This is a genomic window from Mesocryomonas lacus, assembly GCF_055730105.2.
The window spans coordinates 170,389-227,119 of record NZ_JBUZWF020000007.1; the positions used below are offsets into that span (position 1 = coordinate 170,389).

General features: G+C 64.0%; 48 protein-coding genes (1 of these 48 cut by a window edge). 11 read left to right on the top strand and 37 right to left on the bottom strand.

The genetic code is table 11. The features are described 5' to 3' along the window. The 14 genes from ACZLZQ_RS21085 to ACZLZQ_RS21150 form a co-directional block, all read right to left on the bottom strand. Nucleotides 1-863, bottom strand: the beginning of a protein-coding gene (locus ACZLZQ_RS21085) for a TniQ family protein (protein WP_472951048.1). Its footprint begins 1,363 nt before the window's first position; only the first 863 of its 2,226 coding nucleotides appear in the window; the start codon lies at nucleotides 861-863; its stop codon lies beyond the left edge, outside the window. A gap of 23 nt (nucleotides 864-886) precedes the next feature. Continuing rightward, complete coding sequence (locus ACZLZQ_RS21090; protein WP_472951049.1) at nucleotides 887-1,894, bottom strand: AAA family ATPase; 1,008 nt, start codon at nucleotides 1,892-1,894, stop codon at nucleotides 887-889. Beyond that, entirely contained in the window at nucleotides 1,894-4,128 is a 2,235-nt protein-coding gene (locus ACZLZQ_RS21095; protein WP_472951050.1) for a TnsB C-terminal domain-containing protein, read from the bottom strand. The genes ACZLZQ_RS21090 and ACZLZQ_RS21095 overlap by 1 nt, the downstream gene beginning before the upstream one ends. Then, nucleotides 4,119-4,763, bottom strand: coding sequence for a hypothetical protein (locus ACZLZQ_RS21100; RefSeq protein WP_472951051.1), 645 nt, complete (start codon nucleotides 4,761-4,763; stop codon nucleotides 4,119-4,121). The genes ACZLZQ_RS21095 and ACZLZQ_RS21100 overlap by 10 nt, the downstream gene beginning before the upstream one ends. Before the next feature lie 113 nt (nucleotides 4,764-4,876). Next, a complete protein-coding gene (locus ACZLZQ_RS21105; RefSeq protein ID WP_472951052.1) occupies nucleotides 4,877-5,248 on the bottom strand; it encodes a hypothetical protein in 372 nt (123 codons plus the stop codon). A gap of 803 nt (nucleotides 5,249-6,051) precedes the next feature. Next, a complete protein-coding gene (locus ACZLZQ_RS21110) occupies nucleotides 6,052-8,022 on the bottom strand; it encodes an AAA family ATPase (protein WP_472951053.1) in 1,971 nt (656 codons plus the stop codon). Further along, nucleotides 8,019-8,360: a hypothetical protein gene (locus tag ACZLZQ_RS21115; protein ID WP_472951054.1), complete on the bottom strand. Its 342-nt coding sequence runs from the start codon at nucleotides 8,358-8,360 to the stop codon at nucleotides 8,019-8,021. Before ACZLZQ_RS21115 ends, ACZLZQ_RS21110 begins: the two co-directional genes overlap by 4 nt. Nucleotides 8,361-8,436: 76 nt before the next feature. After that, entirely contained in the window at nucleotides 8,437-9,042 is a 606-nt protein-coding gene (locus ACZLZQ_RS21120) for a hypothetical protein (RefSeq protein ID WP_472951055.1), read from the bottom strand. Nucleotides 9,043-9,313: 271 nt separating this feature from the next. After that, complete coding sequence (locus tag ACZLZQ_RS21125) at nucleotides 9,314-10,228, bottom strand: DMT family transporter (RefSeq protein WP_472951056.1); 915 nt, start codon at nucleotides 10,226-10,228, stop codon at nucleotides 9,314-9,316. 63 nt (nucleotides 10,229-10,291) lie between these two features. Next, nucleotides 10,292-11,878 (bottom strand): sensor histidine kinase, encoded by a 1,587-nt coding sequence (locus ACZLZQ_RS21130; RefSeq protein ID WP_472951057.1) that lies wholly within the window; start codon nucleotides 11,876-11,878, stop codon nucleotides 10,292-10,294. Nucleotides 11,879-12,039: 161 nt separating this feature from the next. Next, nucleotides 12,040-12,888 (bottom strand): universal stress protein, encoded by an 849-nt coding sequence (locus tag ACZLZQ_RS21135; protein ID WP_472951058.1) that lies wholly within the window; start codon nucleotides 12,886-12,888, stop codon nucleotides 12,040-12,042. Between the two features lie 201 nt (nucleotides 12,889-13,089). Then, entirely contained in the window at nucleotides 13,090-14,283 is a 1,194-nt protein-coding gene (hmpA, locus tag ACZLZQ_RS21140) for an NO-inducible flavohemoprotein (protein ID WP_472951059.1), read from the bottom strand. A gap of 136 nt (nucleotides 14,284-14,419) precedes the next feature. Continuing rightward, nucleotides 14,420-14,623, bottom strand: coding sequence for a hypothetical protein (locus tag ACZLZQ_RS21145; protein WP_472951060.1), 204 nt, complete (start codon nucleotides 14,621-14,623; stop codon nucleotides 14,420-14,422). A 101-nt stretch (nucleotides 14,624-14,724) separates the two neighbouring features. Then, on the bottom strand, nucleotides 14,725-15,762 hold the full coding sequence (locus tag ACZLZQ_RS21150; RefSeq protein ID WP_472951061.1) for a zinc-dependent alcohol dehydrogenase: 1,038 nt from the start codon (nucleotides 15,760-15,762) through the stop codon (nucleotides 14,725-14,727). 991 nt (nucleotides 15,763-16,753) lie between these two features. Between ACZLZQ_RS21150 and ACZLZQ_RS21155 the strand changes: the two genes are divergently transcribed. After that, nucleotides 16,754-20,437 (top strand): PAS domain S-box protein, encoded by a 3,684-nt coding sequence (locus ACZLZQ_RS21155; protein ID WP_472951062.1) that lies wholly within the window; start codon nucleotides 16,754-16,756, stop codon nucleotides 20,435-20,437. 615 nt (nucleotides 20,438-21,052) lie between these two features. Here the strand turns inward: ACZLZQ_RS21155 and ACZLZQ_RS21160 are convergent. From ACZLZQ_RS21160 to ACZLZQ_RS21185, 6 genes are all read right to left on the bottom strand, one after another. Further along, nucleotides 21,053-21,349 (bottom strand): ANTAR domain-containing protein, encoded by a 297-nt coding sequence (locus ACZLZQ_RS21160; protein WP_472951063.1) that lies wholly within the window; start codon nucleotides 21,347-21,349, stop codon nucleotides 21,053-21,055. 845 nt (nucleotides 21,350-22,194) lie between these two features. Then, nucleotides 22,195-22,638, bottom strand: coding sequence for a CBS domain-containing protein (locus ACZLZQ_RS21165; RefSeq protein WP_472951064.1), 444 nt, complete (start codon nucleotides 22,636-22,638; stop codon nucleotides 22,195-22,197). 163 nt (nucleotides 22,639-22,801) lie between these two features. Beyond that, nucleotides 22,802-23,506 carry a glutamine amidotransferase gene (locus ACZLZQ_RS21170; protein WP_472951065.1) on the bottom strand — a complete coding sequence of 235 codons (705 nt, stop codon included), beginning with the start codon at nucleotides 23,504-23,506 and terminating at the stop codon, nucleotides 22,802-22,804. An 85-nt stretch (nucleotides 23,507-23,591) separates the two neighbouring features. Continuing rightward, the gene (locus ACZLZQ_RS21175; protein WP_472951066.1) at nucleotides 23,592-23,951 is read right to left on the bottom strand and encodes a response regulator; all 360 of its coding nucleotides are present in this window, start codon (nucleotides 23,949-23,951) and stop codon (nucleotides 23,592-23,594) included. A gap of 132 nt (nucleotides 23,952-24,083) precedes the next feature. Beyond that, nucleotides 24,084-25,196 (bottom strand): copper-containing nitrite reductase, encoded by a 1,113-nt coding sequence (gene nirK, locus ACZLZQ_RS21180; RefSeq protein WP_472951067.1) that lies wholly within the window; start codon nucleotides 25,194-25,196, stop codon nucleotides 24,084-24,086. A gap of 109 nt (nucleotides 25,197-25,305) precedes the next feature. Continuing rightward, complete coding sequence (locus ACZLZQ_RS21185; protein ID WP_472951068.1) at nucleotides 25,306-25,740, bottom strand: pseudoazurin; 435 nt, start codon at nucleotides 25,738-25,740, stop codon at nucleotides 25,306-25,308. A gap of 212 nt (nucleotides 25,741-25,952) precedes the next feature. Here ACZLZQ_RS21185 and ACZLZQ_RS21190 point away from each other — a divergent pair, with 212 nt between their 5' ends. From ACZLZQ_RS21190 to ACZLZQ_RS21225, 8 genes are all read left to right on the top strand, one after another. Beyond that, on the top strand, nucleotides 25,953-27,473 hold the full coding sequence (locus tag ACZLZQ_RS21190) for a PAS domain S-box protein (RefSeq protein WP_472951069.1): 1,521 nt from the start codon (nucleotides 25,953-25,955) through the stop codon (nucleotides 27,471-27,473). Continuing rightward, nucleotides 27,460-28,095: a response regulator FixJ gene (gene fixJ / locus ACZLZQ_RS21195; protein WP_472951070.1), complete on the top strand. Its 636-nt coding sequence runs from the start codon at nucleotides 27,460-27,462 to the stop codon at nucleotides 28,093-28,095. The genes ACZLZQ_RS21190 and fixJ overlap by 14 nt, the downstream gene beginning before the upstream one ends. A gap of 85 nt (nucleotides 28,096-28,180) precedes the next feature. Then, nucleotides 28,181-28,540, top strand: a complete 360-nt coding sequence (locus ACZLZQ_RS21200; protein ID WP_472951071.1) for a hypothetical protein — start codon at nucleotides 28,181-28,183, stop codon at nucleotides 28,538-28,540. A 78-nt stretch (nucleotides 28,541-28,618) separates the two neighbouring features. Continuing rightward, entirely contained in the window at nucleotides 28,619-29,275 is a 657-nt protein-coding gene (locus ACZLZQ_RS21205) for a helix-turn-helix domain-containing protein (protein WP_472951072.1), read from the top strand. A gap of 76 nt (nucleotides 29,276-29,351) precedes the next feature. Then, nucleotides 29,352-30,863, top strand: coding sequence for a CopM family metallochaperone (copM, locus tag ACZLZQ_RS21210; protein ID WP_472951073.1), 1,512 nt, complete (start codon nucleotides 29,352-29,354; stop codon nucleotides 30,861-30,863). A 67-nt stretch (nucleotides 30,864-30,930) separates the two neighbouring features. Then, nucleotides 30,931-31,320 carry a hypothetical protein gene (locus ACZLZQ_RS21215; protein WP_472951074.1) on the top strand — a complete coding sequence of 130 codons (390 nt, stop codon included), beginning with the start codon at nucleotides 30,931-30,933 and terminating at the stop codon, nucleotides 31,318-31,320. Then, the gene (locus ACZLZQ_RS21220) at nucleotides 31,308-32,675 is read left to right on the top strand and encodes a PepSY-associated TM helix domain-containing protein (RefSeq protein ID WP_472951075.1); all 1,368 of its coding nucleotides are present in this window, start codon (nucleotides 31,308-31,310) and stop codon (nucleotides 32,673-32,675) included. The genes ACZLZQ_RS21215 and ACZLZQ_RS21220 overlap by 13 nt, the downstream gene beginning before the upstream one ends. A 50-nt stretch (nucleotides 32,676-32,725) precedes the next feature. Further along, a complete protein-coding gene (locus ACZLZQ_RS21225) occupies nucleotides 32,726-33,808 on the top strand; it encodes a diguanylate cyclase domain-containing protein (RefSeq protein WP_472951076.1) in 1,083 nt (360 codons plus the stop codon). Between the two features lie 268 nt (nucleotides 33,809-34,076). On the opposite strand, the gene ACZLZQ_RS21230 is transcribed toward ACZLZQ_RS21225, so the two are convergent. From ACZLZQ_RS21230 to ACZLZQ_RS21240, 3 genes are read right to left on the bottom strand one after another with little or no spacing between them, the layout of a single operon-like run. Then, complete coding sequence (locus ACZLZQ_RS21230; protein WP_472951077.1) at nucleotides 34,077-36,029, bottom strand: amino acid adenylation domain-containing protein; 1,953 nt, start codon at nucleotides 36,027-36,029, stop codon at nucleotides 34,077-34,079. 12 nt (nucleotides 36,030-36,041) lie between these two features. Further along, nucleotides 36,042-38,030, bottom strand: a complete 1,989-nt coding sequence (locus tag ACZLZQ_RS21235) for a hypothetical protein (protein ID WP_472951078.1) — start codon at nucleotides 38,028-38,030, stop codon at nucleotides 36,042-36,044. Further along, complete coding sequence (locus ACZLZQ_RS21240; protein WP_472951079.1) at nucleotides 38,017-38,706, bottom strand: hypothetical protein; 690 nt, start codon at nucleotides 38,704-38,706, stop codon at nucleotides 38,017-38,019. Before ACZLZQ_RS21240 ends, ACZLZQ_RS21235 begins: the two co-directional genes overlap by 14 nt. Before the next feature lie 1,218 nt (nucleotides 38,707-39,924). Between ACZLZQ_RS21240 and ACZLZQ_RS21245 the strand changes: the two genes are divergently transcribed. Both ACZLZQ_RS21245 and ACZLZQ_RS21250 read left to right on the top strand, forming a co-directional pair. Further along, nucleotides 39,925-41,166, top strand: coding sequence for a tyrosine-type recombinase/integrase (locus tag ACZLZQ_RS21245; protein WP_472951080.1), 1,242 nt, complete (start codon nucleotides 39,925-39,927; stop codon nucleotides 41,164-41,166). Continuing rightward, nucleotides 41,163-41,489, top strand: a complete 327-nt coding sequence (locus ACZLZQ_RS21250; RefSeq protein WP_472951081.1) for a hypothetical protein — start codon at nucleotides 41,163-41,165, stop codon at nucleotides 41,487-41,489. Before ACZLZQ_RS21245 ends, ACZLZQ_RS21250 begins: the two co-directional genes overlap by 4 nt. Nucleotides 41,490-41,877: 388 nt before the next feature. Here the strand turns inward: ACZLZQ_RS21250 and ACZLZQ_RS21255 are convergent, their stop codons facing one another. From ACZLZQ_RS21255 to ACZLZQ_RS21320, 14 genes are read right to left on the bottom strand one after another with little or no spacing between them, the layout of a single operon-like run. Then, nucleotides 41,878-43,374, bottom strand: coding sequence for an amidohydrolase family protein (locus ACZLZQ_RS21255; protein ID WP_472951082.1), 1,497 nt, complete (start codon nucleotides 43,372-43,374; stop codon nucleotides 41,878-41,880). Next, entirely contained in the window at nucleotides 43,371-44,024 is a 654-nt protein-coding gene (locus ACZLZQ_RS21260) for an aspartate/glutamate racemase family protein (RefSeq protein ID WP_472951083.1), read from the bottom strand. Before ACZLZQ_RS21260 ends, ACZLZQ_RS21255 begins: the two co-directional genes overlap by 4 nt. After that, entirely contained in the window at nucleotides 44,021-44,914 is an 894-nt protein-coding gene (locus ACZLZQ_RS21265; RefSeq protein ID WP_472951084.1) for a polysaccharide deacetylase family protein, read from the bottom strand. Before ACZLZQ_RS21265 ends, ACZLZQ_RS21260 begins: the two co-directional genes overlap by 4 nt. Then, on the bottom strand, nucleotides 44,911-45,846 hold the full coding sequence (locus ACZLZQ_RS21270) for a polysaccharide deacetylase family protein (protein ID WP_472951085.1): 936 nt from the start codon (nucleotides 45,844-45,846) through the stop codon (nucleotides 44,911-44,913). The genes ACZLZQ_RS21265 and ACZLZQ_RS21270 overlap by 4 nt, the downstream gene beginning before the upstream one ends. Beyond that, nucleotides 45,843-46,631 carry a BtpA/SgcQ family protein gene (locus ACZLZQ_RS21275; RefSeq protein WP_472951086.1) on the bottom strand — a complete coding sequence of 263 codons (789 nt, stop codon included), beginning with the start codon at nucleotides 46,629-46,631 and terminating at the stop codon, nucleotides 45,843-45,845. Before ACZLZQ_RS21275 ends, ACZLZQ_RS21270 begins: the two co-directional genes overlap by 4 nt. Further along, complete coding sequence (locus ACZLZQ_RS21280; protein ID WP_472951087.1) at nucleotides 46,628-47,689, bottom strand: carbohydrate kinase family protein; 1,062 nt, start codon at nucleotides 47,687-47,689, stop codon at nucleotides 46,628-46,630. Before ACZLZQ_RS21280 ends, ACZLZQ_RS21275 begins: the two co-directional genes overlap by 4 nt. Nucleotides 47,690-47,696: 7 nt before the next feature. Continuing rightward, on the bottom strand, nucleotides 47,697-48,812 hold the full coding sequence (locus tag ACZLZQ_RS21285; RefSeq protein WP_472951088.1) for an SIS domain-containing protein: 1,116 nt from the start codon (nucleotides 48,810-48,812) through the stop codon (nucleotides 47,697-47,699). Between the two features lie 35 nt (nucleotides 48,813-48,847). Further along, nucleotides 48,848-49,666, bottom strand: a complete 819-nt coding sequence (locus tag ACZLZQ_RS21290; protein ID WP_472951089.1) for an ABC transporter permease — start codon at nucleotides 49,664-49,666, stop codon at nucleotides 48,848-48,850. Next, nucleotides 49,663-50,574 carry an ABC transporter permease gene (locus tag ACZLZQ_RS21295; protein ID WP_472951090.1) on the bottom strand — a complete coding sequence of 304 codons (912 nt, stop codon included), beginning with the start codon at nucleotides 50,572-50,574 and terminating at the stop codon, nucleotides 49,663-49,665. Before ACZLZQ_RS21295 ends, ACZLZQ_RS21290 begins: the two co-directional genes overlap by 4 nt. After that, a complete protein-coding gene (locus ACZLZQ_RS21300; protein WP_472951091.1) occupies nucleotides 50,567-51,613 on the bottom strand; it encodes an ABC transporter ATP-binding protein in 1,047 nt (348 codons plus the stop codon). Before ACZLZQ_RS21300 ends, ACZLZQ_RS21295 begins: the two co-directional genes overlap by 8 nt. Continuing rightward, nucleotides 51,610-52,536: a carbohydrate kinase family protein gene (locus ACZLZQ_RS21305; protein WP_472951092.1), complete on the bottom strand. Its 927-nt coding sequence runs from the start codon at nucleotides 52,534-52,536 to the stop codon at nucleotides 51,610-51,612. Before ACZLZQ_RS21305 ends, ACZLZQ_RS21300 begins: the two co-directional genes overlap by 4 nt. Nucleotides 52,537-52,539: 3 nt before the next feature. Beyond that, entirely contained in the window at nucleotides 52,540-53,613 is a 1,074-nt protein-coding gene (locus ACZLZQ_RS21310; RefSeq protein WP_472951093.1) for an SIS domain-containing protein, read from the bottom strand. A gap of 16 nt (nucleotides 53,614-53,629) precedes the next feature. Then, the gene (locus ACZLZQ_RS21315; RefSeq protein ID WP_472951094.1) at nucleotides 53,630-54,679 is read right to left on the bottom strand and encodes an ABC transporter substrate-binding protein; all 1,050 of its coding nucleotides are present in this window, start codon (nucleotides 54,677-54,679) and stop codon (nucleotides 53,630-53,632) included. Between the two features lie 31 nt (nucleotides 54,680-54,710). After that, nucleotides 54,711-55,658, bottom strand: coding sequence for an extracellular solute-binding protein (locus ACZLZQ_RS21320; protein WP_472951095.1), 948 nt, complete (start codon nucleotides 55,656-55,658; stop codon nucleotides 54,711-54,713). Nucleotides 55,659-56,731 lie beyond the last annotated feature (1,073 nt).

The window sequence follows — 56,731 nt, forward strand, 5'->3', positions numbered from 1 at the left end:
GCATCGACCACACGGCCGAGAAGCGGATTGCCGGAACGCTTGAATTCCTCGTAGGCACCGCCGAACAAGCCGACGACACCCAGACCGGAGCGGGGATTGTAGGTCTCCGCACGTTCGGATCGCACTATGCCCAAAGCCTCGACCAAGGAGGCGTCGCTGCCCCGCAGCATCGAGAAGCCCGTTGCCTGGGCAAGTTGCCCGCACTCCTCGAACCTCCGTGGCCTGTTTCCCCATCTGGCTCCGAACACTGCGAGGCCTCCGACGCCCCATACGGCATCGGCCACGTCGGCGAGAGCATGGTCGTCTAGCATCGCCTCAGGGCGAGGCGGACCGAAACGAAGGCGCCCCAACATGTAGGCCTCGTACCCCGCGTCGAGCCCTTGCTTCGTATCTGGTCCGGCATCCGGGATGTAGTCCGGCCCGGCGTACAGCAGGTCCGTCGACACCCAGGAGGTCTGCCTGTCGTCGAACCGTCCGCCGTCGAGCGGCAGGCCGTGGATCGGGCAAACCCTCATGAAGACGAGATCGAACCACGACCGATGGTGCCCACTCTCCGCCAGGCACTGCGGGCAATAGCGCCTAAAGTAGAGGGACCACTGTCTGGGTCGGATCATGTGGTCACGCAGGACGACGCCACCATCGCATGCTCGCGGCGTGTCGAAGGCAAGCTGGGCACCACCGCGAATTGGATGCCGGAGCATGAGCTCGAGACACTGGTCGGGGTCGAGGTACCTGCCGTCGATGTCCGCCTGGAAGGCGATTTGCGGCGTGCGCGGTTGTCCGTTCATGTTCGACACCCGCACGAACAGGCCGTGGGCCGGCTCCCCCTCGAGGGGCTCGGCCCATTCGGGAAAGAAGGGCATGTGTCCGTTAAGCCGGGGGACGGTCACTTCCCGTGCCCCTTGGCTTCGCGGTCTGCGATCTCGGCCCGCTTGCCAACCAAGTCCTCGGGAATGGGGTCGATGAAGTGCGTGAAGCCTTCGAGCGGCGCGTTCAGCTTTGCGGCCGCTGTGGACAGGTGCTGTGGCGTGATGATCTCCGACTTTGCCCGAACGGCCACCGCCATTGCGTAAAAGAGGAGGTCGTGAATGTGACCGATCTTGTCTTGGTATAGGTCGTAGAAGTGGGCCGCCAGCTTCTTCGATCCCAGCCCGGCGACATGGCGCATCGGGGTCATCCGGTCCATGTCGTGCAGCATCTTGCGATACACGAGCTGGTCTTTCGGGTCGTGCCAGTCGAGCCGCCTGAACTTCTCGTTCAATAGGCCGCCCCGCCCCCACAACTGGGCGTCCACGCGCAAGCTGTCGTCGAGTTCCTCCGGGCCAGCTACCGTAACGTGGCACACCTTCGCTTCGAGGATCTCGGTCAGGATGCCGTTGACGCGGTCAACCGAGCGCGGCGCCATCGCTCCCTGTAGATCGTCCAGGAACAGCATCTGGACCTGATGCCGACTGATCCGCTCGACGATCTTCGTCAGGAGGAGTTCCTCGTTCTGCGCGGGGGGGACCAGTCCCGTCACCGCCCGGTACAAGCCCTTGAGCAACGCAGCGGGAGTCATCCGACCTTGAGCCCTGTAGTAGACCATCGGCCGGATCGTGACCGTTTCCGACACGTACTCGGGGAACCGCCGCATGTAGAAGCGCGCCGCAGTGGACTTTCCGCCGCGATAGGGAAAATACACGGCGGTGATCCGGCCCCTGTTTGGGCTTCCGCCGGGGAATGGCAAATGCGCGAATTCGAGAAAGTCGACCATGCCGTCAAAGGCCGGGTGGCGCACCAGCATGTCGGCGAAGCGCTGCTGCCGCATGTCGCCCGGCATCGCCGCGATCTCGGCGCGGTCGGCGTCGTCCGGGACGGTCTCGATGAAGTCGCGCCGCAGGTCGAGGACTTCCATCAGGCTTCTCCATCGTCATAGAGGTCAGCGAGGTCAGAGTCGGGATCGACCGTCAGGGTCGAGACGCGCGGCTGGGGCTCGGTCACCAGGGCGCGATCGATTTCCGCGCCTCCTTCTTTGGGGTTCGCGAAGCGACGTGCCTTGGAGGGGTCGCGGTCGGGGTCGGCGGGTCGGCCGAGCTTGGTTCGACCCGCCAGTTCGGTAGCGGGCACCGTCGGGAGCGCGGTGAGGTCGGCCATGGACTTGCTGGCCGAAGCGCTTTCGGTAGCCGGGCGGATCTCGCCTGCGATGCGGCGCCGGGACTGCTTGTAACCGAACTGCTCCAGCCGCTCGTCGATGCCGAGGACCTTGCGGAGCGAGCGCGCCTGATGCGCCAACCGGAAACCCGCGCTCTTCTTGAGCTCGAGCTCTTTCGTGATCTCGGCAACGCCCTCCGCAAGGTCCGCGACGTTCATTTTGTGAACACGCATCGGGAGGTTGTCGGCATATCGCCGCTGCGCAGCTTGGACCCGCAACTCGAAGGAGATGTTGCGGTAGGGATCGATGAAGGTCTTGCGGCCCGCATCGTCGGCGTGCCCGATGATCTGGTAGAGAGTCCCCCGGTGCTTCCCCTTGCCCGGCTTGTGACGCTTGTCGGCGACGACGAAGACAAGCTGGTCGCTCCAGTAGACGAGGTGATCGATCCTGATGCCCCCGTCCTGGATGGTGCGCCATTCCACGGAGCCAGTGACGCGATCGAAGATCTCGGGATCCAAGGGCAAGCGACTGACCTTACCGATGTCTTTTTTCCAACGGCGGTCGGGGATGTCCTTGGTCTTGCCGAACGGACCGAACCCATCGACAAGCTCGACATTCCGGTGGTTGGCGACCCAGTCGTCAACGATCCCCTGCATCTCCCCGATCGTCAGGAGAGGCGGGATCCGCATGTCTTCGAACTTTGCCCGTTCGAGAACGTTCGCCATCACCGAACCAGACTGGTTGTGAGCCACCGTGCGGTTGAAATGACCGACGAAGGCCTCGATCGTTCCCTTCATCTTGGGCCGCTTTTTCGGCAGCTCGCCGACGGCGAACCCTGCTTGGATGCCGAGGTTCGTCATGGAGCCGCCGTGGTTGTACTTGGCGCCGTCAAGCTGGAGGTAGCCGAATGTGCCGTGCCACCGATGCGCGACGCCCTCGAAGGGGCTTGTCCACGGGTAGATCACCCGGCGGATCCCACTGACCGCGAGTTCGAAGTCGGCAGCAAGGCCCACCGTCCCCGAGAGCACGATCCCCGTGCAAAGGTCGATGAAGAAAAGGACGCACGCGCGCCCGAGGTTGACGTAGGTCTCGTCGTCGAGCAACTCACCGTTCAGCCACACCTCGTCAGCTTCGCAGATCTGGAGCGGAAGGTCGGGTTTCGGTCGGATCGACCTGTGGCCGTGTTCCGTCTCTGCATGGTCGTCACCTTCGGAAAGCAACGTTTTCACCACATCCGGAACCTCGGCCATCCGGTCCTGCATCGTGCGCAAGCTCGGCAGGTGGCCTTCCAGCGGAAGCCCTTCTTCCTTAAGCATCTCTTGCACGAGCAGCCGTGCTCCGGCGCCCTGGGGGCGCGGCATCATGCTCTCCCTCTCCACTGCTATGGCGACCATCGCGGCTACTTTCGGTCCCCATGGGTTGCGAGGTCTTCCGCCGCCGTTCTCCCGGTGGATCGCCAGCGCTTGTGGATCGCTCCGGAGCGTTTGCTCGTACTTCAAGTAGAAGCGGCGCATCTTGCTGAAGCTCGGCGGCTTCTCGGTCGGCATCAACGGATCGGCGCGTTCGAGCTGCTCCGTTACGAACGCGTCGAAGCGCCCCTTAGACAGGGCGAAATTCGGTCCGTGCAGAAAGCGGGCGGTCCACCACAGGATCGGCGATACCTCCGTACCCACGAGCGAGATCGACGGTACTTTGGGCTTACGCCCGCCGTTGCCTGGACTCATCGACGCGAGCCGGAAACGCCCGACACCCTCCAGCGCACTGATCTCGGCATCGGACTTCAGGACGGACTCGCCGAGCTTGCGACCGTCGAGGCGGCGAAGCCGCCAGAAGCGCGGCGTCATCGACGTGGCCTCGATAAGGCCCTCGACGTTCCAGACCTGCGCATGTTGATCATACTTGGCGCCGATCACGACGTTGAGCCCAAGGAGGCCTTCGTAGCCGGGGTTCGGCGCGAGTTCCCACGTGTCTCCGACCTTGACGAAGTTCATGCCCATCGCGGACCTCCCGCGTCGGAGGAAGGCACTAAGACCATGGTCTTCCGACTAAGAGGCACGGACAGGTCGAACTTGACCTCGCCGAGAAGAGCCAGGCGGACCATCGCTGACATGGCGCGGTCCACTTCGACGCCCGCCACCGCGAGGTAGTCGGGCGTCGGCAAGGAGAGATGGGCGACGATGTCTTCGATCGTCTGGGGCAACCTGTCGTGGTCGACCGCGCTCCGGACGGCAAGGATGGCCTCGCGGTCATGCGGGGCATCGAGCTGCCTCATGAGCCGAAGGTTCGGATGGAGTGGCTGGACCGTGATCTGGGAAAGCGTCCAGACACTGTAGAGAACGCCGAGTTCGGCGTAGGACATCTCGATCTCGGGATCGACCACCGCACGTCCCGTGCCGTCGTCGGGACCGATGTCCACAGCCACGGGACGACCGTCGGCGAGCATGACCCCGAAAGCCGGAACGTGCACCCGTCTCTCGATCTGGTCGCGAAGACCGACGACGTAGTGAATCAGCTCGTGCGGACGGTCGTGGACGACGACGTGAGCCGGGTTGGTGAGGAGGTGCTCGGCAAGGTCGCGTTGGTCGTCGCCGACGGCGACGACCATTCTTCGGGCTGCCTTGTCCGCAGGCATGCGGTATCTGGTCGAGCCGAACCTGCCGAGCTTGGGCATGGGTACGGGTACATGAGCCGCAAGGTCGAGGCCGAGCGCGCGTTGTGGAATGACGGGACCGTAACCGTGACGCATCACCGCGTCTCCCGGCCGGCCGGACGCTCTTCGGACTTGTCTCCGTCGCGAACGGTCTGGAAGGCAACAGTGCCGTCCGGCGCGATGACGAAGCGGGAACACGACTTCACCCGATCGCCCAGCCGCTTAATGGCGATGACTTCGTCCAGGCGAAGCAGGACGAAAAAATCCGGCACGATGGCGATTGCCTTGGTGGCGTCGAGTGGGTCGACCGCCGCCGCGACCTCAAGTTTTCCTCCCGCAGCGAGAAACTCGCCGAAAAGTCTGCTCGAGTAGAAGCGACGCCCGGCGAGAGAGATGCCTTCCGCCTCGACGGCCACGGTGACGAGACGCGACCTTCCGCTTTCCTGAAACTCCGCTGGTGACTTCATGCCTGGTCTCCCGATCTGCACCCGGCGGCTCGCTGGCCGTTTCGCGGACGCGGTTCCTCGTTCCCGCCGACGGAGCCGTCGGCGGGTGGTCTAACGGGGGAGGAGGCGCAGCGCGTGCTTCCCCCCGTCTTCGGGAACCCGGGGTGTCGTGCTCGGCGTCGGTTCGGACTGCCTTGCGGGAAGGCGCAGGCCTGCGATCCCCGGAAAGCCCTTGCTTTCCGGGGGAAGCAGTCCATCTTCTCCGATAGCTGATCGGCATCCCCCCGTCGTCTCGACGACAGGTACAGGTTCCGCAGTGATGGAGCGGGCGGCGTTCCTGTGAAAGTTCTACTGCCCGATCCCGTGTTGCAGACGGGCTCGACTGGATTTCCTACATCCGGTCGGGCCCTTTCGTTTTGATGCTCACCCCTCCTTTCCGCTCGTCCGTTTCCCGTTTCGCCCGGGTGCCATCGCACCCGACAATTCGATACCTTGGGCCCTGGCCGGCATCGGCAAGGCTGACGTTCCCGCCGGGCCCGCCGCGCGGGCGGACGGTCACTGCCTTCCGACGGCCCCGCCGCGCCCTTCCGCCGCCTCGCGGCGCCCGCCGGGGGCACCCGCCAATCCTGCGGCACAGGTATCGAGGGGCATCAGGATTCGATGCACGTCCCGGTGTCCGCCGGGCGTCGTCCGCGTCCGTGCGGCATGCGCCCCGGCGAACCGTCGGGCGCGACGCGCCCCGCTCCGTCCCGACACGGCCGTCAGGGACTCCTGGGGGGTCGAATCCCCTGAGTCCTGCCCCGACCGGCGGAAGTGCTTCCGCGTCACTCGACAACATGGCCGCGTTCCAGGGCGACGGGAGCGCGCCCGACGGCCTCCGCGGCCAGCCGCTCGGCCGTCCTTCGAATCCTGTCGGGGGCCGAGGCGGCCAGACGCCGCGCCTCGGCCATGCAGAGAAAGAGGGTCGCCTCGACGGCGGCGTCCGAAACGGCCCCGCCAGGCAATTGAGATTTATTTTCGCCGGGGGGTGGAAACCCGACCGAGAGGCGGCTTCCGAGACCGTAGGCATGCTCGATGCGGCGCGCGATCTCCGTGGCCTTTCCAAGGTCCGAGGCGGCGCTGCCCCCGGCCCCGACACCCCGATCACCGATGATGGCCTCTTCCGCCGCGGTCCCGGCGAGCAGCGTGACAATCTCGGCCAGGAGCGATGCCTTCGTCGTGTCGAAGGCAGGGTCGCGAGAGAAGACCGTTTCGCCGGCCGCCCCGTTCCCGTACGAGACAGCGTGCACCGAGGCGGAAACGGGCGTGCAACCGGAGACCGCGGCGAGAAGCTCGCCCACGACGAGGTGACCCGCCTCGTGGACCGCCGCCCTTCGCAGAAGCGCGGAAGAGAGCACGACAGGCTTCGGAAGGCCGGCTGCGAGGTCATCGGGCAGAAGGCCGCGCCCGGCTCGTCTCGCCCGCCGCCCGGCGTCCCTGACAATGAGTTCGATGTCGGCTCCGGTCGCTCCCTCCAGCCGTCCGGCGAAGGGACGCAGGTCTGTCCCCGCCAGCGCGTCGCCGAGATGGTGGCGGATGATCGACGCGCGGGCGGCCTCGTCCGGCAACGAGAGCGTGAGAACGCGTTCGAGACGGCCAGGCCGAAGGAGCGCGGGGTCGACGAGGTCCACATGGTTAGTCAAACCGACGACAACCACCCCTTCTCGCGGCTTCGCTCCGTCGAGCAGTTCCAGCATCGCGTCGATGACTTGCCGGGTGTAGGCAGCGTATCGGTCGCCGGGGTCTGTGCGACTGCCGATCGCGTCGATTTCGTCGATCAGGAGGATGCACGGAGCGGTCCGTCGGGCCTCGTCGAAGGCGGCGGTCATTGCCTTCAGCAGATCGCCCAAGTGGCCTTTACTCTGCCAGAGGCCCAGCGAGTGCGCGAGAACCGGGATCGCGCACGAACGGCCGAGAGCGAGACCGAACATGGTTTTGCCGACACCGGGTGGGCCGGAAACGACAATACCCTTGTCGACCGAGGCCCAAGGGTTCCTGCCGCCCCGGTAGTCGGCGAGATCGCGCACGAGCTCCAGGCCCCACGCCGCGGCCTCGCCGAGGCCGGAGAGGTCCTCTAGGCATGGGCCGCCGCCGGCCGCCTGCACTGTCACGGCGGGAGCCGTGTCGGTTGACACCGTGACGACCTCGACGGCCGCCAGGAGCTGACGCGCGACGGCAAGGCTGCGCTCCACGCTGCGTCCCGGGACGATGACCGAGTCGAGGAGGCTGAGCGGCAAGGACGCAACCAGGTCCAGCCCCGCGCCGTCGGGAGTCCGTTTGGCGATGGACATGAAGGCGCCTTGCACGATGCGGCGGTCGGGCCTGTCTAGGACGACCACGCCCTCGGCCGACGCATGGAATACGTCGGACACCTCGTCCGGCGCGCCGAAGAAGAACGCGGCTCGGTCGCCGCCCTTCGCCGCCTCGAGAAGGAGCGCCCGCAGGCCCTCCTTCTGCTTGCGCGTTCCGGTGCGGTCGTAGATCGAGACGTCGTAACCGAGACTTCCCACCAGCCATGCGCCGAGAATGTCGCGGGCAGCCGACGAGAACGCGTCGAAGCTTCCCTCGTCCACGCCGACGATCCCGATGGAACAGGGAATGTTGCTCAAGGCATGGTGGAGCCCTGCTTGCCGCATGGCACGGACGATCAGCCCACGGGCAACGAAGCCCGATGGTCCGAGACGGCTGGGTTTGGGACGCCGCAGTCGGTTGATGCGCTCGGCAGCTTCCGCGAGCGTGAGGACGGGCCGCTTCATTGTCCCCTCCCGTCGGTCTTGGCCGCGCGGGGGCCGAGAGCGTAGTAACGCGAAGGCGTTCTCGCGTAGCCCGCTTCCGGCGCCCACACCCAGATGTCCGATGTCAACGCCATCCGACCGCTGCGGATTGAGGGGTGGCCTTCGATGTAGCCCGCAAGGCACGAGACGGACCGAGAGGCCAGCGACCAATCACGGATGTAGGCGGCGCCATCGATCCGAAGCGGATCGGGGTGGATGCCGTCCCGCAAGCGCTCGATGTCGACGACAAGCGATTTCAGACGGGTCAGCGTCTCGTCAAGCTGGAGATACTCGCCCGAAGGCGAACGGAAAATGGTCATGGCATGCTCTCCCCGTCGCGGGCGCTTAGGCGTTCCGCGTGGTGGGCTGGATGGCTCAGGATCGGATAAGGCGGTTTCAGCCCCGCCAGCGGGTGACGCGCGTCTCGGGACCGATCCGACCGGAGTCGAGATCGAGGTCCACGAAGCGGTGCGCCGCCAACGCCGCGATAGCGGCTATCGGATCCGCCCCGGAGCGGACCGCGGTCATGGCCTCGGCAAGCGTAAGGCTGCCCTCTTGATCAAGGGCTGCTAACAACCGGACGCGGTCGCCGAGGCTGACCCGCCAAGTAGCGTAGCGGAGGATGTCTCGCGCATTGTCGAGGCGTACGCCCGCGATGTCGGAAACAGAAATGACGCGCAACGACATCCCTTTCGCCTCGGCGGCCGCGCGGACCCAGTCGGCGGGATCATGCAGACGGTCGGCAACTGCGACAAGTTCGACGCTGGCATGCCGGACAACCTCGAAGTCGGGGACGAATGTCAGGAGTTCGTCGGTCAACGCGTTCGGCGTGCATGTCCACGAGACCACGCCAGGATCGACATCCAGAAGACATCCGGCATCGCGAACGGCCTGCGAGCGGAACCGGGCCAAGCCGACGCACCGCACGGTTTGCGCCGGAGGGAAGGACGGATTGACAGCCGCAGTGGCAGATTTGAAATGCGTAGAAAGCTGATGATGCATCAGATGGCCTGTCCCTCGCGGACGGGCCAAGCCACGCGTCCGCTAACCTCGGTAAGGTCGGATGGTCAGGCTATGGATATGCAGGAACGCAAGGCGCACGAAGCCGCTCGGCGCGTGACGCGCATCGGTTGGATGTCGTGGGTCGATGTCCTGTGCATGCGTGAACAAATAGTGAAATCGCCGTCGACGTCAACAGGATTTTCTTGTTTTGTTCGCATTGGTGGGATCGGGCTAGCCAGTAATGCTACCCGAACAACTGGAGCACCGTTGATCAGTGCTGGTTCTGGGATCCGTCTTCGATACCAGCCTGCGGAGATCTTGCGACAACGCGCTCGCGATGGATGACATACAGGCCCGCGCTCACGATGATGGCGATGCCCGTCCACGTCATGCCCGCCGGGAAGTCGCCGAAGAACAAGAAACCGAAGAGCGTCGCCGTGACGATTTCCAGATATCCCAGAGGCGCCAGCGTCGACGATGGTGCAAGGGACAGCGCGAAGGTCATTGCGAGATGGCTTACGGTTGCCGCAAGACCGACGGAAAGACAGGACCACCAAACCACCCCATCGGGAAGCACGAAGCGGATTGGACCGACCTCCGCGAAGCTGCCGAAAGTCAAAAGCGGAAGGCAGAGAACGCTCGCCGCCAAGGCGGTATAAAGTTGCATCGCGACGGGGTGCTGAACACGGCTCAGGTGCCGTGTGACGAGCATGTACAGCGCGAAGCAAAAGGCACTGCCGATCGGGAACAGTGCCGTGGTGCCGAAGCGGGCGAACGAAGGCTGGATCACCAGCACCGTCCCGAAGAATGCCACGACCGAGGCGGCGATCCGGCGCGGTCCAACCTGCTCCTTCAGGATGAACCGCCCCATCAGCAACAGGATGAAGGGTGACACGAAGGCGATAGCCAGAGCGTCGGCGATCGGCATCACGCGGACGGCGGCGACGAAGCAGAAGGTCGAGCCGATGGCAACGAGCGCGCGAAGCAACGTCAGCCGGGCAACCCTCGCGTCGATCATCAACGGCAGCCCCATCGCGAATGCGACGGGCGCCATGAGCAAGGCTTGAACCACGAAGCGGGCCAACGTCACCGTTCCCGCCGGAACCGTCTGGACCGCCATCTTCGACGCGACGTCGATCAATGGCGCGACGATGCAGAAGACAAGCATCAGCCCGATGCCGGGCAAGACCCGGTCCAAGCTTGGCTGTGGGAGTGGAGGAACGGCGGCGGCACGGCTCATTTGCTCGGGCTAGCCTGCAACCCCGTCCACGTCCAGTCGCAGGGCATTCATCGGTGTCCTCGCTCCTGGCGACCCTTGCCGGACCAATGACGAAGCGATTGGACTGATAGGCGGCGCGATGGTTCCAGTCATGTCGAAGCGCACGCCCAACGGATCGAACGTCAACTTGCCCGTCCCCTTGAAATAGGGGGCGACGATACGCTCGATGAGGCGCGTTCCGAACCCGATCCTCGTGGGCACCGAGACAGCGGGTCCGCCACTTTCCTGCCAATGGAAACTGAAGGCTCGGTCTGACGAGACGGCCCATGTGATCGACACCTCGCCGTCCGCAACCGAGAGAGCGCCGTACTTGCTGGCGTTCGTCGCGAGCTCGTGGATCGCCAGCGAAAGGCCTAGTCCCTGTTGGGAGGAGACATCGACGGCCGGGCCCGTCGCCGTAATGCGTCCCTCCTTGGACCGGTGGGGACGCAGCGCGTCCTCGACGAGACGGCCGATTTCCGTGGCATCCACGCTTGAATGCGTCAGGACGTCCTGCGCGCGGGCAAGGGCGATCAGGCGGCCCGAGATCGCCTCGCGGCCCTCCTCGAGCGACTTGGCGGTACGGAAGGTTTGCGTGGCGATCGCCTGGACCATCGCCAGCGTGTTCTTCATCCGATGCGCCATCTCCTGCATCAGTTCATCACGACGGAGTTCGGCCTCGCGCTGGTCCGTACGGTCGCGCAGGATCTTCAAGAACCCGACGTGGCCGCCCTGGTCGTCCAGCAACGGCATCATCTCGCCTGATGCCCAGAAGCGGGTGCCGTCCTTGCGCAGGTGCCATCGCTCATCGAGGGCCCGCCCCTCACTACGGGCGGCCGCCATCTCTTGGTCCGGAACGTCTCTCTCCCGATCCTCGGACGTGAAGATGACATCCGCCAATCGGCCAAGTATCTCTTCCGCCGACCAACCGAGGATTCGCTCGGCGCCGACGCTCCAGAACGTAACGTTGCCTTCGAGATCCGATGTGAGCATCGCAAAGTCGATCGCACTGTCCATGATCTGGCGGTGGCGAGCCTCGGCCGCGCGGGACTGCGCAAGGAGCAGGTTTCTTGCGGCAAGGGAGCGACGGAGCTCCATCTGGGTCATTGCCTGGCGCGCAAGCAACTTCAGCGTCCGGACCTGCTGGGCGTCGAGCTCACGAGGCACGATGTCGAAAACACATACCGTCCCCAGGGAGTGGCCCTCGAGCGTCTTGATCAGCGCGCCGGCGTAGAAGCGCAGCTTGGGATCCGCGGTCACCAACGGATTGCATGAGAACCGCGGGTCGCACGCGGCGTCGGGGACCATCAGGAAGTCGTCTTCCAGAAGTGCGTGGCCGCAGAACGCCAGGTCCAGAGGCGGGGAAGTCCTGTCGCCTACCCCGACCTCTGCCTTGAAGAACTGGCGGTGCGTGTCGACCAAGTTCACGATCGCGATCGGGGTACCGCACACGTCCGCCGCGATCCTCGCGAGGTCGTCGAAATCCTGCTCGCGCGGTGTGTCGAGAAGGCCATAGGAGTGGAGGGCCGCGGAACGCTCGGCTTCCTCCGTCTCCAATGGATGGCTGGCGCTCGACACAGGGCGGATCTTCCAATGTGGGATTGCAGAAGGGCTTCGAAAGCATCCTTAGGCGCAAATGTCGGGCGGAGCAAAACACTGCCGTACGGGGAGTGATCCTCCCCAAACCACGGGAGTTCCGAGCCGACAATGCCTGAACCGCGTGCGCCTGACCGGAGGGCTCAGTGGCAAAGGAAAAGCGGCACCGGACTGGTGGCCAAGAGTGACCGCGTGACGCCGCCGAGGATCGCTTCCCGGAACCGGGAGTGGGCGTACGCGCCCATCACGATCATTTCCGAATTGCAGGACGCGACATGCTCGCGAAGTTTGTCGGCGACGCTCGCGCCGGATGTCGTGAGGGCCTCCTCCCTCACCTCCACACCGTGTCGGTCGAGGAAGGAGACCAGGCGGTCGCTGGGAGTCTCGTTGCCGATATCCTTCTCGCCGGTGACCGTTACGAGATGCACTGCGGACGCGTTCTGGAGGATGGGCGGCGCCTCCGTGACAGCATGGGCTGCCTGAAGGCTTCCATCCCAAGCGATGGAGACGTGCCGCGGAACGCCGCGCCCCCATCCCGTCGGCACCAGGACCACGGGCCTGCCGCTTCGAAAGAGCATGGCTTCGACGATCTCGGGATACTCGCGGAGGGCGGCGCTTCCAGCATCCATCACGACGACGTCCTGCAAGCGGGCAAGTCGCGTGCTGCGCCCCATCAAGGCGTTGAAGTCCAGTGAGAGAAACTCGGTGCCCGAAGCGACGTCGGCGGCGTCCGCCGCTTTCGTGGCCGCGGCCAGGCAAGTCTCCGCCAGCGCATCCAGCCTCGCCCGTTCCGTTGCGATCATCTGTGCGGGGGCGTCGGAGAAGAGGCTGACGGGTATCCATGCGGGCTCCGGCGAGACAAAACTAATCGTCACGAACGCGCTTGCCTCCTGGGCCAGCGCCAGTCCCATCTTCAGCGCGGGGGTCGGATATCCGACCGCCCCTGCCTGGGGGGCAAGGACGACGAGGACATTCTTGAATTCGCGTGACATCGTTTCGTGCTCCAATCTGGTTTGCTTTTCTTCCGGCGCGCCAGCCCCCAGAAGCGTTTGTCGTAGCCTGTCAGTCCGTCCCCGAGCCGAGCTCAGACCCCTTGTCGGCAGGCGGCCATGTCGCTTTCGGCAGCCCCTCCCCGCCTGATCGGGTCCAGCCTCCCCGGAGCGGCCGACAAGTCGAGGAGGGAAGCCTGATCCTCACGCTGCCAAGCTTTCGTCGGAGGGACCGAACATCTCGTAGTGCACCCGGGCGTCGTCGATCCCGGCCTTCCTCAACCCGCTGACGAACGCGCGCAGGAATGGACGCGGGCCGCACACGTAGAAGTCCGCTTCCTCAAAGGCCGTGTTGTCGCGGAGCCAGTCGATTGTGACGAATCCACTGTTCGCGTCCGCGGCTTCGCCGGCCCGCTCGTAGAACGTCGAGGCTGTCGTCGAGGCGTGGCATGATGCCAGTTCGCGAACGTGGTCGGCGAAAGCATGGGTGGATCTGTCGACGGTGCCGTGGACGAAGAAGGTCAGCAGGTCGGGATGCCGAACGGAGACGTCCTCCAGCATGCTGACCATCGGCGTCAGCCCGACGCCGCCCGACAGCAGCACGATCGGCCGTTCTGGGTTCTCGGGAAGGAAGAAGTCCCCGGCCGGAGGCGTGCACTCGAGAACTGCCCCGACGTTCACCCCGTCATGCAGGAAAACCGACGCGTCCCCGGCTGGCTCTCGCTTGACCGAGATCCTGTAGTGGTCGGTGCACGGACCGGAGGAAATCGAGTAGTTGCGCTTCAGTCCCGGCCGGCCCGCTTGGTCGAAGCGAAAGGTCAGGTATTGTCCCGGCTTGTGCGCGAGCACGGGGCCGCCGTCCTCCGGACGCAGGATGAAGGAGGTGATCGTCTCGCTTTCCTTGCGGCGCTCCGAAACGACGAAGCGGCGCCAGTCCGTCCAGCCGCCTTCGTGCGCGAGGATGTCGGTCCGGATCGTGGCTTCCCTGCCCATCAGGATGTTGGCGAGGAACCAGTAGGCCTCGCCCCAGGCAGAGATGATCTCCGGCGTTGCCGCGTCCCCCAGAACCTCCTCGATGGCGCCGAGGAGCGCCGTCGCGACGTAGGGATAGTGTTCGGGCAGGATAGCGTAGCCGATGTGCTTCTGGGCGATGCGCTCCACGGTCGGCCCGAGGACCCCTAGGTTGTCGATGTTGCGGGCATAGGCGAGGACCGCCCCTGCGAGCGCGTGCACCTGCGCTCCCGTCCGCTGGTTCGCCTGGTTGAAGAGAGCGGCGATCTCCGGGTCCTCGAAGAGGCGACGGTACATGGCGCCGGTGATCGCGGTGCCGTGCTCGGTCAGGGCGGGAACGGTTGCCGACACGATTGCAACGGTCCGTTCGCTGAGTTGCGATGTCATGTGTTCGGGATCTTTCGAAGGAGGCAGGCCTTGCCGCCCGGCGTGCCTGCGAGGCGTGGCGGGCAACTCGGTTCGGTGATGTTCGGCGTCGGGCACGACCCGGCATGCTGACGGTCGCTTGCCGGATCGGCGTCGCTCAGGTGTCCGCGCTGCCGCCCGTTTGCTGCGAAATGGCGCGGTCGATCTCGGCGGGCGTGAAGCCGTGCAGGCGGACGATCGTGGCATGCGACAGACCTGCGTCGACCATCGACATGATCTGACGGGTCTCGCAGCCGCAGAGGCTGCGTTTGGGCTTTGGGCGGACGAGGCGACGAACGGCGCGGGAGAAGAGTTTGCGCATGGACATCCTGACGGGCCGCGGTGAAACGGGGCAAGCGACCGGAGGCGTTCTCTATCGCCCCGCCCCGGGCGAGTTCGGGTGAGCTGCCAGACAGGCAGGCGTCAGGTGGATGCCATGAAGTCCAGCACGACCCTGCCGCGGACGCGGCCGGCCTTGAGGTCATCGAAGGCGCGGTTGATGTCCTCCAGCGTGGCCTTCGTGATCTCCGAACGGATGTTGCTTGAGATGGCGAGGGCGACCGCCTCGTCGAGATCGAGCCGCGTTCCGACGATCGATCCCCGCACGGTCAGGCGCTTCAAGACGACGTCGAAGATCGGCGTGGGGAACTCCCCGGGCGGCAGCCCGACGAGAACCACCGTGCCCCGGCGCCTGACGACGCTCAGCGCTTGCGAGAAGGCCTTGGGCGATACCGCGGTCACGAGAACGCCGTGGGTGCCGCCGTCGGAGGCGGCGAGGATCCGGTCCGCGGCGTCGCCATCCCTTGCATCGACCGCTATGTCGGCGCCCGCTTCCATGGCGAGGGCAAGCTTCTCGGGAGAAATGTCCATGGCCGCGACATTCAGGCCCATCGCCTTCGCATACTGGATGGCGACATGGCCGAGCCCGCCGATGCCGGAAATGGTCACCCATTGGCCGGGCCGGGCTTCCGTCTCCCGCAAGCCCTTGTAGGTCGTCACCCCGGCGCAGAGGATCGGCGCCATCTCCGCGAAGTCCACGCCTACAGGGAGCCGCGCGACGAAAGCGGCCGACGCGATGACATACTCGGCAAAGCCGCCGTCGCAGTTGTAGCCAGTGTTGTGCTGGTGCTCGCAGACCGTCTCCCAGCCAGCCTCGCAGTGCTCGCAGCAGAGGCAGGCGTCATGGAGCCACGCGACGCCGACCGGGTCGCCGACCTTCAGGTCGGTCACGCCCTCACCCAACTCGGCAACGACACCCGCCACCTCATGACCGGGAATGAACGGCACTGTCGGTTTAACAGGCCAGTCGCCGTCCCGCGCATGCAGGTCGGTGTGGCAGACGCCGCATGCCATCACGTGAACGAGCACCTCGCCCCTCTTCGGGGACGGAACCGGGACCTGCTCGATCGTCAGCGGCATCCCGAACTCGTGGACGACTGCGGCTTTCATCATTCTGGGCATGGACGTGGTCTTCCGTTCGAAGCCGATCCACCTGACCGACGGCGTGAACGTCACACGCCGCTTGCCGTCCCGCCTTGATCCACCGCAAACGCGGCTTCATTACTTGAACGAGGGCTTCTCGGATCTCGCGCCTTCGGCAACCCGCGCGCACTCCCGCCAGAGAAGTTTAGCGGGAGGTGACCCGAACAACGCTCAACTGTAGGCGACCGGAAGGGTTCGGCATCCGATGGCAGGGAACACCAGTCGATGACGACGCCTGATGCGTAGCGTCTCGATGGACGACTTGGGTGGTTAGCTGTCTGTCCGCTTCTGAGCGCTAGATAAAACAAGCAGACGTTCAACCTCGACCCGCAGCATGTTCGCGTAACGGCAGACGCGAGAAACTTCCTATCGCATGAACCGTCGCCCCACGATGAGACCGCAGGCAGTTACGACAGACATGGCTAAGGTGTATCAGGTGGCTGCGAAGAGTGGGCTCTCGTCGGGGCACTGGGACGCACAGAACATCGCAGCGATCGCTCGAAGCACGGCCTAACACAGCACCCGACCGCCCGGCGGCTCCGGCATTCCCTGTCTCACCGGCGGTAATGGGCTCGTCCTATGGCAGATAAAGAATAGGCGGCTGTTTCGCTACAGGCTAAGTCAAAGTCTCTGACTCTTCGGTATGTGTGCAGGCATCGCCTTCCAAGTCCCCGAGCCTGATGGGCCCACCAAGAGGACTCCCAGGTTCTGCCGCCATCAGAGCCAGCGCGATAACAGCTTTCGAGGTTATTCAGGAGGTGCATGAAAATGGAGGCCCGTTATCTGCCAACCTATCTTAAATTGCCATCGCCCAAAGCGTGAACGAGACCAAGATAGAAAGCACTATTCAAGACGGGTGCAGCAAATCAAATAAGTCATAGATGATGCCTTAAGGGAAACATGGCACGCTCGTGATGCTTCACTGCGCGTCCCTCTATGTCGCGACAGTGTGGAGGATTGGGAGAGGCACTTGGATCGGGACCATCGTTCGCAAGGTGCGCCGGAAATGCCTGCGCGCGCAGATGTGCCGCAGCGTGGCCGCGAGGTACGGCAAGCCCGCGTGCAAACAAGCGGACGCCTGGCGGCCGTTTTGGGCAGAATCGGCCTGCGCCCCCGTCTCTTGTTCATGCTCTTCCTGGCGATCGTGCCTCTGACGGCGCTCGTCGGCTACCTCCTGTGGTCCGAACAGGAGCAGACGCTGCAACGAGCTAGGGACGGTGTAAGCGAGGCGGCCCGCCTTGCCGCCTCCCGCCAGTCCAGCGTGTTCGACGAGGCCAGTTCGACCTTGTTGGCCTTGGAGGCACTGCCGCAGGTGAGGGTACCCGTGAGTTTCGCGGCCTGCTCGGCGATCGCGGCGAGCCTGCGCACCGCAAACCCAGACTTTAACACCGTCGGCGCAGTGGATGCTGAGGGCATGATCACGTGTCATAGCAAGCTGACGCAGAGCCAAAGGTTCGGCGACGTCGATCTCCTGGAGCAAGCAAGGGCCGCGCCGGCCTCCAATTTCCTCGTCGGGCGTTTCACGATCGGGCGCGCCAGCGGCAAGCCGACCCTGATCACGTTGAAGCCGCTAGTTGCCGCGGACGGCACCTTCGCGGGAGCCGTCTTCGTCAGCCTCAGCCTCGAGCACATGGCGGCGGCCGCCGAAGCGCTGTCAAACGGTGGCAGCCGAGTCGTCGTGATGGTGGAGTCCGATTCCGGGCGTATGCTGATGCGCTATCCGCCGCTTCCAATTGCCTTCGGAACCGCGTTTCCAGACCATCCGCTGGTGCGTGCGATGCGAGCGATGCCGGGTGGCGGCGTCGTCGAAGCGAGAGGTCTCGACGGCATCGAACGGATCTATGGCTTCTCCCCGATGCGAGGAATTGAGAAGACGGGGATCATGCTCTCGATCGGCGATCCACGCGAACCGTTGCTTGCGGCCGTCCGAACGCACCTTCTCGTTTCCGTCTCCATCCTCGCCGCCATTTTCGTCCTAGCCTTCGTCAGCACTTGGTGGCTGGGCTACTGGACACATCTGCGACCGATCAACCGTTTGCGCAGGACCGCCGAGCTCGTGGGCGAGGGCGACGATGCAGCCCGCGCAACGCTGGAGCCCTGGCAGGCACCTGAGTTCCGGCTTTTCGGAAAGCGCCTTGACGAAATGGCTACGAAGCTCGCCGCGGGACGTGAAGCCGAGCTGGCCGTGGCTGAGAGCCACCGCTACTTGACGATCGCCGAACGGCTCGCGCAGGTCGGCTACTGGCAGTTCGATCCGCGCACCGACCAGAGCATGTGGTCCGACGGGGTCTTTGGCATCTACGGTTTGCCAGTGGGAGCGGAGCCGCCGTCCTTCGAGGACTGCGTAGCGGCTTGTCATGCGGACGACCGCCAGACTGTCCGTTCCTCCTTCGCCGCCGCAATGACCGCCGGAACCGAGTTCGAGATCCAGGTTCGGGTGATCCGTCCGACGGGAGAAGTGCGGCATACGCTAAGCCGGGCTTGCGTCGAGGTGGACAAGGCCGGGAAAGTGTCATTGGTCTATGGCGCGCTCCTCGACATCACGGACCTCAAGCAAGCCGAACTGAAGACCCAGGCCGCCAACGCCATGCTCCTGATGGCGGAAGAGGTGTCGGAGGTCGGCCACTGGCGTCTCGACCTGCGCTTGGGCACGCTTGTCTGGTCCGAGCAGGTCTACAGGATTCACGGCCGCGATCGCGAGACATACGTCCCTGTGCTGGACTCGGCCATCAAGGCCTATCACCCCGACGACCGGGAGTCCGTCTCGGGGTTGGTGTCGACTGCCGTGGAGGGAAAGGGGTCGTTCGAGTTCCAGAAGCGGATCGTCCGTCCCGATGGTGAGGTCCGCGAGGTGGTCTCGCGCGGGCGCTGCGAGGTTGATCCCGTGTCCGGGAGCGTCCTGGCAATTTTCGGCGTCATCATGGACGTGACGGCTGCCAAGGCTGCCGAGCGGGAGCTGCGCGCAAAGTCGACGCTGCTGGAGACAACGCTCGACACGATGGACCAGGGCCTGATCATGGTCGGGACAGACGGGCGGCTCGATGTCGGCAACCGAAAGTTCGCCGAGCTTCTCGACCTGCCCAAGGAGCTACTGCGAGAGGATCGTCCCGATTTCGACGACATCCTCGAGTTCCTCGATGCCCGGGGCGAGTATGCCGACGGCGACCCGGATTTCCGCCAGCATGTGCGCACGCGCGGAGCTCCCTTTACGCTGGGAACCTACGAGCGCCGCCGGCCGAACGGGCGCGTTCTCGAGGTGCGGACGATCGGCCTTCCGAACAACGACGGGATCGTGCGCACCTACACCGACATCAGCGACCGGCGGGCCGCCGAGAACGGTCTGCGGGAGAGCGAGTTGCGCTACCGCATGCTAGTCGAGAACGCCTCGGACATGATCTTCCGCCTCGACTGCGAACTGGTGCGAACCTACGTCTCGCCCGCCTCGACCGAGATCATCGGTTACGCGCCGGAGGAACTCGTCGGCCGGAGCGCCGCGACGATGAGCCATCCAGACGAAGCTGGGTTGGTCGCACAGACCTATGCGGACATCCTCGGTGGCTTGGAGCGTACCGACGTCACAAGCCGCCTACGGCACAAAAATGGTCACTGGATATGGATCGAGATGGAACTTCGCGCGCTGCGGGACCCCGTCACGAACGCCGTCACGGGCATCCTTGGTGCGCTTCGCAACATCTCGGACCGCAAGCGGGCCGAGGAGCTCGTGGCCGAAAGCGAAGCACGATTCCGCTTGCTTGCGGAGAACACCGCCGATCTCGTCACGCACGTCGACGCGTCGGGCAGGCGCATCTTCGCCTCTCCCGCTGCGCGCGACCTTCTCGGGTACGAACCGGAGGAGCTTGTCGGCGGCCGGCCCCTCGACTTGGCCTATCCCGACGACCGGACAATGCTCGGCGCTATGCTGGCTGTCCTCGCCAAGGGGCAAGCCGCCGGACCTGTCCAGTACCGCGCGAGACGCAAGGACGGAATCTACCGCTGGATCGAGGCGACTGGACGGCCATTGGGACCTGAGCGGGGATACATCCTGGCCCTGCGCGACATCGAGCGCCGCAAGCAGGCGGAGGATGAGTTGGGAGCGGCCGTGCTGCGGCTCAACGAGCTGGCAAATTCCGATGGCCTGACGGGCCTGGCGAACCGCCGCCGGTTCGACGAAAGCCTCGAACGAGAAATCGCCCGCGCGGGAAGGAGCGGCACGCCCATCTCCCTGCTGTTGGCCGACGTCGATCACTTCAAGGCCTACAACGACACATACGGCCACCCTGCCGGGGACGCCTGCCTGTGTTCGGTTGCCGACATCCTCGCCCGTACAGTTCGCCGCCCGGGGGACGTGGCGGCTCGCTACGGTGGCGAGGAGTTTGCCGCGATCCTCCCCGAGACTGACACCGCCGGCGCATTTGCGCTCGCGCAGTCTTTCTGTGCGGCCGTCGCCACGGCTTCGCTCGAGCATGCGCGCAGCGGCTTCGGCGTCGTCACGATTAGTGTCGGGATCGTGACGCTCGTGCCGGATCCCGGAACGACGAGGCCTTCAGACGTGATCGGGTCGGCTGACAGTGCGCTGTATCGAGCGAAGGGCAGCGGACGGAACCGTGTCGTCCAATTTAACCTAGAAGAAAATACGCTGCCGAAGGCGAGCTGATCCGTTCGTCTTCGTGCGGGCCTCAAGCTCCGTCATAAACTCTGCGAAAACCGCGTTTTTCCGCCATAGCGATCAGATGGCCGTGTCGGCTTCCGCAATTGTCGGGCCTGAGTTGTTTGTCTCAAATGGGTCGACAGCGGATGGACCGCTTCCGAGCGTCGGTTTCCTCCGCCGCCTGAGGCTTCCCGCAAATCTCCTCGCAAGTCTTCCGGCCATGAAGGCCTCGCCGACGAAGGCGACGAAGCCTCGGGTTTTGGCCGCCTGAAGCTAGCGGTTGGCATAGTGACAGGAAATTGCCCCGGCGTCCGTGAACCAGCGCGATACAACGCACCCATCCGCTCGACGCGAAGGAGAAGCTCAAGGGCGTGGGGAGCGTGCCCGTCTTAAGCACGACATCAGTGCCTTTGATCCAACGTCAGCCGCTACTGCGCTTTCCGATCACAGTTTTGCTGCGGCATAGGGGTCTTGCAACGAACCGCAGGTTCGAGTCGCTAGCTCTAGCCGAAATTAGGTCGCGGAGGAGCGACGGTCTGAGGAAAGGTCAACGATGACCTGTGATCTCGACAAGCGTTGGCAACTACGATGACATCGCTTGGCTGGCCTGCCGCCTTTGGATCATTCGAGGTCATACCAGTCGTCAAACCCAGTGAAGAATTCGAGGGCAGCTCCGAGGGGCTCGAAGAGGTCGATCAGGTTCCCGGGCGCCTGGTTCACATATCGGACATGCAGCAGCACCATGTCCACGACTGTCGATTTCGCGATCTCGGCTGCGCCGGCAACGGTGGGAGCGACACCGACTACGATGCCTCCATCATTTCCGATCGATGCGGACAACGCCGTTGCCGCCTCCTCTTCGTCCTCGACAAGCACGACCCGAAGATCGCTGAACGAGGTCGTCGTCAGCGTGAACATGCTGAACCTCGCAAGCACTACTCCGGCTGACACGCTAAGCCGTCTCAGACGGTGATGCACTCCTTCTTTCGATAGTTGAATGGTCAGCTTCGTCGGATACGGGCCCTGAGCCCCTCAAGATATATTGCCCATACAGCTCGACGTGCGGCACCCGCCTCTAGGTAGTGGCGGCGTTAGGTAGCAAAACCACCAACTGTTCCTTGCCACTAACGAGGTGTTCGGGAACATGACGACGTTCGTGGTCATTTGGGCTCCTGCTGAAAAAAGCGAGAGCCGCTTCAACCCATGGAATGCCTGCTCATACGACCAATCGCGTTCAAGTAGTAACCAAATCCAACGTTTGATCGAGGCATGCTCAATTCGGACACGCAAGCCCCCGCCGAGATCGACCTTGTGATCCGTCGGCCGGGCGGGGATGGCTGCTCGTCCGAGGCTATACAACGCCGGGGCAATTTTGGACCGATCGTCCGTCACGAACTGCGTGGAGCGGCTCAAGGGCGCAGCCTGCTTCTACGCGAGGTCGACCCGCAGGATCGACGGGTGCGGCGCCTGCGGACGACGCCGGCAGGCCAACGCCGAAGGTCTTAATGCCAGATCGTTTCAGCCTCTACACCCGTTCCGGGAACCTCCGAGCTTGCCAGTTTTACGAGCGAAACGGGCTGCGCGAGACCAAGCGAGGTGTCCATCCTCGAAGCGGCGATCCCATCACGTACTACGTTTGGGAATGACTGCTTTGGGCGAAGGCCGTTGCACACTCTGATGGCTTGGAAGGGTCGAAAGCCGCCGCGTCCCAAGTAGTCTGAGCCACCTATCTCCGGACCATTTCCGAAAGGTCGACTTCTCGGCTAACGGTACCCGATCCCCATGACGTATTCCCGCAGGAGCTCTTCCTCGTTTCCAAGTTCCTCCAGGAGCGCCTGAACCGCTTGTCGCGCGTTGAGCACGCCCATCGGTCGCAAGTCCCGGTCAACGATGGGTATGTGTTTCAGTCCCTGCTCCCGCATCCGTTCCCAGACGGATCGCAGGACAAGGTGTGGGTGGCAGAAGGTGACGTCCCGCGTCATGACGATGGACGCCGCTGTCTGGCAACTGCTCCCGCGGCAACGGCTGATCTGATCGACGACGTCGGTTTTCGTGATGACGCCGACCATCAGGCCTGCGGCGTCGCAGACGACGACGAGGCTGGCATTCTTCCGGCGCAGCAATCTTGCGGCATCGATCAGCGGAGCGTCGTCCCTGATTGTCACTAGTTGCCCCTGCGTCGAGACGAGTAGCTGGTCGACGAGCATGGGCGCCCTTCCTTCTCTGCGTCGGTCGACGCCTGCGTTGCCAGTGTTGGCTGCGGGTTGGACACAAGCCGACCGTTTCGCTTTGATGCCGTATGGTCTTGGCGGGCGTGCACGCGGGCTGTTTGCGTCGTTCCGATGCGGCCGATGAACGGACGCGCCGGGGTCAGGCCTCGAGCCCGCGTAGCCACTCGGCCAGCATCGCTCGGGACGCCTTCTTCATTGCGCGGCCGTTCTGAAGACCGTCACCGCGCAGGGCGGCGGGATCAATCCCCGCGACCGACAACTCGGCAGCGTGCCCGACCAGCCAACGCTCGAACCCGTGTCCCGCCTCGACTTCCGGATGGAACTGGAGGCCGAGGACGTGGCGACCGATGGCGAATGCCTGCTGCTCGACCGTCTCCGTCGAAGCAAGGCTCCAGGACTCCCGCGGCAGCGAGAAGGTGTCGCCGTGCCAGTGGAGAACCGAAATGTCCGTGAGATGCCTGAGCGGACTTGCCTTGCCCTCGTCCGTCAGCGAGATCGGCGAGAACTCGATCAGCCTTACGCCCGCGGGAAACACTTCCGCACCGAGAGCCGATGCGATGATTTGCGCGCCGAGGCCCACGCCGAGTGTCGGCCGCCGATCCTGGAGGCGGGCTCGGATGAAGTCCCGCTCGACGCCGATGAAGGGATACGCGGCGCCCTGGTAGACCCCGACGGGTCCGCCAAGAACGATCAGGAGATCGGCATCGAGCGGGTCCCAGGCACAGAAGTCAGGGTCGTCCACGTCGCTGTATCGGGTTTCGTACCCGGCCTCGCGAAGGGGATGCGCGAACGATCCGAGATCCTCGAAGTGTACGTGCCTCAGTACGAGCGCGGTCTTGGCCATGGGTCCTCGGGGATGAGACGTGGAGCAAGTGTTGTCGTCGTCTGGTCGTCGGGGCCGACAGACCGCCCGGAGGAAACGTCGCCCGTTACCCTTCGCAGAGGAGGTCCAGCATGGCAGCCGAGACCTCCTCCGCCCGGTAGGGCTTGGGAAAGAACAAGGCGCCTAGCGGAAGCTTCGTGTCCCGCTCGAGGTGATGTCCCGAGGTCACGATGAGGTGGATCGGCGGCCAGCGGTCACGTATGGCCGCAGCGAGGAGCATGCCTTTGACCCCGTCCGGCATGTCTATGTCGGTGAACACGATCCGGATGTCGGCTCGCGTTTCGAGAATGGTCAGGGCATCGGTCGCGTTCGAGCAGTCGATCGCCTTCAGGCCAGCGTCCTCGACCATATGGACGGCGAGGAGCCGGATCAGCAATTCATCCTCGACGATGAGAACCGTCGGCACTCTCGATGTCGCCGAGGAAATCATTGCACTGCCTTCAGGGACGTCGATGGTGCTCGGTCCTTGCCAGGCTCCCGACCGCCAAGGTCCGTAACTGACGGGCGGGAGACATCGGAAGGCGGAAGGACTGCCCGATCAGTTGGTCTTGATCGGGCCCGGCGCCGAGACCTGCTTCATCAAGTCCTCGTTCCATTCGCCCTCGACCTTGAAGTGCGCGGCCGCACCCAACAGGTTCGCCTCGATCAGGTTGTGGTTGATGTACGCGTAGGTTCCGGGCTGGAGGAACGTGTAGATGGCGGCGCCAGCCGAGCCACCCGGGATGAACCACGTCTCGAGATCCGTCGCCGGCGGGCTGAGGAAGCTTCCCGTCCAGACGTAGTCACCATGTCCGCCGATCAGGTGCGGACGCGTGTCGCGGTTCGCCTGCGAATGCACGATCAGCACCGTCTCGCCGACCTTCGCCTTCATGGCGTTGTCGCCCGTCAGCGAACCGACCGCACCGTTGAAGACGACATGGGTCGGAACGAGCCCGCGCATCGCGGCCATCGTCTCGTCGTAGCTCTCGCCGAGGGACTCGAACTTTTTGAACGCGCCGCTCTCGTCCCGCGGGATGTAGAACTCGTTCTCGCCGACGTAATAGAGCCGATCGTAGCGGATGGACTTGCCCGAGGCGTTCTTCAGGCCGTCGCGCGGCAGCACCATGACGGTGCCGCTCATGCCGGATACGACGTGCCACGGGATCATCCCGTCCGGGGCGCAATGGTAGACGAACGTGCCCGTGCGGGTAGCCTTGAAACGCATGGTGGCCTGCTCGCCCGGCATGACGTTGGTCAACTCGGCGCCGCCCATCCCGCCGGACGCGGCATGCAGGTCGATGTTGTGGGCCATCTCGTTGGTGTCCGGGTTCACCAGGGTGACCTCGAGATAGTCTCCCTCGTGGACGACCATCATCGGACCGGGGATCGAGCCGTTGAACGTCATACCCCGCAGGGTCGTGCCCTCGGCGTCTATGACGACGGGCTTCTCCTCGATCTTGATCGTGAACTCCACGATCTTCGGGCCGCCCTTGGCAACCTGGTCATGGGCATGCACGAGCGGCGGCGCGACGAGGGCAACCTTCACCCGCGGCAGGCCGGAAATGTCCTCGGGACCGGCCGCCGCGTTGGCGATCGTCGGGAGGATGGAGAGCGTGACAGCGGTTGCGGCGGCCATCGCGGTTCCCATGAGGGCTTCGCGTCTCGTGAGCATGTCGGTTCCTTCGGGTGTCTTGTTGGGATCGAGAGCAGGACGCAGCGGCGGGCCCGTCCTCTTGCGCGGGCATCATCGGCAAGCCCGGGGGCCTGCCGCGCCGGATGGATCAGTTCGCGTCGGCCTGCTCGAAGAGCGCGGCGAAGGTCGTCTTCGCCTTCCCGGTCTGCTTGACCGCCTTGGCGGCAGCGTCGTTGACGGGCTCGCCGACGTCGATCAGCGCCACCATGCCCATCCCGTAGTGCGGCGCGCACTTCACGCCGTAGATGCCGTCCTTCGACAAGGTCACGACGATCTCCTCGTTCGTCTTGCCCTTGAACGTCTCGGCGCCCTCGGGGAGCATTCCCTTGATCGACTCAGCATTGTGCGACTTGGCGGTGGGGACGAACCTGACGGTGTCTCCGACCGCTGCCTTGACGTAGGCGGGCTGGAAGACCATCGAGCCCTTCTCGCCCTTGTTGAGCATTTCGACCACGTGCTCCGCGGCGTTCGCGCCGCCCGCAAGGGCGAGCATGGCGGCGGTGGCGATGACGGGAAATCTCATTGTCTTGGTCCTTGGTTGTGCTTCACGGGAATGACCGTTGACGACAACCTAGCCGTCGTCCGCCGCAATGCTTTGCGCTGGCGCAAACGGTCAAAAAGTAATCCGACGACGTCCCAAAACAAAAACCGCGACGAATGCCATGGGCGCCTGTTAAACCTCTGAAACCGTGAGCGAACCAACGGCACCTCAGTTCTCGATTGGTGATAAATCCGATGCCCGCGCGCGATATCGCTGGAATAAGGGGGCGCTTCACCCAATCCGTGCTGTCCAAAAACTTCGAGGGCAAGCGGGGTTACATTCTGGCGATCGGCGCGGTCGCCAGTGCATTGCTGATGCGGTTGATGCTTCAGGGTGTGCTGGACCACAGGGCGACCTTCGCTCTGTTCGCCCCGGCGATCCTCATCGCCTCCTTCGCGGGCGGCATCAGGCCCGGGCTCCTCGCGAACGCACTCTCGCTGTGCGGCATCTACTGGCTGGACGGTTTGGATATCCAAAGGTTCAAGCAGCCTGCCGACATCATCCTCTTCGCCGCCGTCGGCCTGTCGATCACCTGGATGGGCGAGATGCTCCACCATGCCCGGCGCTCGATCGACGAGACGGAGAAGGCGCTCGACGCCCGCGAGGCGCACATCCGCTCGATCCTCGACACGGTGCAGGACGCGACCATCGTCATCGAAAGGGACGGTACGATCGTCTCGTTCAATACGGCCGCGGTCCGCCAGTTCGGCTACGCGGTACCCGAGGCCGTCGGTCAGAACGTAAGCCTGTTGATGCCCGAGCCATACAGTCGGGCGCATGACGGCCATCTCGAGCGTTACCAGCAGACAGGTGAGAAGCGCGTGGTCGGGATGGACCGCCTCGTCGTCGGGCGCCGGAAGGACGGCTCCACCTTCCCCATGAAGATCACCGTCGGTGAGGTGGTGTCCGGCGGCAGGACGCTCTTCACCGGGTTCGTCCGCGACCTCACCGAGCTGGAGGAGTCGGCCGCGCGGCTGCACGAGATGCAGGGTGAGCTCGCAAGGTTCGCGCGCATGGACGAACTCGGCGAGATGGCGTCGACGCTCGCCCATGAGCTGAACCAGCCCCTGTCGGCCATCGCGAACTACGTGCAGGGCTGCGTCCGCCTGTTGCGCGACATGGACGACACCGTCGCGGACAGGATGCGGGGAGCGCTCGAGGAGACGGCCCGCCAGTCCATCAACGCCGGGCAGATCATCAGGCAGCTCCGGGAGTTCGTGACCCGCGGCACCACGGGGAAGGCATCGGAGAACATCCGGCACCTCATCGAGGAAGCCGGGGCGCTCGCGCTCATCGGTTCGCGCGAGCGGGGGATACGGACAGTCTTCGAGTTCGGGGCTTCCGCGGAGACAGTCATCGTCGACCGCATCCAGATCCAGCAGGTTCTCACGAACATGATGCGGAACGGGATCGAGGCCATGCGGGACAGCGAGGTCCGCGAGCTAGTGGTAAGGACGCAGGACGCCGAAGACGGCCAGATCGCGGTCGTCGTCGAGGATACGGGACCGGGCATCTCGGAGGAGGTCGCCTCGCAACTGTTCCAGCCGTTCGTCACGACGAAGCCGGACGGGATGGGGGTAGGCCTGTCGATCTCCAAACGCATCGTGGAGGCACACGGCGGCTCGATTTCCGCGAGCGGCAACGCGTCCGGAGGAGCGACCTTCCGGTTCACGCTACCGACGACACAGGAAGGAAGCGGCGATGCGATCGGATGAGTACATCGTCCACATCGTGGACGACCAGGAGTCCGTGCGGAAGTCGTTGGCGTTCCTGCTCGGGATGGCGGGGTTCGCAGTACGGATGCACGCAAGTGCCACGGAGTTTCTCGCGGCCGCGCCGGGCATCCGCGACGGGGTGCTGGTAACCGACCTGCGCATGCCGGACATTTCGGGTGTCGAACTGTTGCGGCACCTGTCGTCCGTCAAGGTGACCTTGCCCGCGATCGTGATCACGGGCCACGGGGACGTCCCGATGGCGGTCGAGGCCATGCGGGCGGGCGCCGTCGACTTCATCGAGAAGCCATTCGAGGAGGCCGTCATCGTCGCCGCGATCCACCGCGCCGCCGAGCAGCTCGTCGGCAAGCCGGAGGAGGCCGAGGAGGTCGCCGCGATCCAAACGCGGCTGGCAAGCCTCAGCGGTCGCGAGAGACAGGTCCTCGCGGGCGTGGTCGCGGGGCTGGCCAACAAGTCGATCGCGTTCGACCTCGACATCAGCCCGAGGACGATCGAGATCCACCGCGCCAACATGATGGCGAAGATGCGGGCAACGAGCCTGCCTCATCTGGTCAGGATGGCGCTTGCCGCCGGCCCTGCCGCGAATGGGTCGCCCGGAGTTTGACGCAGCGCAAGGACTGAGCGTCCGATCTATGGTCTGACAGGGCGGCGAAAGGGGATGTCCCCTCGCCTCGAACGGGAAACCTGCCTTGTCCGTTGCCGGAACCATCCTCGTCGTCGCTCCGGAAGGGGTCCTGAGACGGTCGATCGTCTTCTCGCTGGAGGTCGAGGGCTTCGTCCTCGAGGCGCACGAGACGCTCGAGGGCGTCGCACGGTGCCCGTCCGCGACCGAAGCCGTCTGTGCGGTCATAGACGACAGCGCGATCTTCGAGGCGGAAGACATGCACGCGGCACTCCAGCGGATCACCGTCCCCGTCATCGTCCTGACGAGCGGCGTCCCAAGGCCGGAGCTTCGCTCGGACGCAAGGTTCCTGTCGAAGCCGTTGAGGGGCCCCGACCTCGTCGACATGGTCCTCGAAATCCGGGCGGCGCAAGCCCGGTCTAGGTAGTTCCCCGTAGGCATGTAAACGAATTACGCCCCCGGCCGATCCGCGCGATAGCTGTTCCGACAGAAGCGAGGAACAGCCATGAACGCCCCAGTCCGCTCCGACATGCACCACCGCGCCGTTCCGGTCGCCGCCCCCGTCGTGATGGCCGCACTCGGCAATCCGTTCCCCCGACTTTCGCCGCTGTCCTACTTCACCGCCGGAACCGAGGTCTACGCACAGGACGGAAAGGTCGACAGCTTCTTCGACATCGCGTTCGGTGCCGTCCGCGTCTTCCGCCTCCTGCCCGACGGGCGGCGCCAGATCACCGCCTTCTACCTGGCAGGCGAGACCTTCGGCTTCGAGCCCGACCTGACGCACCACTTCTTCGCGGAGGCGATCGTCGCAACGGCGCTCCGCACCCACCGTCCATCCGCGGGACAGGACATGGCGACGGTCCTGCTGCCGCTGGCGCTCCGGTGCATGGTCCAAGCGCAGGAGCATCTGCTTGTGGTCGGCCGGAAGAACTCCGTCGAACGCATCGCCGCGTTCCTCATCGACATGGCGGATCGGCAGGACGGGATCGTGCAGCTCGAGCTGCCGATGTCCCGGCAGGACATAGGCGACTACCTCGGTCTCAGCATCGAGACGGTCTCCCGCACGCTCTCGAGGCTTCGAGACAGCGGCGTCCTGAAGTTCCACGGACTGCGGGTGGTCGAGATCCGAAAGCCGGACGACCTTCGCGCCATGTCCGAGTGACGAGACGCCAGCGCGTCAGCACCCCAATCCTTCCGGGACATGACGTCCCGCGCCCCCTCCGACAATCGAGGTCCCAATGATTTCCCATCGAACCACCGAAGAACCCAGGACGTCGCGAGGGCGCAGTCCGACGACGCCGATCGCGTCGCTTTCCGGAAAGATCGGCGTCGCGGGTCTTCTGTGCCTCGGGCTCGTCTCCCAGGCCGACGCGCACGTCAAATGGTTCGCCCCATACATCGTCGGCTCCTCGCCCGCGCCCATCGCCACGACGCTGGCCAACACCTGGTTCTGGCTCGGCATCGTCCTGGTGCTCGCCTTCTTCGTCGCAACGCGTGCCATCGAGAAGAGCCAGGTCGGGATCAACATCCTCGACGGGATGGACCGGATCTCCGATCCTCTCTGGAACCGCCTCGACGACTTCGTCCGGGTGGTCATCGGCGCCTTCTTCGTGGCGATCTTCGCCGTCGGAGGCGTCTACCTCACGCCTGACCTGACGACGCCCTCCGAATGGGTGTCCTGGCTCCAGCTCCTCATCGCGTTCGGCGTCTTCTCGAAGCGCACCATGCCGTACTCCGCGGCGGGCATCATCCTTCTCTGGGTGCTGGCGCTACAGGACTACGACCTGTTCCACCTTCTCGACTACCTTGCGCTCGGCGTCGCGGTTGCCGCGTACCTGGTCCTGGCCTCGTCGAGCAACCCGAACTGGTACAGGCACCGCTTCGAGGTCCTGCGCTGGGGCGTCGCCATCGCGTTGATGTGGTCGAGCCTCGAGAAGTTCGCCTACCCCGACTGGTTCTACCCTCTCGTCGTCGAGAAGCCGTTCCTGACCTTCGGGCTCCCGCGCGACGTCTTCATCCCCATGGCGGGCGTCGCCGAGTTCACGATGGGCTTCGGCCTCCTCTGGACACCGCTGATCCGGCGCCTTTCCGCGATCACCCTGTTCGTCATCTTCAATGCCGCCGTCTATCCCTTCGGCCGCATCGACATGGTCGGGCACGCTTTGATCATGGCGATCATCGTCGTCATCGCCGCGGACCATACGAGGGAGCTCCACTTCCTCCCGACCCTGAAGAAGTCTCTGCGCAGCATCCCGGTCGGCTTGGCAACCGCACTCGTCCTGTTCAGCGGTGCCTACTGGGGTCTCCACCTCACGTTCTACGGTGCCAACTCCGGCACGGCCGTCGCCGCGCCCGTGGTCGCAACTCACTCGTTCGACCCGCAGCATCCGCACGCCGCGCCGGCCCCCGGGTCAGTCGACGTCGTCGCACCGTCCGGCATGAGTTCCGGCGGGGCCGGCCACAGCGGACACGCGGCGGCTCCCGCCGTCCAGGGTTCCGCGACGGCCGACTTCGAGGCGACCATGAAGAAGATGCACCAGCCGATGATGGACGGCATGCGACACGCGGATCCCGACGTCGCCTTCGTCCTCGGAATGATCCCCCACCACCAGGGAGCGATCGACATGGCGCGGGTCCAGTTGGAGCACGGCACCGATCCGGACAACCGGGCCTTCGCCGAGCACCTCATCGTCGAACAGGAACGCGAGCTCGTGCAGATGCGCGGGTGGCTGGTCCAGCACGGGCACTGATGCCGTCGCCGCCTTCCGCAAATCCGGCCGAAGGCGGCGGCACCAACTCCCATTAGGAAATCCCGTCATGCCCAACGTCACTTCAGACACCGTCGAACGCTCCCGGCTACGGCAGGCCGCACTCTCGCGCTGGGACAACGAAGGCGGCGCCGCGCAGCCGATCGTCGCTAAAGGTCGGAAGGCGGCACCGACTGTTCCCAAGCTCACCAATGCCGAACTCGTCCACCTGCGCGTTCGCGTCATCGCGCTCGAGAACCTCGTGATCTCCCTGTTGACCGAGGCCTCCGATCGGCAACTCGACCACGTCCGCGACATGGCGGCGGTCATCACGCCGCGGCCAGACGCCACCCAGCATCCTCTGACGACACATGCCGCGGAACACATGGTGGACCTCGTCCAGCGTGCCTGCCATTTCCGGACGCTGTCGGCGGAGACCGTGGCCCGGTGCGGATCGTGACGGACGGCGGCGCATCCAGAGGCGGTACCCTCGGCGCGGACACCTACAGGGCCATCTGGCGCTGGCACTTCTATGCCGGGCTGATCGCCGTGCCCTTCCTGATCCTCCTCGCCGTGACGGGGTCGCTGTACCTCTTCCGCGACGAGATCGACGACACCGTCTTCGCCCACCGCAACGTCGTTGAAGAGAGCTTCCTAGCTCCCTTTTTGCCGAGCAGACTCGTGGCGAACGCCCAAGTCGCCATTCCCGGATCCACGCTTTCAGCCTATCGCGGACCGTCGGGTCCGACGGCATCCGTCCGGGCCAGCTTCGCGACCGCGGACGGTACCGTCTACGCCTTCGTCGATCCCCACAGCGGCATCGTCCTCGACACCGTCGCGAAGGCCGACGAGTTCAACGAGGTCGTGCGCAAGCTTCACAGCCTCGAGTATTTCGGGGCCTACGCCAACCGCGTGATCGAGGCCATGGCCGGGTTTGCCATCATCCTGGTGGTGTCGGGCCTTTACCTCTGGTGGCCGCGCCGTCGTTCGGGTGGCGTCGTCACGATCCGCGGCACGCCTTCCAAGCGCGTCTTCTGGCGGGACACGCACGCGGTGACCGGGGCCTTCGCCGGAGTTCTCATCGCCTTCCTGGCCCTGTCCGGCCTTCCGTGGTCGAGCTTCTGGGGTGGCAAGCTGACCGAGATCGCCACTGCCACGGGCACCGGCTACCCGGCTGCCCTTTGGGACAACGTGCCGACGTCGGGCGAACATGCGAACCACGTCATGGAGACAGTCGGCTGGACGATGGAGGGATCGCCGATGCCGATGTCCCACCAGACGGCGACGGTACCGATCGGACTGGACCGGGCCGTGGAGATCGCAGGCGAGCAGGGCATGGCTCCTCGCTTCGAGGTGACGCCGCCTGCCGACGGTCAGGGCGTCTACACCGTCGCGGTATTTCCGGAGGACCTGTCGAAGGCCCGCACGATCCACATCGACCAGTACTCGGGCGTCCCGATCGTCGACATCGACTACGCCGACTACGGCTCGCTTGCCAAGCTGACGGAGCTCGGCGTCAATATCCACATGGGCCAGGAGTTCGGCCTCGCCAACCAGCTCCTGATGCTGGCGACGTGCCTCGCCATCATCCTGTGCTCGGTGGCGGCTGTCGTGATGTGGTTGAAGCGTCGGCCGGCCGGAAGCTTGGGGGTTCCGCCCTATCCGACAAGCTCGCGCGTTTACGGTGCCCTCTGGGGAATGGCCGTGGTGTTCGGGATACTCTTTCCGCTTTCGGGGTTGTTGATCCTGGCCATGCTGGCGATCGACCTCCTCGTCATCCGCAACGTGCCAACGCTGCGCCGTGCTTTCGCCTGACGGCTGGGCCACAACCCTCTTCCGCGTCTCGCGGTGATCCAACAGAATGAATGGAGCAAGCCGATATGGGCTGGCCCGTAAAAGTGGAGCGCGAGCTCCTGAGCATGTTGCTGAGCCCCGTCGTGCCTGTTTCCGCAATGGGCGCCGCGACACTCGCCATCGGCACGTTCGTCGGCCTCGCCTTGTCGGACTGGTGGCTCATTGCCCTGACGGCCGTCTCCACGGTGGTCACCGTCTTCCAGATCGGCCTGATGCTCGTGTACCGCAGACGCCCGCAACTCTATCCCGTGTCACGTTGGCGCCTCGTCTACGCCTGCGTCGCTTGTGTCCACGCTATCTTGGTCGGCGTGATCGGCGCGCGCATCATGCTGGCTCCGCTGCCGGACTTTCGCATGCTCATGCTGGCACTGACCTTCAGCTATGCCGCGGGGGTCGTGGTGCGCGGCTCCGTCCTGAGATGGATGTGCGTGCTCTGCCTATCGTTCGCAGTGTTGCCCGTCGCCATCGCGCTTGCCTTCGGATCGCGGATCGACGCAGGGGTCGCCGTCCTGTTGATCGCGATGATGGTCACGAGCTTCGAGACCGTTCAGACCGCCTACGTCGCCACCGTCGAGCTTCTCGTGACGAGGGCGCGGAGCGTCAGGCTCGCGGGAATCGACTTCCTGACTGGGGTATCGAACCGCTTCTCGTTCGAGGAACACCTCGACGCCGCCCTCTCCGCGCAGGACGGGGCGAAGATCGCCCTGCACTTCATCGACCTCGACAGGTTCAAGCAGGTGAACGACCGACACGGCCATCCGGTCGGGGACCAGCTTCTCATGGAGGTGGCCGCACGTCTGTCCCGGCTTGTCCGGTCCGGCGACCGGATCGCGCGGATCGGCGGCGACGAGTTCGTGATCGTGCAGCGGGACGTCGCCTCACGGGAAGCCGCCCGGGCGTTGGGGGTGCGTGTCGTCAAGGCTCTCGGCGAACGTTACGAGATCGACGGCAACGTGATCGACACCGGGGCGAGCGTCGGCATCGCCCTTGCGCCTGACGACGCGGTGTCGAGACGCGGATTGGTCGCGAAGGCCGATGCGGCACTTTACAGGGCCAAGCGTGCCAGCAGGGGCGTCGTGATCATGGCGTCGTGAAGGATGAAGCCAAAGATGCAATGGAATATCGCTTCGCCGCACGTGGCGGTCCGCACCAGCGCCGTCGCCCTCGTGGCAGTGTGCTCGGCAACCTCGTGACCATGCCCGGGGCGACAAGACGCTGCGCCGGGCCTGTTCGCGGTTGCGTGCGCTCTTGGTTCGCTCCTTGCGCTGCGGCGTAACGTCGAACTTGGACCTTATGGATGCCTTTTGAACTGCGCCCACTTCATACTGGCAGTTTTGGCGTTGAATACACGGTCCCACGCTCTCACGGCACGGCAACAGCGGTGGATGGGCCAACGACGTTCGACGGAGACCGTTGACGGCCTTGAATTCGGAACACGACCACCGAGTACACGGTCGCGCCAGACCCTGGCGTCTTCTCGACGACTGCCACCTTCTCACGAATGTGGGCACCGCCGCCGCCTCGATCCACGAGGTCGAGTACCATAAGGATGCAGAATGTGACGTTGGTCCTTTGGTAAGATGTCGTCTGAAGACCGAACCTCCCGACTAGCTTCTCTAACGTAAGAGGGCGATCGTGCTTCTTCAGTTCGGCGACGATCTTGAAGCCGTCCTTGTCGAACAGGATGTCCGCCCTTCCATGGCCAATGCCCTGCGCTTCCTTTTGGCTTACGGGCCTCAAGCGGGTGGCTTCAAGGAAACCGTAGTAGTCCTTGTGCAGGTCGTCCTCGACGGGCGGCGCGGTCTTGCTGAGGTTGAACAGGTAGTCCGTTCCCGCCGTCGATGTCGTTCCCACGTTGTCGCGGGAGGCCAGGAAACCGAGGGTGTGATACAGGATGACGAGGAAGAATGCGCGGGCCCGAGGCTTCGTCCGGTAGTCGACGTTCGCGAGAAGCTTATCGTGAAGGCCTTCCCACAGTTCTGCGACGATCGGATCAGTCCGCTCTACGTCAAAGCTGTTCAGCGTCGTCTGGAGAAGGTCGAGGACCTCTCGCTTTTCCTCCGGCTCAAGGCCACTGTCCTCTACGATGGCGACGGCCGTTGGACGATCGGCCGCCGCCTCAGTGGGGTTTCGTAAGACGCTTGCCTCCATGGCAGCGGCGACGGCGGAGCGCATGGACACCGCCGCTTGCTTCTCGGGGCCCATGGCAGCCTGTCGGTCGATCCAGGCATCGAGGACATCGAGTTGCCTGCGCTCTTTCTGGAGCGCCCCGACGATGCGCGGACGGACGATCGCCTCGAGGCCGCCGTCGGAGTCTCGCCTGAAGACGGTTCGGCTGGCCGTGTAGACCCTGAGGAGCTCTTCCTCGACGACCATTGCCCCGTTAAGCCAGACTGCTTCGCCCAGACTCGTCTCCAGCGCATCGAGGCGGAGGGCCAGCGACGTCCAATGAAGTCCTTCCGAGGTGGCCGCTCCCATCCAGGGATCCCGGGGGACCGGACGGTTTGATGGAATGAGATGGGCCGCCCACGCGAATGCGGCCGACCGCACCTCCCGCACCGACGACGCGATCCCGGCCGGATCTTGACCTTCGCCGAAGGCCAGCAGGAGGTCGAGACAATGGGCATGCAAGTCGGCATCGAGCCGTACCTCGGTGGCCGCCGCTGCTCGCCGGAACCATGACCGGGCCTCTCCGAACCGTCGCACGGCACCGGAGTGGTCGCTCTCGTCGAGACCCTCTGCCAGCGACAGCAACCCGAGAGCCATCGCAACCTCGTCCTCTGCCTCTGGCACGTCGAGAAGGCTTGAGAGGGCAACCCGCAGGTCTTTGTCCTCGACCTGCGCCAGCAAGAGGCCCATGACCTTCGCCGCGTGCCTTAGGTAGTTCCCGTCATCGTCTGTTCCGGTATCAATCAGATGGCCTTGAAGCGACCTCATGAGAGCCGGCCGTCCGGCGGACAGGACGAGCGCGCCCATCAATGCTTGGGAGCGGGTGGCGGAATGCCATGATGGATTGTCCGCCTTCGCCAGCAAGGATCGATGAAGTCGGCGTATGATTCCAGGATTGGGATCGAACCCGTTGGCAAGAAGGCGAACGACCTCGACCATCACCCCGGGGTCGGGTGTCCGTTCGATCAGCTCCACCGCGCCGTCAAGGCAAGTCGCCCCTCCAGCCGCGCAGAGCGACACGAACAAGGCTGCGCCACCCGGGTGGTCGAACAGCTCATCTATGGCTTCCCCAACGGCGACCGCATCCACGTCGGCCAGGTCGACGGGGCCACCCGCGCTCAGTATCCTGGACACGATGTCCGCCATGTCCGTGGATCCCTAGAATAGCTCCGCCGCGCCCCTAACCTGCTTGCGGAACTCGCATGGAACATGCTCCCCGATCTCGTCCCGCCATACGGCGCTGAGGATCACCTGCAAGTCCGGATACTGCTTTGTGGCCCGGGCGATGGCGCCGATCAAGGCGGGAAAGTCCTCCTTGTCCATTTCCTGCGACCCGGGACTGTCGAGGATCAGGAGGCCGGGATGGCGACCGAAGCCGCGTGCGGCGGCAACGTCGAGAACGGCCAGCGCGGCTGCGATACGGATACGCACCTGCTCCCCGGCCGACAGTTTGCCGTAGTTGACGTTGCTCCCACCCTGTTCGATGTTGAGACGGCCGTTGCCGGCGAGCTGAAGGCTCTTGAGATTTCGTACCCCGAAGTCCGTGGCGAGCCTCTTCAACGCGTCGCTGACGTCCGCGAGCACATCGACCTGCAAGGGCTTGAACTTGCTCTCCACGATGTCGACCGTCGCCTTCAGCACGGCGAGGTCATTGTCGCCGAACCTGCGCGGGGATGACGGCACGGACGCGCGGGCCAGTTCGTCCAATCGGGCCTCCGTCGATGCTATGCCACGGATGATCTCGGAGTCGTCCTGCCCCGAGCTCAATGCCTGGCCCTTCGTCGCTAGGTCGTCGTCGAGGCCCCTCCGCTCCGTCTCGGCTTCGTCGAGTTCGGCGGTCGCCCCGTCCAACCGCTTTCGGGCAGCCTTCAGTTCGCGTGCGCTGTCCTCGACGGACTCCTTGAGGTGGGGAACGACGTCAAGGGACTCGTCGCCCGTGGGCTCGTCTTTACCGCACAGGCCGCAAGCCTCGACTCCGGTGGCGGCGAAACGGCTCGCGTCGACCGATGCCTCACATGCTGGGCAACACGAAGGCTTCAACCTCCGGAACACGTACCCGGCCGCGGCTTCGTCCTGTGCCTGCTGGAGAGCAGCCTTTGCGCGACCGAGTACGCTGGCCGCACCGGTCGCGGCGCGGCGTGCTGCGTCGACGGCATCCCTCGCGGAAATCAGTCGGCTGCTGGAGGCTACGGACCGCTGGTCCAAGATCCGAAGCTCGGCCCGCAGGGCCTGTCGATCGGGAAGCAGCGCCTGCTTGGCCTTCAGCGCATCCAGTTCAGCTTGCAGTTCCAAGTGGCGGCTTGCCACTTGGCTGTCCCGTGTCGCCGACGCCGCTTTCTCCGAGTCTGCCTCGGCCTGGACGGACTTCAAGGCTGTCGAGGCCGCGGAGTACGTCGATATCCAGGGCATGCCGATGAAGAGCTGCACGAGCCGGATCGGAAGGCCATCGTTGGCGACGCCCCCGAAGATCGCCTTGCCGGGGCCGTCGATGAAGAGGGCAGAGGATAGCGAGGCCCACCCGTGCTCGCTCACTGCGTCGGTGTCGGATCTGTACGAACGGAACTTCGCGAACCCCAGCTCCTCCATGAAGACGTCGGACATGGCGCGCTCGAAGCCCCCATCTGCCGGACCGTCGTAGAGCGCCACCGCGACCAACCCGTTGCCGCGCGTCACTCGGGAACTGGCTTCCGAGGCCTTGGATGCGCCGACCTCCTTCCGGACGGCCACGGCAAACGAAACCCCATCGATGTCGAAGACGACATCGATGCTGTCGATCCAGTGCCAGATGTCCACCTTGACGTGACCGGGCAGGCGTCCTTGCAGGACAGCCAAGACCAACTTGAGGATCGACGACTTGCCGCGGCTGTTGCCGTCGGTAAGGACGGCCCACAGACCAGTGTCGAGACCCTTCCACTCGAACGAGAACCGTTCGTCGTCGACGGCGTCGTGCTTCACGCCGCCGAACTCGACGCTTCGAACGACGAGCTTCCGCGTCCGGGGCAACGTGCCGGAGGCCTCGATCCCGTGGACGCGGTGGACGTCCGCGACGACGTCCGGCCCTACTCCCGCCTTCGATGCGACCGCGTCGATCCAGTCTGCGTCCGCGAATGTCGCGGCGACCTTCGTGCTAGCGTCACGCTTTGCCATTGTCGCCTCCCAGCTCCAGTTCCCTCAGTCGCCCCTGAACCTTCTCGCGGATCGAAGGGATGGCCGTCCCATAGGGAGTTCCAGCGTACTCTGCGTGCTCGTAGTGGATATCCTTCAACGCAGATCCGCTCTTGGTCTCGGCGACGATCAGCGCGAGCGCGACCTGCCGCGAATACCATTCTAGGATCGGCTGCGCCTTGAGGGCGTCTTTCAGGAAAGACCGGGCCCGGGGTCCCACCAGGAACTCGAATTGATGTCCGCTGGCGAGCTCGCGGCGCATCGGCTTCACGAGCAGCCTCGCACTGAGGATCCCGAGCGAGGTTTGGAGGTCGTCGTAGGCGCCGTGCCTCCAACGGATCATCCAGACCGTCCGCACCGAGGGCTCGTCCTCGTCGAAGATGCGGCGGACCGCGTCCAGGATGGACTGGTCCCCGGTAGCCTCGAAGACGGTAAGGAGATCTGCGGCAAGGTAGTCAGGATACCGGAGCCAAAAATCGATCGCAAGCGCCCGCTTCTCACCGACGAAAACTCGATCGTGCTCATCGGTTCTGGCAGGCTCGGGCAACGCTTCGCTCCCCTGCACGAGGATGAACAGCAGGCGCAAGGCGTCCCGGAATGCCGATCCGTGTTTCGTCGAGGCAAGCGTATCTGGATGCCCAGACGGCGGCGTTGGCATGATCGTTCAACTTTCCAGGATTAGTGACTGGAGGTTGAGTGAGGCAGCAGGCCAGTCAATCCTTGAGGTCAGGTTTCCGGCCGCCCTGGAAGCCGATGTTCGGACGTCGCGGGACAGAGCCCCTTCATCCCCGAAGAACTATCGTCGCGTCGTCCTTGGCGCGAAGCGCGGGCGATAAAGGACAGGCCGCATTGGGCGCGGAGCGTCGGCGGCTGGGCCAGAACGACAAGCACTGAAGAATCAGCCAGTTTCAACGAGATTGGTTTAACGCGCTGGATTTGCTTACAAACCCGGGACGGGTTATTTCGCCGGGTTCCAGAGGTTTCTGCGCGTCGCATATCTGCATATGAATCCGCGGCGGGACCACCCTCCAGCAGAGCTTGCCGGGTCATGTGCTGGTTCGCCCGCACTCCAAGCCATGGGCCCGGTGTCGTCATCGTGACATCGGGTAGCCAGAGTTCTCCGGCCGCAGCTAGCTCGAACACTCCCGTGCCCCAGCATTCCGTCCGCTCGGCCCACACGTCCGAGGCAACTGTCCCAAGCGCGCTTTCCACATAGCTAGCCCTGTCGGAATTGCGTTCGGTCAAATTGATATGCCACGTGCGATCCATCGCGAGATCGACGTAACGAGGGAAGCCTGCTGGCGGTACCCGACCCCAGCAACCGACGTCGGTACCCCGCCGCCCAGTTCAATCCTAACGGATCGATTGTTGGCGGCATGCGTACGGTACGCCCGCTCTGACGGCGACGAACCCGTGGGACGGTCCTCAACTTTCTCGTACAGCCCGACCGGGATCGTCATTGGTCCGCGTCGCCGTGGAGCTGCCAGTTTGTCGAAGGCATCGCACCACGCGAACCTCAATCCTGCGGGGCAGTCCGAACGGCAATCGCAGGACGTTGGAAAACCACAGAATCGGTCCTGTTTCAGACCAATTGTTTTAACCTGCGGAAAGTGCTGACACTTCAGAAACGGGATACTGCGCCGGGTTTCAGAGGTTTCTGCGCGAAGCAGATGATGGTGCTGCGAGGGAGGATTGAACTCCCGACCTCTCCATTACCAAAATTATCTAGCAGGGGTTACAGGGGGTTCTGCATGGGTATGTCGGACCGCTGTAACCCCTATGAAATATGACTTTCCGGGTATATGGTGGGTAACCAAAGAATCTGAGCGGCTACCAAAATGGTGCTGCCCATGTGCTGCCCACAGGATACGCTCGATTGTCCAAGCTTCGCCTCACAGACGGCCTCGTCACCCAGCTTTCTCTTCCGATCGGCAAGCTAGACCACGTCGTTTGGGATAGCGACGTCACCGGTTTTGGCGTTCGGATCAGGCCCGGCGGCAAATCCTGGATATTGGCTTATCGCCCTGTTGGGAGCGGACGGGCTGGGATCTTCAAACGAATGAAGATCGGCACGCCGGCGACTATCCGGACGACTGCCGAGGCCCGGACTTTGGCACGAATTGCGTTGGGTAAGATTGCTCGAGGCGAGGATCCGCTTGCTGAGCGGAAGGAGGCTCGGGATGCCGAGCGGTCGAAGCTTTCCGATCTTCTGGACCGGTACGAGCAGGACCTGATCAGGCGCTCTTATGTGGGCGCAGAGCTTCACACTCGGAACTTGCGAACCAAGATGAAACACCTGCTTGCGCGAGACATCCGAACGATCGCCGGCTCCGAGTTCGCGAAGGTGATTGAAAAGTTGAATGCAGCCGGGAGGGCGGGCGCGGCCCAGGACTTCCGAGCTCGGTGTAGGGCCTTCCTGACTTGGTGCGTTTCGAAGGCGCAGGTGCTGACCGTTAATCCGCTGGCCGGACATCGGAAGGAACGGTCGACTCGAGCGGACCGCGTTCTGAAGTCTGAGCATGGGCGAGCACTGACTGATGCGGAACTGGCACGCGTTTGGCTTGCTGCCGATCCGAGCACGGTCAATGGCCGCCTGCTCCGATTTTGGATCCTGACCGGCTGTCGCCGCGGAGAGGGAGCCGGCCTTACCTGGAAGATGTGCAATCTGGAGGACAAGGTGCTCGAACTGCCTGCGGTCTTCGTAAAGCAGGGTCGCGGCCATAAGGTGCCCGTCGCCAGCGCTCTCGCATCGATCCTGGCGGCGAACCCGGTCGACGCCCGATCAGATCTGGTGTTCGCGTCGCCGCGGACCGGCGGACTAATTTCTGGCTGGACGCAGATAACAGACCGGATCAACAAAGCCGCAGACGTCAATTTCCACATCCACGATCTCCGACGAACTTTCCGCACCGGCCTCTCGCGCCTCGGCATCGACACCGAGACGGCGGAGCTGGCGCTCGGGCATGCGCGCACCGATCTCGTCCAGATTTACAACCGCGATGATGGGGCCACCGTGATCCGGAAGGCATTCGAGGCCTGGGCATCCCACGTTGAGAAGATCGTTTTGGCAGAGGAAGGTCGGCGAGCTGCGGAAGCCGGTGTGGGGGCGTTCGCATGAGTGACGAACCTGGACCGCCAATCCGAAAAGATCGCTTGACCGCCAAAGGCCTGCGTCGGGGGCGTCGTCCACATTATCTCACGCAAGAGCAGATCGAGAACCCGATCGCCCTACCCGCAAAGAAGGCCCCAGCTTTTCACCGCTTGACCGTCGTAGATATCGTCCAGCAGGAACTCAGCAAGTCGCGGCGAAATTACGCCGCCGATCTTGCTGCTAGAACAGAAGCAAAACCTAATGTGGGGGCTGTCAACCGGGTGGAGAAACGCCTTGAACGTATCAAGGTACTGATGCGGAACATAAGGGGCATCGACCGTGTCGACTAGCCATTATGCTTACGCCAGGAGGTTTAGTCGGTCGAGACTGACCGACTAACCGGATCGCCTGTGTACTTTGAGGGTCCTCCTAACCCCAAGGACGCCATAAAAGTCCTTATAGAAAAATGACTCCCGACCCACGATCCCGGATATTGCTCGGCTGCCGGACGACGCGTCGTTTACACGTAGGCAGCTTAGCGAGTTGACCGACTTCACTGACCGAATTTTCAAAATGAGCCCGAGAAGGCCGCCGCCCCAAGATTACCATTGTCGAAGGCAGAGCAGACAAGGGTCCGCGATTTTTCGTGAATGGATCGACGGTGCGCCAAGGACGCTGGCCTCGCTGTAAGTCCCAAAACATACTGTTCCAGCCCGAGGACAGTCCGCACCCTGGTCTTTACGATAGATACCCCGAGTAGAAGCTTCTTACATGCGGCATCATATCCGCAGCCAGATTGCGCCTCGCTTTTTCGTCGGCGGACAGGGGCTGCCTGAGTCTGGTGTGGATCTCGTTCAGCGTCTCATCTCGGTCGATGCGGGTGAACTGCCCGCTCTCATAAATAACGATACCGTCGACCATCACGGCATGAACGCACTCCCGCCGAGCGCGATGTACGAGGACATCGACGAGAGCAATATCGGGGCTCTGGTAGGGGTAGGTTAGCCGCTCCCAATCAAGAAGAACGATATCGGCTGCAGAACCGGGCGTGAGCTGCCCTATCTTGCTGCCGAAGGCGGTGGTCGCCGCGCCGTGCTCACTTGCCATTCGCAAGATCTCGGCAGGTTTCGGAGCCGCCGTATCAATACCGGGTTCGCGGTGAACGTTCAGGGCTAGGCGCATTTCCTGGAGCATATCGCGATCGTCGTTGATCCCGGCCTCGTCAATCCCGAGTGCCACTGGGATGCCCTTGGCCATGAAGCGGTTCACCGGCGCAAGGCCACTCTTCAAGCGAAAGTTCGACGAGCAGTTATGACAGATCCGCGTTCCTGTATGAGCGCACAGCTCAATATCCGCCTCGCTCATCCATACTCCGTGGCCGATGGTGAGCTGCGGACCAGTCAGCCCGAAGCGGTGAATGTATTCGAGGGCTGACCCTCCAGTGCGCTTCTGCGCATAGGCCTTCTGGTACGGCGTCTCTAAGAGATGCATATGGACCGGCGCACCGGTTTCGGCAGCCATTTCTGCGGCGCTAGCGAGAGCAGCATCCGAAAGCCAGTGAAGGTTCGACGGGGCAATCTGGATCGCAGTTCTTCCGTCATTGGCATAACGCTGCCGCAGCTCGTGGAACACGGCGATCTGATCACGGAGGGGCATAGAGAAGCGAGCGAAGTGGGCGGCCATTGCCGGGCGCAGTTCCAGCGGCAAGCGCTCAAGAAAAGCCTCGTCCGCTTCATAGACAAGGCGGTTCTGGTCGCGAAGGGCGAAGGAATAGGAAGCCCGCATGCCGACCTCGCGGTACGCGTCGATCACGCTCGACGCTGTCTCAAGCACGGCCGGCACGCCGCCCGGTGCTCGGGAATGAAGATGCTGCACTGTGGTGACGCCGGAGGCGATCATCTCGAAGGCCGAGTAAAGGGTGTCGAGCCGAGGATCGACATCCCGCAGGGCCAAGCGGCTGGCGAACCAGAGCTCCAGAGGATGATCCGGCGAGCCAAGCTGCAGCGGCGTCAGCCCGACATGGTGATGCGCGTTGACGAGACCGGGAATGGCGACAAAGCCACGTCCCCCGATGCGGACCGCATCTGGATGAGCGCGCTCAAGAGTTTTGCTGTCGCCGATCTCTCTGACCATACCTGCCTCGACGAGTAACGCCGCGTCGGGCCGAATGTCCGGTGTACCGTCGACGCCGAAGCCAACGAGGACATGGTCGGCACGGACGAGGGTAAGGCTCATTGTGTTTCCTTGACGGATTGGGCGCGCTTCAGCGCCAGGCGAACTGCAGCCGGCACGGGTTCGATCAGATCAACATCGAACCTGCCCGCTAGGGCTCGAGCCGCAACTGCCAGCGGACCGCCGCCGATGACGATGGCCTCAGCGCCTTGGCGGACGGCGTGGCGACAGGCGGCGTCGAGAGCCTCAATGAGGCGATGCGGGTCGGCCATGACGTCCAGCGGATCGCCGGGAGTGAGATGAGTTCCTGCAAAACCCCTTGCATGGCCGTAGGAAGCGGCCGTCCGGGCGATGGCGGCGACCAGATCAGGTGTGGTGGTGACGACCGCGAAGCGACGATCGCCGAAGGCAGCCTCGGCCATGCCGGCCTCCGCAATTCCCGTGACGGGGACGGCGAGGCGCGCCCGCAGCATTGCGAGCCCGGGATCGCCAAAGGCTGCGACGACCACCCCGTCGCTGTCGCCGAGCAGCGGCGCCAGTGAGGCCACGGCGCTGGCTGCCTCTTCGAGCGCCGCTTCCCCGGTAATCAGAGCTGCACCAAAGGGAGCGGTAAGGCCGGCAATGTCGCGGCCAGACGCCGCCTCGCGGGCAATCTGCAGCATCGCCTCGGTCGTCGTCGGGCTGGTGTTAGGGTTGATCAGGATCAGTTTCATGCGACGGGGACCGCCGCCCGAAAGGCTTCGGCGATGTCGATCCGCCGTGCGATCCAGATCCGATCTTCGCGTCGCCGCAGCTCAGCGATGATCGCCTGGAACGCCTTGAAGCGGGCGGGCCGCCCGACGATCCGAAGGTGGAAGCCAATGTTCAGAAGCCGCGCCCTTCCGCAGGACGCTTCAGCTTCCAGCGCATCCAACGCGTCTACGACATAGTCCACCATCTCGCCCGCGCGGACAAAACCGTTCGGATGGAAGAACTTCATATCGTTGGTGTCGAGCGCATAGGGCACGACGAGCAGCGACGTCGCTGGGTCGCGGTATGGCAGGTCGTCGTCGAAGGCGTTGGAGGTATAGACATAGCCTCGCTCGGCCAGTAGGCGCCGGGTCCATGGGCTCTCGGCACCGCGGCAGAAGAACCCGCGCGGTCTTATGCCCGTTGCTGCCTCTATCGCTGCACCGGCGCGATCGAGATCGGCGGCCTCTGCTTCCGGTGTGTCGTAGTCCGCATGCGGTCGCCAGCGCCAGCCGTGACAGGCTGCCTCATGTCCGGCGTCGGTGAGCATGCGCGCGAGTTGTGGGACGCGTTCCACCGCGCGGCCGCAGAAGAAGATGGTAGCGGGCAGCTGGGCCCTGTCGAGGCATTCGGCGATGCGCCAGATCCCCGCGCGCATGCCGTAAGCGAAGATCTGTTCCTGTCCGGGGTCGGCGCGCCCAGGCTCGACCACCGAAATCACCTCCCCCATGCGCTCGGACCGTGCGTCGCCGTCACCGACCTGCTCCTCGGCGCCCTCCTCGAAATTGACGACAAGAGAGACAGCAAGTCTTGCGCCGTTCGGCCAAGTGATGTCGGGCCACTGCCCGGCATAGCCGAGGAGATCGCGGGTCACGGAGCAAAATCCCGGGATGGGCTGCGCGGCGTCCAGCGCTCGAGGCCAAGGCCGGCGCGCCAATGGTGTGCGATCTCATCACGGCGGGCGAACCAGACTCCTTCATGCCCCATTACGTGGTCCAGAAAGAGCTCAAGCCCGCGGATACGGGCCGGCCGGCCGATGATGCGCAGGTGCAACCCAATCGACAGCATGCGAGGACTGTCGCCGCCCTCGGCATAGAGCCGGTCGAAGGCTTCGATGCAGTAGCGGGCGAAATCCTCGGCGAAGGTGAAGCCACCGCGGTTGAAGAAGCGCATGTCGTTTGTGTCGAAGGCGTAAGGCAGCACCACATGGTCGCGTCCGCCCACAGCGACGAGATAGGGTACGTCGTCGTTGTAGGCATTGGAATCGTAGAGAAAACCGCCGTGCTCGACGAGTAGGTCACGGGTGCGGGTCGAGGTTGCCGATCGCGTGTGCCACCCAACAGGCGCAGTGCCGCCGGCCTCCTTAATCGCCGCGACGGAGCGGGCGATGGCTTGGCGCTCCTCCGCCTCTTCCATGTGCACGTGTCGCTCCCAGCGCCAGCCATGGGAGGCAATCTCATGGCCATCGCTCACTGCTTCCTCGGCGATCCACGGGGAAAGTGCGAGGGCACGGCCATTGGCATTTAGCGTAGCCTTGACCCCACGCGTCGACAGAATTTGGCGGATACGCGGCCAGCCGGCACGCGTCCCATATTCAAAATGGCTCTCCATGCAGAGGTCTCGTGCCCCCTCGGTTGCCTCAACCGCCTCGTAGATCGCCTCGTTGCGCTCGTCTCCCATACCGATAGAGAGCTCCGCGCCTTCCTCGACATTGACGACAATGGAGACGGCCAGCCGCGCGTCGCCGGGCCAACGGATGCCGGGATGGCGGCCCCGGTAGCCGGCGAAATCGCGATCTGTCTTCATGCCGCCCGCGCCTTCTCCATAAAGCGCTCCGTCTTGTCCTTGTCCCAGTGGAGAAGATCGTTGCGCTTGGCGCCTGCCCGCATAAGCGCGGTCGAAACCACGGCGCCGTCGGCCACCGACAGTGTCTCGCCGATATTCTCGTCGGTTACGCTGCCGCCCAGAAAGACCGGACGCGTGATGCCTGCAGCCTTTGCAGCGCGGATCCGTGCCAGACTGTCAGCATAAGTAGCACCGGTAATGACGAGGCCATCGGCGCCGAAGCGGACGGCGCCCGCCGCCGCCTCTTCTGGCGTGATGTCGATCAGCGGAACGCAGGTACGGTCGAATACATCGGCGAGGATAGCGATGTCGTCCCGCCGAAGCTGGTGACGGTAGGTACGCGCCTCGATGGCAAGCGCTTCCTTGCTTCCTTCGATTGTCATTGCGGCGCCGACGAAGATCTTGAGTCGGACGAAATCAGCGCCTGTCGCGTGGGCGATAGCCAGCGGCGCCACAGCGTCATGCGCTTGGACGATGATGCCAAGCGAGATTTCGGGGAAGCCGAGCTTCATCGCACGCCCGAGCGCGCTTGTGATGGCGATGGTCTCTGCTGTCGCCCGCCCCTTCTGCCTGGTTTGATCCTGCAGCATGATCCGGCGGATGCCTGCGCTTATGAAGACCTCCGTGTTCGCAAGGACGTAGTCCTCCAGGAAGGCCATGGACAAGTCGCGTCCGACCGAGAGGTCGGGGAGATGAAGGGCGGCGACGATCAGTGGATCGGAGGCGGCGGAGGAGAAAAAGCTCATGCGGTATCCATTGTGGAAAAGCGCGGAGCAAGACGCGCCGCGAGTTGGGGTTCGAGCGAGTCAAGAAATGTGTCGAGACGTGCACGCGCTGCGGAGCGGGTGATACTGAGAAGGTGGAAAGGACCGAAACTTTCCACGGCGAAGGACGCCGAGATCGTTCCTAGGCAAGCAGCGGCCGAGACGTCCTGCAGCAGGAGGAGGCCGGCCAGAAATCCACCGCAGAAGGCATCGCCGGCCCCAGTCGGGTCAACGGCAGCGACTGGAAACACCGGCAGCATGCAAAGCGTACCGTCTTTGTCGCGGTGGAGTGATCCTTCCGCACCAAGCTTTGCGACCAAGGCGCCGGCCCCCCTCGCCTGCAGCAATGCGAATGCCTCTTGCCGCGTGAGCCCAGGAGCCAGGAGCTGCAATTCCTTCTCACTGGGCAGGAGGGCCGCGGCCGAAGCCATGATCGCGCCCACCTCGCCCGGGCCCATGTCCCCGGCATTCGACCCAGGATCGACCGAAACAGAAAATCCGGCCTGCGACAACGCACGTGTCATAGCGACCTGCTCAGCAAGGCCATTCGCGGCGAGATGAGCGGAATTGGCAGCGAGATAGGCCGGCGGCACGTCCTCGAGGCGGACGGGATGAAGGCGACGGAAGGCGGCGAAATCGCTTCCTGTCTGCCCCCGTTGGCGCAGCCGCGCCTCAAGCGCCGCCGCATCTTGAGGAGACAGGCGCGTTCCCGGGTCTGCTGGCAGCGGGTCAGCCATCGGCGCGTGCAGATGGTCTGCCCGGCTGCCGTCCTCGCGATAGAAGAACCACTCGTTCTCCGTAACCTCGGCGGCTTCGAAGCGGATGCCCGAGAGATCGATGCCGCCGTCTTCAAGTCGAGTGAGAAAGCCGCGGGGATAGTTGGCAGGGATGCGCGCGACAATGCCGACCTCGTCAACCCACAGTCGCGCTCCGGCGGCGGAGTATACGGCGTTGCCGCCCATCGTCCGCGGCCCGAGTGTGCCGTCCGCCGAGACGACGGTGTCGACGATGACGCCGCCGGCGGTGAAAAGGGTGACCATCGTCGCCCTAGCTCAAATCCGCGCGGCGGGGCGCGCCGAGGCCGCGGGCCGCCCGTGCCTTGGCGAAGTGAAAGGCAAGAAGGTGCAACGGCACGATCGAGACCATGGCGGAGAGCGCCGTCTGTACGTCGGGCAAGATTACCGTTGCCGCAGCGCGGCGCTCGATCTCGGCATGGCCCGACGAGGAGAGGATCGCGAGGAGCGGCCCGCCAATTTCTTCGGCGACGAGCGCGGTGTCGAGCGCCCGCTCAGCGCTCGCTGGATCGGTTGCGACGACGACAATTGGGTCGCCTGCTTTCTGCGAGCGGTAGTGGTGGTACTCCTCGAGCGGGATGGCAAAGGCGTGGACCGGCGATAGCTCTCGTAGCTTGGCGGCACCGATCGACGCGGCGGCGAAATTCGGGCCAAGGCCGGCAAAGAGAACGAGGTCTGCCGCGGCCCATTGCTCGGCGAGGCCCTGCATCTCGGCATCCAAGTCGCTGCAAAGGCGATCGATGACGTCGGGCAACTCGCTGAGTTCGGCGAGGATCGCGTCCCGAGCGGAAGAAGCTCGGGCGATCGCCGCGCCAAGAGCGACAAGAAGCGCCATCGTGGCGTTGGTCGACTGTGTGGGCCAGCCCTTGCGCGTCGCATGCACCATCAGCGCGGCGTCGAACGCAGTCAGAATCGGGCTCGCCGGCGTGTTGGAAATGCCGATGCAGAAGGCGCCGCCGTCCTTGGCGCGGGAAAGCGCTTGCATGACGGCAGGGGTATTGCCGCCGGACGAGATGCCGATGGCAAGCGTATTAGAGGTCGCCACGCCGTAGGCGGCGAAATCCAGCGCCTGCGCCGACTCGACGGGAACGCCCGTCATCACTTCGATCGCATGGCGGACGCCGAGACCGGCGAACCAGGAGTCGCCGCAGCCGGCGATGACGATGCGGTCGATGCTCCGTCCCAGCAGAGCCTTAGCAAGGGTCGCGAGCACGGGCTCGGCGGCAGCGAGCGTATTTCGGATGGCGCTGCCTTGGCTAAAAAGCTCGGTGCGTGTGCGATCGACGCGCCCAAGTCGTGCGGCGTCGTTGGCTGTATCGCGCGAGGGCTCTGCCGTCAGGCTTTTGAGACGGCTGGAGAAATCAGTCATTTCAGGCATTTTCCGGTTGTTCGAAAGGGATTGCGTCAGCGTCCGAGGCGCTCGAGCCCGACGGCCTTAGCGATGATGAACATTGCCAGGAAGGACAGGCCGATCTCGAGCGAGGAGATGGCCGCGATCATCGGCGAAGAGTCGAACTGGACGAGATAGTAGAGCTCGACCGGCAGCGGCCGGGCGCGCACATCAGAGGTGAACAGCGAGACGGTGACGTTGTCGAAAGCCTCGATAAAGGTGAAGGCGGCAGCGGCAAGCGCGGCCGGGGCGATCTGCGGCAGCGTGACGCGTAGGAATGTCTCCAGCTTGCCCGCACCGAGATTGGCGCTTGCCTCGTCGAGCAACGGATCGAGGCCGGACATCCGCGCCATCACGATGCGGATGACGAAAGGCAGGCAGAACACCGAAAGCGACAAGACCAACATTAGGTCGGAAGCGCGGAAGGCGATGTAGGCGCCGAAGAACAGCGAAGCGATGCCAATGACCATACCCGGCATCATCTGTGGCGCCAGAAGGAAGGCATTAAGCCCTGCTTTGCCGGGGAAGCGGCCACGCACGCTGGCGAAGGCGGCGGGGATGCCAAGCGCGAGGCATACAAGCATCACGATCACGGAAATCCGAAGTGAGACGTAGACGGAGTCGATCAGCTGCTGGTTCTTGAACACCGCGCTGTACCAACGCAGCGAGAAGCCCGAGGGCGGGAAGGCAATGTAGGCCCGTGGCTCAAACGAGATCGCGATGACTATCAGGCTCGGAGCGATGAGGAGCAGGATCGAAAAAGCCGTGAGAGCAACGAGGACGCCGCGCCCCAGCCGGTCGCGGACAAGCATGATTTGGCGGGGCGCGGTCATCGGCGGATCTCGTTCCAGCGCGTGAGGCGATTACCGAAGGCGACGATCGCGAACACGAAGGCAAAGCAGGTGGAGAGAAGGAGGGTCGCCAACGCTGCACCGCGCGACCAATCAAGAACCACGATCGTCTGCTCGTAGACCTGAACGGCGAGAGTCGAGTAATTGCCGCCGCCGAGCAGCTGCGGGATGATGAAGTTCGTGTAGGAGACCGCGAAGACCAAGGCAAAGCCCGCCACGATCGCCGGCATCGACATCGGCACGGTGACGCGGAAGAAGGTCGACACCTGGCTGGCGCCGAGGTTCAGCGAGGCGTCCTCGAAGCGCCGGTCGCGCTCCGACAGCACTGCAAGCAGCGGCAGGATCATGAACGGCAAATGGATCTGCGTCATGCCGATGACCACCGCCGTCGAGGTATTGAGGAGCTGCAGCGGCGTGTCGATCAGGCCGAGCGAGGTCAGCGTCTGGTTCAGGAGGCCGCGCCGCCCGCCGAGGATGACGATCCAGGCATAGGTGCGCACGAGCGCGCTGGTGAGGAGCGGCGAGATGATCGCGACCAGGAGCAACGTCCGCCAGATGCCGGTGAGATGGCCATAGGCATAGGCGATGGGATAGGCGAGCAGCAGCGTCAGCGACGTCGAGACGACGGCGATCCACAGCGACCGCCACAGCAGCCGCCAAACGAGCGGGTCCGATAGGACGCTTGCCATGTGCGTAAATGTGAGCCCGCCATCCGTGAGGGAACCGCGCTCGATCGTGACGAAGCCGAAGGTTAGGAGCGTCGCGATCGGCGCTACCATAAAGACCAGGAGATAGAGGAGCGCGGGAACAGCCGGCCAGATGCCGCCGCCGTCGAGAAAGCGAGTAAGGCTGGGTACATGGCGTGGAGCCATGAGGGTGGCATCAACCATGACGGGGAGCTCCTGCCAGGACGATCGCGGCACCTTCGTCACGGATGCGGGCAGTTACGAGTGTTCCCGGCACAAGCGGAGCAAGTCCGGACTGGCGGGCGACGGCAGCCCGCAGCGGCTCCTTGAAGCCGCAATCGATTTCGTACTCGATGACCGGACCGAGCGCGGTAAAGAACCCGATTTTGCCCGGCCATCCCTGTCCCTCTCCGTGCGAGAGGTCGATGTTCTCCGGCCGGGCGACAAGCGTGGCTGCTCCGTCGGCCAGTGAGGTCGCAATCTGTTGCGGACCGCTGGTACGGCCGCCCTGGATTTCCGTCGGCACGAGGTTGGCGCGACCGATGAAATCAGCGACGAAGCCTGTCTGTGGGCGATCGTAGATATCGAGCGGCGACCCAACCTGCTCAATCTTCCCACCGCGCATGATGGCGATCTGGTCCGACAGCGTCATCGCCTCTTGCTGGTCGTGCGTGACGAAGATTGATGTGATGCCGACGCGGTCGATCAGCTTGCGCAGCTCGACCTGCATCGACAGCCGAAGTTGGGCGTCGAGCGCGTTGAATGGCTCATCGAGCAGCAACACCTGCGGCTCGAGAACGAGGGAGCGCGCAATGGCCACGCGTTGCTGCTGGCCGCCGGAAAGCTGTTTCGGATGACGGTCGGCGAGTTGCGTCAGCGCGATGAGATCGAGCGCCTCGTCGACCCGGCGGGTGATTTCAGCTTTCGAAACGCGTCGGATCACCAGCCCATAGGCGATGTTCTCGCGGATCGTCATGTGCGGAAACAGCGCGTAGTTCTGGAAGACGTAGCCAACGTCGCGGCGGTTCGGTGGCAGGTGCGAAATGTCCTCGCCCTTCACCAGGATCCGGCCGGAATCAGGGGTCAGGAAGCCGGCGATAGAGCGCAGGAGGGTAGTCTTGCCGCAGCCGGAAGGGCCGAGCAGAGTAACTACGGAACCCTTCGCTACCGAGAGGTTGCAGGACTGGAGGACCTTGTAGGTGCCGAACTGCTTCGAGACGTTTTCGGTGACGAGCTGACTCATCGGGCAAGGACTCCTGTGACGTTAAAGTTGCCCGAGGCGGGGCTCTCCATGTGGAGCTCAGCCGGAGCGAGCGCCGGGCATAGGGCGCCGGCGCCGTGTCCGGAAACCGCAACGGCCCCGATCCGTAGGCCCGTCGATGCCGCGGCGCTGAGATCGGCACCCGCAAGGCGCGCCGCGCCAATCGCCCCGACGCTGGCGTCGCCAGCGCCTGTTGGGTCTACGACGCGAGTAGAAAGGGCCGGCAGGTGAAACTCTGACAGGGTGCCGGCTTCGACAATGAACACGCCCTCGGCGCCTCGCTTCTGAATTATGGACGGCCCGAGGGCTGCCAGCGTCCGCGCCGCGGCATCATCATCGAGGCCAGGCAAGAGGATCCGGGTCTCCTCGCGGCTCGGCGCGAAGACGTTGAGCATCGGCAGAAGGGCAAGGATGGCGGCGCCCTGGCGCTCCGCAATGGCTTCGCTGATATCCGAGATCACCGGGACCGCGCTTCTCTTGGCACGTTGAAGAAGTGTCTCCAGCTTCTCGGCGGGCATCGGGCATGCGGTGACGAGACCAAACTCCGACAGGTCATCGGGGATCTCAGGCGCATGCCGTTCGCTCGCCTCCCACCACGCCGGATCAGCATAGTGGGCAGACTTCCGGCGGCCGTCCGCGCAGTGCTGAATATTGGCCCAGCGCGACGGACCGTCGCGATGCTGTATCCTCGTCAGGCCAACCCCCTCGCCCGCCAGCGCCGACAGCCAATGATCGGGAAAGTCTGGGCCGACCGAAGCGCAAAGCTCGACGGGTGCGCCGGCCTTGGACGCTCCTAGAGCGCTGTAAAGGCCCGCTCCGCCAGCCATCCGGTCGACCCTACCGTCAGCCTGGGTCACGGTGTCGTTCGAGAGGTAGCCGACAACCAAGAGGGGCTTGCTTCTCACGGTCTAGAGACCTGTGCCGAGCAGCGAGCGGCGCGTGAGCATTCGACTTACCCGGAACCGCGTCTCGTCGCTTTTGAGATGCAAACGCGTGTTCGGGTCGAGGTCTTCGGCTTGCGCCATAACATAGGCGAGGTGCTGGAGTGGCAGCGCGCTGAGCATCGGCGCGAGCCGGGGCGCGGTGACCGGCAAGGTGATGCGCCAGGTAGCGGTGTCGACAGCACTTGCTGCGGTATCGATCGCCAGCGTCGGGACGTCGAGGGTCTTCAGCGCACGTGCCGTTTCCCGAGCATAGTCAGCCAGAACTGGATGAGTGGAGATCAGGACGACCAGCGTGCCCACTGGCATTGACCAGTACTGGCTGTGGGCGAACTCCTCGAGCTCTCCGCTCCAGACCGGAAGCCTCGTAAGCTCGACAAACTTTGCCGCCCCGTAGGCCGCCGTACCCTTTTCGCAGCCGGCGGAAAGGATGCGGATTCCCGGAAATTGCCGCGCCGCGATCTGGGAGACGACGGGCACAGCGACCGCCAGCACCTCTTCCTGCGCCCCGATGAGTGGACCGAGATCGCCGCCAGTTGCACCGGCCATGCCTTCGGCAAGGAGCATCAGTGCGGTCAGCGTCGCCGTATAGCTTGCGGTGCCGCAGAGGAACGGTGCCACGTCCTTCAGGTCGAGCGAAATCTTCGTCCGAGCGATGGCTCCGAGCTTGCCGCCCTCACCGTTGACCAAAGCCAGAATGGCAAGGCCCCGCACATCGGCCATCCTGGCCGCTTCGACAGTGCGGTCGACATTGCCGGACATCGACACGGCAATGACCCGGTCATCCTCACGAAGGGTATCGTCCGCCAGCAGCAGATCGAGTGGACCGCAGGCTCGCCAGTCGAGCCCCAGGCGACCGGCGAAATCGCCAGCCGCCTCTGCTGCGAAATGACCGTCGCCGCAGCTGGTAACGAAGACGCGCCCCTTTCGGCTGCCAAGCGAAGCGCCAGCGGCCCGAAATTCGTCGGCGCGCGCCAGAAGGCCCGACAGGACGCCGGGCTGGCGCCCGACATCGTCCAGCATGGGGGTACGATCGGTCATGGACAGGCTCACGGTCTTACGATGCGAAGAGGCGGTCGAACTCGTCGACGATCGCCCCGCGCTGCGGCGCGATTATCGACCAGTCAACGCTCTGAAGAGCTGCCACCTCTTCCGCGCTCGCTGGATTGTAGGCTCGAGCCGCTTCCGGAACCGCGACGCCCTCAATGGTCGGGCCGAAATAGTAGGGCGCGCCAGCTGCCATCTCTTGGTACTCGACCGAAAGGATCTCGTTCATCCACTCGTTGACGAGCTCGGGATAGCGCGTGCCCTTGACCGCGGACATGAAGGAGATGACCGCGATCGGTCCAGGCTGCGGTTTGACGAAGGCAATCGGCAGGCCTTTTTCAGCCGCTCCCGCCGCGTCATTATTCCAGATCGGTGCCATCACGATTTCTTCGCGCTCCAGCATCTGTAGTAGCTGTGTCGGCGACCGCCCGACCTTCGGCTCGAGCTCCTTCAGCTTATCCCAACCGGGCTTGAGGTTTTCCTCCGATCCACCAAACGTGCGGGCCGCGGCGACAAGGAAGCCAAGGCCGAGATTGGACGAGGCGCGGGGAATGCCGACCTGTCCCTTATACTCGGGGCTCCACAGGTCCTCCCAACGGGTTGGCGGGGTTTTGACCAGGTCGGTGTTGTAGGCGATGCCGATCAGAGAATAGCTCGCCGGCACACCGTAGCCCTGGCTTTTCTTGACCAGCGAGGCCACGACCTTCGACGCATTCGGCACCGCTGCGGCATCGAGCTTCTCGATATACTGGTCCTTGATGGCGATGAGGTGCGGCGGCTCGCCATTCGGCATGGCGTCGAACGGAGAGAACCCCTGGGCGGCCTTTATCTGCGCAACGACGTCCTGGCTCTCGCTTGGCACGAGGCGGATCTTAAGGCCGGGGTGCTTCGCTTCCATCCGCCGTGCCAACCACTGATGCGGCTCCTGCAGCGAGCCGGCGAAGGAAACGATGACAAGTTCTTTTGCTTCCTGCGCGCGAGCAAAGCCGGGCAGCGCGAGCGCGGCGCCGAACGCGGCGCTCGACTGAAGGAAACGGCGGCGGTTGGTCGATAGGGTCATAGCGTCGGATTCCCTGAAAGGATGCGAAGAGTTAGACGGCGAAGGTGCGATCGAAGCGTTCGACCAGATCGCCCCGGATCGGGACGATCTTTGGCCAGTCGATGGTCTGCAGCGCTGCGACCTCCTCAGGCTTGGCGGGGGTGTAGGGAGCGGCTTCCGCAGGCACCTCGACACCCCTGACAGTCGGGCCGAAGTAGAAGGGCGCCGCGGCAGCGCGCGCTTGGTATTCGGGGCTCAAGATGCCGTCGAGCCATTCAGCGACGAGCTCCGGATGGCGGGTCTCGGCATAGCCGGAGAAGAAGGAGATGATGGCGATCGCGCCGGGCTCCGGCTTGACGAAGGCGATCGGCAGTCCTTTCTGAGCGGCCGCGGCGGTATTGTTGTTCCAGAGCGGGCAGATCGCGATTTCCTCGCGCTCCAGCATCTGCGTCAGCGCCGCCGGCGAGCGTGCAGCTTTCGGCGCCAGTTCCTGCAGCTTCTGCCAGCCAATATCGAGATTGGACTCGGAGCCGCCATACGTTTTGGCGGCAATGGCGAGTGTCGCAAGGCCGAGATTGGAAGAGGTACGGGCAATGCCAACCTGGCCTCGAAACTCCGGGCGCCAGAGATCGGCCCACGTGGTCGGCGGCGTCTTCACCAAATCAGTGTTGTAGGCGATGCCGACGAGCGAGTAGGTCGCGGGAACCCCGACGCCACCGCTCTTGGCAAGTAGCTCGGGATAGGCGTTGGCGAGATTGGGGATCTGCGCATCATCGCGCTTGGCAAGGTATCCCTCGGCAATGCCGATAAGATGCGGCGGTTCATCGTTCGGCCCAGCGTCGAACGGTGAATATCCCTGCGCCGCCTTGATCTGGGCTACGATGTCCTGGCTGTCTGATGGCACCAGGCGGATGGTCAGCCCCTTGTGACGCGCCTCCATCTGGTCGGCAAGCCAGCGGTGCGGCCCCGACAGAGCGCCCGGATAAGTGACAATCACCATTTCCCGCGCTTCTTCAGCGGCGGCAAGCCGAGCGCCCGCTGCCAAAGCTACGACCCCACCACCGACCAAGTAGATAGCCCTGCGCCTGTCGATCATCATGCAGAAATCCTCATCTCTCAAGTAATCAGGAAGTTTTGGCGCAATAGGGATCCTGCACTCGCCGACGGACATGCCGACGAGACGAGTGTGATTCCGTAGCAAGGAGCTCATCTTGGCGTTAAGCCAGATGGGCGAGCTATCTAAAGAAGATTAGCGGTGTCACCGACGCATTGCGCTAAAACGCGCGCAATATCAGCGTCTTGAGCCTTGGATAGCAGACAGCAGCACTACGAAGAGACGCGATGAACGCGACTGCCACCGAGCACTACGCCGACCTTTCGACAAACACTTCCGCCCCTGCGCAGTGCGCGGGTAGCTCAACGTCCCGAAGTGATCGGCAGCATGATCCATGTCTGGATGCTTACATAAGGGAGAAATGTACGCAACAAGGAAATTAAATACTGCTGCTGAATGATTTAGCACGAGCTGCCTGCGATTGAGGCGGTCGGCGAATTGCAGGGACCTGCTCGGAACAGGACGCAGCCTTTCCGTCACCGATCTAGCCGGCCTTGCGCTGGCAAGGTCTTTCCGGGGGTGCGCCTGAAGGGGCCCGAAAGCGGACGTTACAAAGACGCACGGGCTTCACTAGATGAGCAGCGAGTTTCGATCCTCCTCAGAATAGATCGGGCTCTGGTCAGATCTGAGTAGTCGAAATGTTATCCCGGCTATCGAAGTCACGACGGCGTATTCAGCAGACGGAACCGTTCGACGGCGGTCGAACGCCCCGTGTGCGACTGGACCCAAGGTAAGATTCAAGAACGGGGATTTTCGCTAAGCACCTCAGAAGGGCCTGAACAGCCTCACCGGACTGAACCTTAATACTAAGAACCCCGCTTCTCTCGAAATACTCGGAACAGACAATGCTCGAAATGATGCCGGTTCACACTCGATAATCAGGTTGAAGTAGCAGGCCCGTCACAATCGCCACGAGCCTGACTGTTGATTATCGTTGCGCTTCCATAATAGCAGGCAAT

What these genes read in the sequence shown, in the direction of transcription:
- ACZLZQ_RS21260 (WP_472951083.1), bottom strand. Translation starts at nt 44,024, where the DNA reads ATGAAACTGATCCTGATCAACCCTAACACCAGCCCGACGACGACCGAG.
- ACZLZQ_RS21240 (WP_472951079.1), bottom strand. Translation starts at nt 38,706, where the DNA reads ATGCCAACGCCGCCGTCTGGGCATCCAGATACGCTTGCCTCGACGAAA.
- ACZLZQ_RS21205 (WP_472951072.1), top strand. Translation starts at nt 28,619, where the DNA reads ATGAACGCCCCAGTCCGCTCCGACATGCACCACCGCGCCGTTCCGGTC.
- ACZLZQ_RS21285 (WP_472951088.1), bottom strand. Translation starts at nt 48,812, where the DNA reads ATGACTGATTTCTCCAGCCGTCTCAAAAGCCTGACGGCAGAGCCCTCG.
- ACZLZQ_RS21270 (WP_472951085.1), bottom strand. Translation starts at nt 45,846, where the DNA reads ATGAAGACAGATCGCGATTTCGCCGGCTACCGGGGCCGCCATCCCGGC.
- ACZLZQ_RS21295 (WP_472951090.1), bottom strand. Translation starts at nt 50,574, where the DNA reads ATGGTTGATGCCACCCTCATGGCTCCACGCCATGTACCCAGCCTTACT.
- ACZLZQ_RS21320 (WP_472951095.1), bottom strand. Translation starts at nt 55,658, where the DNA reads ATGGTGATTGTCACTTATCCGGGCGCTCTGTCGGGGCCGCACCGCTGG.
- ACZLZQ_RS21290 (WP_472951089.1), bottom strand. Translation starts at nt 49,666, where the DNA reads ATGACCGCGCCCCGCCAAATCATGCTTGTCCGCGACCGGCTGGGGCGC.
- ACZLZQ_RS21095 (WP_472951050.1), bottom strand. Translation starts at nt 4,128, where the DNA reads ATGGGCATGAACTTCGTCAAGGTCGGAGACACGTGGGAACTCGCGCCG.
- ACZLZQ_RS21160 (WP_472951063.1), bottom strand. Translation starts at nt 21,349, where the DNA reads ATGTTCACGCTGACGACGACCTCGTTCAGCGATCTTCGGGTCGTGCTT.
- ACZLZQ_RS21275 (WP_472951086.1), bottom strand. Translation starts at nt 46,631, where the DNA reads ATGAGCTTTTTCTCCTCCGCCGCCTCCGATCCACTGATCGTCGCCGCC.
- ACZLZQ_RS21215 (WP_472951074.1), top strand. Translation starts at nt 30,931, where the DNA reads ATGCCCAACGTCACTTCAGACACCGTCGAACGCTCCCGGCTACGGCAG.
- ACZLZQ_RS21235 (WP_472951078.1), bottom strand. Translation starts at nt 38,030, where the DNA reads ATGGCAAAGCGTGACGCTAGCACGAAGGTCGCCGCGACATTCGCGGAC.
- ACZLZQ_RS21315 (WP_472951094.1), bottom strand. Translation starts at nt 54,679, where the DNA reads ATGACCCTATCGACCAACCGCCGCCGTTTCCTTCAGTCGAGCGCCGCG.
- ACZLZQ_RS21145 (WP_472951060.1), bottom strand. Translation starts at nt 14,623, where the DNA reads ATGCGCAAACTCTTCTCCCGCGCCGTTCGTCGCCTCGTCCGCCCAAAG.
- copM (WP_472951073.1), top strand. Translation starts at nt 29,352, where the DNA reads ATGATTTCCCATCGAACCACCGAAGAACCCAGGACGTCGCGAGGGCGC.
- ACZLZQ_RS21115 (WP_472951054.1), bottom strand. Translation starts at nt 8,360, where the DNA reads ATGACCATTTTCCGTTCGCCTTCGGGCGAGTATCTCCAGCTTGACGAG.
- ACZLZQ_RS21190 (WP_472951069.1), top strand. Translation starts at nt 25,953, where the DNA reads ATGCCCGCGCGCGATATCGCTGGAATAAGGGGGCGCTTCACCCAATCC.
- ACZLZQ_RS21135 (WP_472951058.1), bottom strand. Translation starts at nt 12,888, where the DNA reads ATGTCACGCGAATTCAAGAATGTCCTCGTCGTCCTTGCCCCCCAGGCA.
- ACZLZQ_RS21230 (WP_472951077.1), bottom strand. Translation starts at nt 36,029, where the DNA reads ATGGCGGACATCGTGTCCAGGATACTGAGCGCGGGTGGCCCCGTCGAC.
- ACZLZQ_RS21280 (WP_472951087.1), bottom strand. Translation starts at nt 47,689, where the DNA reads ATGGTCACCCTTTTCACCGCCGGCGGCGTCATCGTCGACACCGTCGTC.
- ACZLZQ_RS21120 (WP_472951055.1), bottom strand. Translation starts at nt 9,042, where the DNA reads ATGCATCATCAGCTTTCTACGCATTTCAAATCTGCCACTGCGGCTGTC.
- hmpA (WP_472951059.1), bottom strand. Translation starts at nt 14,283, where the DNA reads ATGACATCGCAACTCAGCGAACGGACCGTTGCAATCGTGTCGGCAACC.
- ACZLZQ_RS21165 (WP_472951064.1), bottom strand. Translation starts at nt 22,638, where the DNA reads ATGCTCGTCGACCAGCTACTCGTCTCGACGCAGGGGCAACTAGTGACA.
- nirK (WP_472951067.1), bottom strand. Translation starts at nt 25,196, where the DNA reads ATGCTCACGAGACGCGAAGCCCTCATGGGAACCGCGATGGCCGCCGCA.
- ACZLZQ_RS21310 (WP_472951093.1), bottom strand. Translation starts at nt 53,613, where the DNA reads ATGACCGATCGTACCCCCATGCTGGACGATGTCGGGCGCCAGCCCGGC.
- fixJ (WP_472951070.1), top strand. Translation starts at nt 27,460, where the DNA reads ATGCGATCGGATGAGTACATCGTCCACATCGTGGACGACCAGGAGTCC.
- ACZLZQ_RS21185 (WP_472951068.1), bottom strand. Translation starts at nt 25,740, where the DNA reads ATGAGATTTCCCGTCATCGCCACCGCCGCCATGCTCGCCCTTGCGGGC.
- ACZLZQ_RS21100 (WP_472951051.1), bottom strand. Translation starts at nt 4,763, where the DNA reads ATGCCTGCGGACAAGGCAGCCCGAAGAATGGTCGTCGCCGTCGGCGAC.
- ACZLZQ_RS21255 (WP_472951082.1), bottom strand. Translation starts at nt 43,374, where the DNA reads ATGAGCCTTACCCTCGTCCGTGCCGACCATGTCCTCGTTGGCTTCGGC.
- ACZLZQ_RS21300 (WP_472951091.1), bottom strand. Translation starts at nt 51,613, where the DNA reads ATGAGTCAGCTCGTCACCGAAAACGTCTCGAAGCAGTTCGGCACCTAC.
- ACZLZQ_RS21105 (WP_472951052.1), bottom strand. Translation starts at nt 5,248, where the DNA reads ATGAAGTCACCAGCGGAGTTTCAGGAAAGCGGAAGGTCGCGTCTCGTC.
- ACZLZQ_RS21170 (WP_472951065.1), bottom strand. Translation starts at nt 23,506, where the DNA reads ATGGCCAAGACCGCGCTCGTACTGAGGCACGTACACTTCGAGGATCTC.
- ACZLZQ_RS21225 (WP_472951076.1), top strand. Translation starts at nt 32,726, where the DNA reads ATGGAGCAAGCCGATATGGGCTGGCCCGTAAAAGTGGAGCGCGAGCTC.
- ACZLZQ_RS21250 (WP_472951081.1), top strand. Translation starts at nt 41,163, where the DNA reads ATGAGTGACGAACCTGGACCGCCAATCCGAAAAGATCGCTTGACCGCC.
- ACZLZQ_RS21150 (WP_472951061.1), bottom strand. Translation starts at nt 15,762, where the DNA reads ATGCCCAGAATGATGAAAGCCGCAGTCGTCCACGAGTTCGGGATGCCG.
- ACZLZQ_RS21110 (WP_472951053.1), bottom strand. Translation starts at nt 8,022, where the DNA reads ATGAAGCGGCCCGTCCTCACGCTCGCGGAAGCTGCCGAGCGCATCAAC.
- ACZLZQ_RS21090 (WP_472951049.1), bottom strand. Translation starts at nt 1,894, where the DNA reads ATGGAAGTCCTCGACCTGCGGCGCGACTTCATCGAGACCGTCCCGGAC.